This window comes from Paraburkholderia franconis (genome assembly GCF_009362735.1).
GTDB lineage: Bacteria > Pseudomonadota > Gammaproteobacteria > Burkholderiales > Burkholderiaceae > Paraburkholderia > Paraburkholderia franconis.
On sequence record NZ_WHNP01000006.1, the window covers coordinates 164,553 to 222,223 of the forward strand.

The window sequence follows — 57,671 nt, forward strand, 5'->3', positions numbered from 1 at the left end:
CTTCTGGCCGTATTCGGCGAGATACACGCCCGCCATGATGCCGATCGGCGTGCCGACGAACGTCGCGAGCAGGACGAGCAGCAGGCTGCCGACGATCGCGTTCGCGAGACCGCCGCCGTCCGTGTTCGGCGGGGGCGTCGATTGCGTGAAGAGCTCGACGGACAGGCCGCCGATGCCCAGACGCAGCGTCGTGTAAAGAATCCACACGAGCCAGATGATGCCGAAGGCCATCGCCGCGAGCGACAGCGTCAGCGCGACCACATTGGTCGCCTTGCGGCGTCTTTGCAACCTGGTGCGCATCGCTTCGAGCGCTGCGCTGTCGGTGCTGCCCGGCATGTTCAACGAGGACTGGGTCATTTCGCGCCCTCCCCTTTCTCGAGGCGAAGCAGCATGATTTTCGAAATCGCCAGCACGATGAAGGTAATCACAAACAGGATCAGGCCGAGTTCCATCAGCGCCGCCGTATGGAGCCCAGGACTCGCTTCCGCGAATTCGTTCGCAAGCGCCGACGTGATGCTGTTACCCGGCGAAAACAGCGAAACGTTGTCGAGCAGGTTCGTATTGCCGATCACGAACGTGACGGCCATCGTCTCGCCGAGCGCGCGGCCGAGGCCGAGCATCACGCCGCCGATCACACCCGTCTTCGTGAACGGCAGGACGATCCTCCACATCACTTCCCACGTCGTGCAGCCGATGCCGTATGCCGATTCCTTCAGCAGCACGGGCGTGACTTCGAACACGTCGCGCATCACCGAAGCGATGTACGGAATGACCATGATCGCGAGAATGACGCCCGCGCACAGGATGCCGATGCCGATCGGCGCGCCTTTGAAGAGGGCCCCGATGACGGGCATGCCGGAGAGCAGCGAGCCGAGCGGCTTTTCGAACCACGTCGCGAAGATCGGCGCAAAGACGAGCAGACCCCACATGCCATAGACGATGGACGGAATCGCGGCGAGCAGTTCGATCGCGATGCCGAGCGGCCGACGCAGCCAGGCAGGCGACAGCTCAGTCAGAAAGAGCGCGATGCCGAAGCTCACAGGCACCGCGATGATAAGGGCGATGATCGACGTCGCAATCGTGCCGTAGATGGGCACCAGCGCGCCGAACTGCTCCGAGGGTGGATCCCAGTCTGCCGTCCACAGGAAGGCGAGACCGAATTTCTGGATGGTCGGCATCGAAGCGACGATCAGCGACACGATAATGCCGCCGAGCAGCAGTAACGTGACGATGGCGGAAAGCCGCGCGAGGCCGCCGAAAATAATGTCGCCGGCACGGCTGGGCGCCTTTTGCGCCGTGCTGCCGGGCGGAGTCGACCGGGCCGCGTCAGAAGAGAGAGGGAGGTCGGACATGGGAGCTGATAAACCTGTTTCCGCGTTTCCGGTTGCCGCATGGCGTATGCCACACGGCCAGTACTACGGCCGCCGGGCTCCATCGAAGCCGGGCGGCCGGCCGCGCGCAACATGCACATGCGCGCGGTAGATGCTGCTACGAGTTAAGGATTACTCGGCGAGCGACTTGCCCGATGCGTCCTTGACCTTTGCCTTCCATTGCGTCTTGATTTCCGACACGACCGATTCCGGCAGCGAGATATAGTCCAGATCGTTCGCAGCCTGGCCGCCGTTCTTGAACGCCCAGTCGAAGAACTTGAGCGTTTCCGCGCCTTGCGGACCCTTTTCCTGCGTCGTGTGCAGCAGCACGAACGTCGCGCCGACGATCGGCCATGCGTTCTTGCCCGGCTCGTTCGTCAGGATCTGGTAAAACGACTTCGACCAGTCAGCGCCTGCTGCCGCTGCCTTGAACGTTTCCGTCTTCGGCTCGACCACTGCGCCCGACGAGTTCTTCATGTCGACGTAGATCATGTGGTTCTGCTTCGCGTACGCCCACTCGACGTAGCCGATCGCGCCCGGCAGACGCTGCACGAATGCCGCGACACCGTCGTTGCCCTTGCCGCCCGTGCCCGTCGGCCAGTTGACCGTCGTGCCTTCGCCGACCTTCGACTTCCACTCGGTGTTGACCTTCGACAGGTAGTTCGTCCAGATGAAGCTCGTGCCCGAGCCGTCAGCGCGGCGGACCACGGCGATGTCCGTATCCGGCAGCTTCGCCTTCGGGTTCAGCGCGGCGATGGCCGTGTCGTTCCACTTCTTGATCTTGCCGAGGTAGATGTCGCCGAGCACTTCGCCCGACAGCGTAATTTCGCCAGCCTTCACGCCCGGAATGTTGACCACGGGCACCACGCCGCCGACGACCGTCGGGAACTGGAACAGGCCGTCCTTCGCCAGTTCGTCGTCCTTCAGCGGAGCGTCCGAGCCTGCGAAGTCGACCGTCTTGGCGACGATCTGCTTGATGCCGCCCGACGAGCCGATACCCTGGTAGTTGACCTTGCCGCCGCCCGTCTTCTGATAAGCGTCAGCCCACTTCGTGTAGATCGGTGCTGCAAAGGTGCTGCCCGCGCCAGTAATGTCTGCGGCTTGCGCTGCGATCGCGAAGAGAGCGCCAGCCATGCCAGCGAACGCGGTTTGCATCAGTTTCATGTTTTCTCCGGTTGGTATGAGCGTGTGACACGACACCGCGAAGAATAGTGGCCGATTATGACGGTAATGTGACTCTTCGTGACTTTCCCGTGACAGTCTTATTACTTACGTGAAAGGCGTTATGCCAGGGTTTCCACCGTCGAAGCAGATGCGCCGCGAATAGGGGGTTTCCAGCTCGAAATTGGCGAACGCCAACGTTTGCGTATGCAACGCATCGATCGCGGTGCCGCTGCGCGTTTTACCGGCGAGCGGACACAAAAAAGGGCGGCATGTGGCCGCCCTTCCGGTTGAAATGCTGTTGCAGCAATCAGGTCGTCGCCTGCTTCACCACTTCGGCGATCGTTTCGGCGTGGTACAACGCATCTTTCTCGCGCGCCGCCTCGACCATCACGCGCAGCACGGGCTCGGTGCCCGACGCACGGATCAGCACGCGGCCGCTGCCGTCGAGCGCACCTTCCGCTGCGCTGATCGCGCGGCGAATCGCCTCGCTGCCCTTCCAGTCGGCGCCCGGCTGCATGCGCACGTTGATCAGCTTCTGCGGAAAGAGCGTAACGCCTTCCAGCAGCTGCTCGAGCGAACGGCCGCTGCGCTGCATCGCGGCCAGCACGAGCAGCGCGGACACGATGCCGTCGCCCGTCGAATGCCGATCCAGCGACAGAATGTGACCGGAGCCTTCCGCGCCCAGTTCCCAGTGATGCTCGCGCAGCTTCTCCAGCACGTAACGATCGCCGACGGCGGCGCGAACGAACTGCACGCCCGCCTTCTTCAGCGCCACTTCGACGGCCATGTTGGTCATCAGCGTGCCGACTGCCCCTTCGACCTTGCCTTGCGTCGCGATCCGGTCCTTCACCAGCACGTACAGCAGTTCGTCGCCGTTGTAGAGGCGACCGTTCGCGTCGACTACCTGCACGCGGTCCGCGTCGCCGTCGAGCGCAACGCCGATATCCGCCTTGTTCGCACGCACGGCGCGCACGAGCGCGTCCGGCGCGGTCGCGCCGACGCCGTCGTTGATGTTGAAGCCATTCGGCGAGACGCCGATCGTGACCACATCCGCGCCGAGCTCATGGAATACGTGCGGCGCGACGTCGTACGCGGCGCCGTGCGCGCAGTCGATCACCAGCTTCATACCGCGCAGATCGAACGCCTGCGGGAACGTGCTCTTGCAAAACTCGATGTAGCGGCCAGCTGCATCGTCGAGACGCCGCGCCTTGCCGAGACGCTCGGACGGCGCGCATTCGAGCGGCTTGTCCAGTTGCTCTTCGATCAGCGACTCGACTTCATCGGGCAGCTTGTTGCCGTCGGCGGAGAAAAACTTGATGCCGTTGTCGTAATAAGGATTGTGCGACGCGCTGATCACGACGCCCGCCGCGAGACGCAGCGCGCGCGTGAGATACGCGACGCCGGGCGTCGGCATCGGACCGGCCAGCATCACGTCGACGCCCGCCGCCGCGAACCCCGACTCCAGCGCGGCTTCGAGCATGTAGCCCGACACGCGCGTGTCCTTGCCGATCAGCACCGTGGGACGCGTGCCCGTTTTCGCCCACCTGTCGGCGCCCGCGAGCACCTTGCCGGCCGCATAGCCGAGCCGCAACACGAAGTCCGGCGTGATCGGCGCGTCGCCGACCTTGCCCCGTATGCCATCCGTTCCGAAATATCGACGTCCCATAATGTTCTGTTCCTTCCAGGCGTGGAGATCAGGCGCGTCGCGCCGCATCGCGCGTCGCTGCCCAAACTTTCAGTGCATCTACCGTCTGCGCGACATCATGCACGCGGATGATCGCGGCGCCCCGCTCGGCTGCGCACACGGCAGCCGCGACGCTCGCCGCTACCCGCTCCGGCGCGGGCCGGTTCACGACCGCGCCGAGCATCGACTTGCGCGACATGCCGGCGAGAATGGGCAGCGGCATGCCGACGGTCGGCGCGATCTGCGGCAGATGCGCAAGCAGCGCGTAATTATGATCGACCGTCTTCCCAAATCCGAATCCTGGATCAACGCTGATGCGATTTTTTGCGACGCCAGCGTCCAGCATTGTCTTGACGCGCTCGTCGAGGAACGCGCGGATATCGGCCACGACGTCGTCGTAAACGGGCTCCTTCGCCTGCATCGTTTGCGGATCGCCGAGCATATGCATCACGCACAAACCACACTGGCTGTCGCGAACCGCGTCGATCGCTCCGGGCATCCGAAAGCCCCAGATATCATTGATCAAATCGGCACCGGCAGCCAGTGCATGGCGCATCACTTCGGGCTTGTAGGTATCGACGGAAAGCGGGACGTTCGCGTCGCGCAACTGCTCGACGAGCGGGATCACACGCTTCAGTTCCTCGTCGAGCGGCACAGGCGGCGCCCCTGGGCGCGTCGACTCGCCGCCGATGTCGACGATATCGGCGCCGTCGAGCAGCATGCACTCCGCCTGGCGCAGCGCCTCGCCGCGCAGCACGTATCGGCCGCCGTCGGAAAAGGAATCAGGTGTGACGTTCAGGATGCCCATCACGAGCGGGCGTTCGAACGACAGCGTGAATCGGCCGCATTGAAGCGGTTCGGGGATCGGAAAAAGCGGGGAATCGGCGTTTGACACGAGACGTACTACGAAGAAGTTAGTGGGGATCGCGACAGAACCGCGCTGCGCGTAGCAGCATTAGAAATGAAAACGGGCCGGTGTGCAGTACACCGGCCCGTATAAACGACTCAACCCGTCATCAAGCAGGAGCGGTCGCGCTGCCCGGCTTCACTTCCGCGCCGGGGCTGCTGCCACCCGACGATGCATCGCCAGGTGACGGCGTGCTCTTCGGCGAGCGCGGCGGACGGCCAGCCATGATGTCGTTGATCTGATCGGCGTCGATCGTTTCCCACTCCATCAGCGCGGCGGTCATCGCTTCGACCTTGTCGCGGTTCTCGTCCAGCAAACGCTTCGCGAGGTTGTACTGCTCGTCGAGCACACGGCGAATTTCCGAGTCGACCTTCTGTTGCGTCGCCTCCGAAATCGAACGCGTGAAACCGCGGCCAAACGGCGACTGGTCGTTTTCGTCGTCGACATAGACCATCGGTCCAAGCGCGTCGGTCATGCCGAAACGGGCGACCATTGCGCGGGCCGTGGACGTCGCCTTGTTGAAGTCGTCCGATGCGCCCGTGCTGATCAGATTCAGGAACAGCTCTTCCGCGACACGGCCGCCGAACAGAATGGCGAGACGATCCAGCAGATAATCCTTCGAATACGTCTCGTTGTCGTGCTCCGGCAACTGCCACGTCACGCCCAGCGCACGGCCGCGCGGAATGATCGTGACCTTGTGCACCGGGTCGGCCTTCGGCAGCAGCTTTGCGATCACTGCATGGCCCGACTCGTGGTAAGCCGTCGCACGCTTCGCGTCTTCGCGGATCACAGCCGACTTGCGCTCCGGACCCATGAAGATCTTGTCCTTCGCGTCTTCGAAGTCCTGCATCTCGACGATGCGCTTGCCGCGACGCGCGGCGAACAGCGCCGCTTCGTTCACGAGATTCGCGAGGTCGGCACCCGAGAAGCCCGGCGTGCCGCGCGCGATTACCGCCGCGTCGACGTCGTTCGCAATCGGCACCTTGCGCAGGTGTACCTTCATGATGTGCTCGCGGCCACGGATATCGGGCAGACCGACATACACCTGGCGGTCGAAACGGCCCGGACGCAGCAGCGCCTTGTCCAGCACATCCGAACGGTTCGTTGCGGCGATCACGATCACACCCGAGTTCGCCTCGAACCCGTCCATTTCGACGAGCATCTGGTTCAGCGTCTGTTCGCGTTCGTCATTGCCGCCGCCCATGCCGGCGCCGCGATGACGGCCGACCGCATCGATTTCGTCGATGAACACGATGCAGGGTGCGTGCTTCTTCGCCTGCTCGAACATGTCGCGCACGCGGGCCGCGCCCACGCCGACGAACATTTCGACGAAGTCCGAACCCGAAATGCTGAAGAACGGCACTTTTGCTTCGCCGGCGATGGCGCGCGCCAGCAGCGTCTTACCCGTTCCCGGCGGGCCGACCAGCAGCACGCCGCGCGGAATGCGGCCACCCAGCTTCTGGAACTTCTGCGGATCGCGCAGGAAGTCAACCAGCTCGGAAACTTCTTCCTTGGCCTCATCACAGCCAGCGACATCTGAGAAGTTGATCGCGTTGTTGTTCTCATCGATCAGACGTGCCCGGGATTTACCGAACGAGAAGGCACCGCCTTTCCCGCCTCCCTGCATCTGCCTCATCATGTAGAACCAGAAACCGATGATCAGGATTGTCGGCCCGAGGTAATACAGCGCGGACACCAGCGCGTTCGGCTCGTCATCCGCCTTGCCGCTGACCTGCACGCCATACTTCATCAGGTCGCCGACCATCCAGATATCGCCCGGCGACACGATCTGATATTTCTGACCGTCGGCCGGTGTCACCGTGAGGTTGCGCCCCTGGACGATCACGCTCTTGACCTTGCCGCTTTTCGCGTCATCCATGAACTGCGAATAAGAAACGCCTTCCTGGACACGGGGCTTGTCGAACTGCTTGAACACCGTAAACAGCACCAGTGCGATTACCAGCCACACTGCTGCTTTCGAAAACATGTTGTTGTTCAAAGCACCACTCCTTCACTCATAGACAAGCGCCTACATTTGCCTTGCGGCACCACTCAGGCATTCTAATCCCTTCCGGGGACCCCTGCCATAAGCATTCACTACCGCATAAATAGCGTACCGCGCAATCTCAGCGCTCTTATTTTCCGGCGTACCGGAATGCGGGCTCACATATCACTGGACCCTTTTTCAACGTGGCCGTTTCAGATGCTTGCCCAGAATAAACGTCTCGGACGACTTGTCCCGAGACGCTTTCGGCTTGCGCGCGGCCACCGTCTTAAACTGGTGCTTGAACTTTTCGACAATCTGGCTATAACCGCTGCCGTGAAAACATTTGACTAAAAGGGCACCATCGGGTTTCAGGTGGTTTTGGGCGAATTCCAGTGCGAGGTCGCATACATGCTCGATTCGCGCTGCGTCCGCCACCGCCACTCCTGACAGGTTGGGCGCCATATCCGAAATTACAAGATCAACCGCGCGATCTCCGACAACTTCTTCCAGCTGCTGGAGGACATCGTCCTCGCGGAAGTCGCCCTGGATGAAGTGCACGTCGGCGATCGGCTCCATCGGCAGCAGATCGAGCGCGATGATCGTGCCGTCGATCCCGCCTTCGCGCTGCGCGTCGCGATGCTTGCCCTGCGAGAGCTTATTGCGCACGTACTGGCTCCAGCTGCCGGGCGCCGCGCCCAGATCGACGATGATCTGTCCGGGACGGATCAGCTTGTCCTGCTCGTCGATTTCCTTCAGCTTGTAGGCCGCGCGGGCGCGATAACCCTCCCGCTGCGCCATTTTCACGTACGGATCGTTGATGTGGTCGTGCAGCCACGACTGGTTGAAGCGGTTTTTTGCCATTAAACGTTGAACTCTTGCTACGTGATGCCGCGCTTTTAGCGGATAATACGCGTTTAATTCGCGCGGCGGCGGCCTAGGCCGTCTTCCGCGCTCGTGGTTCTGCTTGCCGTCCGCGCCGCTGTCCTGTTCATGCTGACGCCGGCGCCGTATTCATCGCAGCTTTCTGCGCAGTTTTCTTTTTTCTCGCGCGCGCCCCGCTGAATTGCTGACCGACGGGTCCAAGCCGCGGGCGATGCCATTTTAGTCGAGTCTCCCACTTTCCATGCCAGCCCTCAAAGTTTCTTCCGAACAACGCGCCGAATTGCGCTCTCAGGCTCACGCGCTCAAGCCGGTCGTGATCGTCGGCGCCGAAGGGCTGACCGACGCCGTGCTGGCCGAAATCAAGGTCAATCTGAAGGCGCACCAGCTGATCAAGATCCGCGTATTCGGCGACGAGCGCGAAGAGCGCATCGCAATTTACGAAGAGATCTGCGATCGGTTGAATGCGGCTCCCATTCAGCATATCGGCAAGCTGCTCGTGATCTGGAAGCCCGAATCGGCACGGACCGGACGCGCGCCTGCTGCGAAATCGAAGCGCTCCACGCTGCCGAGCGCGCGCGAGGCCATCTCGGAAGAGCCGGCGAAGAAAGGCGGCGCGCCGCGCGTCGTCAAGGTCGTCAAGGCGACCGACAACCCGATGCGCCGTCCGAAGCCGCAAAAAGTACTCGTGCGCGGCAACGAGCGCGTGACGGCTGGCGGCAACATCAAGAAAGCGAAGAAACGCCAGACGAGCGCAAAGCGCATGCATCAGACGAAGTAAATCTAGGAGTGGCGCGGCGATCCGAATCGACATCTGGACCGCGCTATTCGAACCAGGATTGCAGGCCGTCGCCTCAATGCGGCGATCGGCCGCGCTCCGTGGCGGTTGCGAACGTAAATCAGCCCGCGGGCCAAATGCGCTTTCTGCGAGCGGCTTACCCAGCCGTCCTGCCCGCGACACGCCCCGCGCCCTGCTCCGCCACGAGATTCGCGCCCGCCGGCAATTTCCACGCGAGCACGATGCCCAACAGACTCTCGATCAGATAGAAACCACTCGACACGCCGTGCAGCATGCCGAAACGGCTCGCATACACAGAATGGCCGACGTCAGTGCCCGCTTCCTGCGCGGCGATGCGCAGCGCATTCATAAACGGCTGAAGCGCGAAGTAGCCAACCAGCACGCAGACCAGCATGCCGGCGATCGGCCAACGCAGACGCCGATACGCATCGCCGCCGCGCCGGATCAGCACATTGCACAGCGCGAGCAGCAACACGCCGCATACCACGCCGATCACACCTTCGATCCGGAACAGCTGCGCCGCGACCGCGCCCGCCGTCATCCGGTCGAGCGACTTGAACAGCACGGGCGCCACCGCATAGCCGATGGTCAGCAGACTGCCGACCCAAACGACCGTCAGCAGCCTGAACAGACGATGCGGCATCGAAGACACGACAGCAGCCTCAGACGTAGCGGACCGCGATGATTTCGTACTCGCGCACGCCGCTCGGCGCCTGCACCGCCGCGACATCGCCTTCCGACTTGCCGATCAGCGCGCGAGCGATTGGCGAGCTGACGGAGATGAGGCCGTGCTCGAGATCCGCTTCGTCGTCACCGACGATCTGATAAGTCACCTCATCGCCCGAATCCAGATCTTCCAGATCGACTGTCGCGGCAAACACGACGCGACCATCCGCCTCGAGCGCGGCGGGATCGATGACTTGCGCAGCCGCCAGCTTCGATTCGATTTCGGCGATACGGCCTTCGATAAAGCCCTGCTTTTCTTTTGCAGCGTCGTACTCGGCATTTTCCGACAGGTCGCCTTGGGCGCGCGCTTCCGCGATCGAATTGATGACAGCGGGGCGTTCGACCGATTTCAGGCGCTGCAATTCGCCGCGCAGTTGATCTGCTCCGCGCTTCGTCAATGGAATAGTGCTCATAAACAGCTCTTGTGGCAAAAAACAGCCATAAAAAAAATCACCGCGGTTAAGTGCATCCCATACAGGCGCTGGAGCGTGGCGCAAAGCCCGATCTGGCACCTCAGGGACGCCGCTTAACCGCGGCACTTACGTCTTTGACAGAACTCTGAAGCCTTAGTTTAGGCGAGCATGGAGTCCTTGTAAATCATAGACTTCCAGGTCCTTCAGATAACGCAGGCCTTCGACGGCCGCGCGCGCGCCCGACATTGTCGTGTAGTAAGTGACCTTGTTCGCCTGCGCGCTCATGCGAATCGAACGCGAATCGGCGATTGCGGCGCGCGTTTCGTCGACGGTCGTGAAGACGAGCGCGATCTCGCCGTTCTTGATCATGTCGACGATGTGCGGACGGCCGTCCTTCACCTTGTTGACGACGCGCACGGGCACGCCCGCCGCTTCGATCGCCGCCGCCGTGCCCTTCGTCGCGACGAGCGGATAGCCCAGTTCATGCAGCATGCGCGCGACCTCGACGGCCTTCGGCTTGTCGGCGTCCATCACGGTCAACAGCACCGTGCCCGATTCCGGCAGACGCGAACCCGCCGCGAGCTGCGACTTGAAGAGCGCTTCGCCGAACGTGCGGCCGACGCCCATCACTTCGCCCGTCGAGCGCATTTCCGGTCCGAGCACCGGGTCGACGGTCGGGAACTTGACGAACGGGAACACCGCTTCCTTCACGCTGAAGTACGGCGGCTCGACTTCCTTCGTGACGCCCTGCTGCACGAGCTTCTGGCCGACCATCGCACGCGCGGCGATCTTCGCGAGCGGCAGGCTCGTCGCCTTCGACACGTACGGCACCGTACGCGAAGCGCGCGGGTTCACTTCGAGCACGTAGATGATGTCCTGCTTCGAGCCGTCGGCTTGCGCAACCTGCTGGATCGCGAACTGCACGTTCATCAGGCCGACCACGTTCAGCGCCTTCGCCATCGCGCCCGTCTGGCGCTTCAGCTCGTCAACCGTTTCCTTCGACAGCGAGTACGGCGGCAGCGAGCACGCCGAGTCGCCCGAGTGCACACCAGCCTGCTCGATGTGCTCCATCACGCCGCCGATGAACACCGTGTCGCCGTCCGAAATGCAGTCGACGTCGCATTCGATCGCGTCGTTCAGGAAGCGGTCGAGCAGCACGGGCGAATCGTTCGACACCTTCACGGCCTCGCGCATGTAGCGCTCGAGGTCGCGCGGCTCGTGCACGATCTCCATCGCGCGGCCGCCGAGCACGTACGACGGACGCACGACGAGCGGATAGCCGATTTCGTCGGCGAGCTTCAGCGCTTCGTCTTCCGCGCGTGCGGTGCGATTGGGCGGCTGACGCAGATTCAGGTCGTGCAGCAGCTTCTGGAAACGCTCGCGGTCTTCGGCGGCGTCGATCATGTCCGGCGACGTGCCGACGATGGGCACACCGTTCGCTTCGAGATCGAGCGCGAGCTTCAGCGGCGTCTGGCCGCCGTACTGGACGATCACGCCGAGCGGCTTTTCCTTGTCGACGATTTCGAGCACGTCTTCGAGCGTCAGCGGCTCGAAGTACAGGCGGTCCGACGTGTCGTAGTCGGTCGAAACGGTCTCGGGGTTGCAGTTGACCATGATCGTTTCGTAGCCGTCTTCGCGCATCGCGAGCGCGGCGTGCACGCAGCAGTAGTCGAACTCGATGCCCTGGCCGATCCGGTTCGGGCCGCCGCCCAGCACCATGATCTTCTTGTTGTTCGTCGGGTTCGCTTCGCACTCTTCCTCGTAGGTCGAGTACATGTATGCCGTCTTCGTCGCGAACTCGGCCGCGCAGGTATCGACGCGCTTGTACACCGGGCGTACGTTCAGTTCGATGCGGCACTTGCGCACATCGTCGCCCGTCGCGCCGAGCAGCTTCGCGAGGCGGCGATCCGAAAAGCCGCTCTGCTTCAGATAGCGCAGCTCTTCCTTCGACAGGCTTGCGAGCGTGCGGCCTTCGAGCGCCTTTTCCTTGCGGACGATTTCCTCGATCTGCGCAAGGAACCACGGATCGATTGACGTCTCCTCGAACACTTCCTGTTGCGTGAGGCCCAGGCGGAACGCATCGCCGACATACCAGATGCGATCCGGACCGGCTTCGCCGATCTCGCGGATCACTTCGTCGCGGCTCGTGGTCTTTTCGTCGAGACCGTCGACGCCGACTTCAAGGCCGCGCAGCGCCTTCTGGAATGATTCCTGGAACGTGCGGCCGATCGCCATCACTTCGCCGACCGACTTCATCTGCGTGGTCAGACGCGGGTCGGCTTCGCGGAACTTCTCGAACGCGAAGCGCGGAATCTTCGTGACGACATAGTCGATCGTCGGCTCGAACGAAGCCGGCGTCTGGCCGCCCGTGATTTCGTTCTTCAGTTCATCGAGCGTGTAGCCGACGGCCAGCTTCGCCGCGACCTTCGCAATCGGGAAGCCCGTCGCCTTCGATGCCAGCGCCGACGAACGCGACACACGCGGATTCATTTCGATGACGATCATCCGGCCGTCTTTCGGATTGGTCGAGAACTGCACGTTCGAGCCGCCCGTGTCCACGCCGATCTCGCGCAGCACCGCGAGCGACGCGTTACGCAGGATCTGGTATTCCTTGTCGGTGAGCGTCTGCGCGGGCGCGACCGTGATCGAGTCGCCCGTGTGGATGCCCATCGGGTCGAGGTTCTCGATCGAGCACACGATGATGCAGTTGTCCTTCTTGTCGCGGACCACTTCCATCTCATACTCTTTCCAGCCGAGCAGCGATTCTTCGATCAGCAGTTCGCGCGTCGGCGACAGATCGAGGCCGCGCTTGCAGATCTCTTCGAATTCCTCGCGGTTGTATGCGATGCCGCCGCCCGAGCCGCCCAGCGTGAACGACGGACGGATCACGACGGGATAGCCGCTGCCGCCCGTGAACGCGGCAATCTCCGCGTGCACCTGCATCGCCTCTTCCATCGAATGCGCAATGCCCGACTTCGCCGAGCCGAGGCCGATCTTCGTCATCGCGTCCTTGAACTTCTGACGGTCTTCGGCCTTGTCGATCGCTTCCGGCGATGCGCCGATCAGCTCGACGTTGTACTTCTCCAGCACGCCGTGGTGATGCAGATCGAGCGCGCAGTTGAGCGCAGTCTGGCCTCCCATCGTCGGCAGGATCGCGTCCGGGCGCTCCTTCACGATGATGCGCTCGACCACTTCCCACGTGATCGGCTCGATGTACGTGACATCGGCCGTGTTCGGGTCGGTCATGATCGTCGCCGGATTGCTGTTGACGAGAATGACCTTGTAGCCTTCCTCACGCAGCGCCTTGCACGCCTGCGCGCCCGAGTAATCGAACTCGCACGCCTGGCCGATGATGATCGGACCCGCGCCGATGATGAGGATGCTCTTGATGTCTGTCCGCTTGGGCATAACGCTCTCGCTAATGTATTCCTGAGTTCTTTCCGTTGGCGCGCCGGCGGTGTGCCGTTCGGACCATGCCGAACGGCGTCGCAGGGCGCGCGCTTTCCTGTCGCCGCTCGCGAGCTGCTGCTGTCGGCGCTGCTCTCGACTCTTACGCCGCCGCCGACTTCTTGCCCTTCTGCTGGTCCATCAACGCAGTGAAGCGGTCGAACAGATAAGCGATATCGTGCGGACCGGGCGACGCTTCCGGGTGGCCCTGGAAGCAGAACGCCGGCTTGTCCGTCAGCGCGAAGCCTTGCAGCGTGCCGTCGAACAGCGACACGTGCGTGACCTTCGCGTTGGCGGGCAGCGTGTCGGCGTCGACTGCGAAGCCGTGGTTCTGCGACGTGATCACGACGCGGCCGTCGTCGAGGTCCTTCACCGGATGGTTCGCGCCGTGGTGGCCCGTCTTCATCTTCATCGTCTTCGCGCCGACGGCGAGACCCATGATCTGATGGCCGAGGCAAATGCCGAACGTCGGAATGCCGCGCTCGATGAACTCGCGCGTCGCGGCGATCGCGTAGTCGCACGGCTCCGGGTCGCCGGGGCCATTCGACAGGAAGATGCCATCCGGATTGAGCGCGAGCGCGTCGGCTGCCGTCGCTTGCGCCGGCAGCACCGTGACCTGGCAGCCGCGTTCCGCGAGCATCCGGAGGATGTTGTACTTCACGCCGTAGTCGAACGCGACGACGCGATAGCGCGGCGTGTTCTGCATGCCGTAGCCGCTGCCGAGACGCCATTCCGTCTGCTTCCACTCGTACGGCTTTTGCGTCGACACGACCTTCGCGAGGTCCATGCCCGCGAGGCCCGGGAACGAGCGGGCGAGTTCGATTGCCTTCGCTTCGTCATCCGAACCTGCGAGAATCGCGCCGTTTTGCGCGCCCTTGTCGCGCAAAACGCGTGTGAGCTTGCGGGTATCGATACCGGCAATCGCGACGACGCCGTCGGCCTTCAGATAATCCGGGAGCGAGCGCTCCATGCGGAAATTCGACGCGAGAACGGGCAGATCACGGATGATCAGGCCGGCGGCATGGACTTTCGTGGCTTCGACGTCTTCGGCGTTCACACCGACATTGCCGATGTGCGGATACGTCAGCGTGACGATCTGGCGCGCGTAGCTGGGGTCGGTCAGGATTTCCTGATAGCCGGTGATGGCCGTATTGAAAACGACTTCGCCGATCGTATGACCGGGCGCGCCGATCGAGTAGCCGCGAAAGACCGTGCCGTCGGCGAGCGCGAGAAGAGCGGGAGAAAATGACGGCAACACGGGAGACTCCTTGGGGGGCACCCTGTTGCCGACCTGTCTATCCGACCGTGCGGGCCGCGGCGAGGCGCATCGGAAGATGCGCGCGCAGGCTCGCTCGCGTGTCGCTGTTCGTGGCGTCGCATCGGGCACTGCAGCGCGTGCAATCGGCCCATTGTGTAGGCGGACAGGCTGGCTGCGGGCCGCTGGCGACGGTAGCCGGTGCGTTCACGAAAACTTGACCGGAACTACAACCGGGTTGACTACCCGGGTTGACTACGAAACGCGGCGGATGAACGGTGTGGGAGAGGTAGGCGCTAGGGTGCGGGTTGATAAGCTCAAACTTTAGAATTATAGCCTGAAATGACCCTTCTCTTCAAATCAGAGATGGGCGGCCACCGGGCCGACGCAGTACCGACAGGCCCGGCAGCCGCGATGCACCTGGAATCCGCGCGGCCTGCATGGCCGTTTCATTCAATATCAGAATACGCCTGTGAGCCTTGCGGTTGGCGCTCGCCGTGGATGTGCGAAGGGCTTTTCGCGAGCACGCGGCTTGGCAGCACGTACCAGACGGCGCTCGCCAGCTGCAGCGCAACGAGAATGCCCCACGCGGTCAGATGCGCGGCGGGCGGATAGTGGCCGCCGACGGGCGTCCAGATCGACAGAACCGCGCCCACGCCAATCTGAAAGCCGAAGATCAGCAGAAAAATGATCAGCGTCAGCGTCGTGTTCGCACGGCCGATCAAATGCGCCGGAAAATGGCGCGCGAGCACCGCGTAGCTCAGTATGCCCACGCCACCGAAAATTCCGTAAGCCGCCCACAGCAAGCCCGCCGGCAGCGGTGCGCGCAGCATGATCAACAGTTGCGTGACGACGAAAAGCGCCATACCAACGCCGCAAAACGCATACAGCGACAGCCCGCGCCGTTCCATGCTGCGCGCTGCCGCGCCGAAGCCCACGCAGCCGGCCATCATCGCGAAGCCCAGCACCGACACGAGCGCCGCTGCCTCGTGCGGCTGAAAGCCCGATACGTCGCGCAACCACGCGCCGACCCACAACGACTGCATCGCGTAGAACACACCTTGCGTGACGACCGAGAACGATCCGATTTTCCAGAACGCCGCGCTGCGCAGGATGTGCCACGTGCCCTTGAACTGGCTGACGAGATCCGCCTGATGATGCGGCTCCTTCTTTTCGGGCGCGAACATCCACAGCAGCGCCGCCACGACGATCGTCAGGACGACGAGCGCGAAACAGACAGAGCGCCAACTCGCGAACGTCAGCACCCACGTCAACGGCGAGCCGACGGCGACGCCGCCCAAACCGCCGACGGCCATCACTAGCCCGTTCATCAGCGGCAGGCGCGCGGCCGGAAAGTGCTGCGCGAGCGCCTTGAAGGCCGCGCCCAGGCACACCGACACGCCGACGCCGATCAGCAACCGCCCCGCCATCATCACGCCGACACCGTGCGCCGCGCCGAACACGCCGATGCCGGCGGCGGCGAAGAGCAGCATGCCCGCCGTCACGCGACGCGGTCCGTAATGGTCGAGCAGGACGCCCGCCGGCAGTTGAGCGCCCGCGAAGCCGAGGAAATAGAGACTGGTCAGCAAGCCAAGATCGGCGGCCGTGAGTCCCAACTCACGTGTGATCAGCGGCGCAAAGCCGAGGTTCACGCCCCGAAACACATACGAGACAAAGTAACCGGCGGAGAACAGCAGGAAGACACGAAGGGGCGTCGATGACATGAGGCATCAGCAAGACGGTCCGGCGGACCCGAGCGTGAACGATAGCGGCTATCGCGCCCATCGTGGTGCAAGACCGCGCGGCCCGTGCGGGAAACGCCGGCGGCTGTATGCGGAAATGAAAAACGCCGTCACCTCAGGTGACGGCGTTCAGGAAAACGAGGAGAGATCGGAGCGCACTTCACGCGCTGCCCCCGCAGCGCACGTTCGGTCGTCCTCGAAAAGGCCGCTTGTTGTCTACTTGCCCTTCTTCGCGCTGGACGAGACTTTGTGGCGGCTCGAAGTCTCGCCCTTCGACGCCTTGCCAGCCGCCTCCGTCGAAACCTTCGTCATCTTGCCCTTGGCGGCCGCCGGCTTGCTGGACTTGCCGACCGGCTCCGACACCCTGACGACGCCCGAGTGGCCACGGCCCCGTTTCTTATCGTATCGCGACTCGGAGCGCGAGTCCGCGATCTGGGCGCCAGTCCGCTCGACGCCACCGCCGACGGGCACCGTCGCCAGCTTCTGCGGGCCCGGCTCGGCCGGCATCGCCTTGCCGACGGGCACGTGCAGCACGATCACCTGGCCCGGCATCGCCACATCGCGCCGCGTACGGTTCCATGCCTTGAGCTGCCCGATCGACACGTCGTAGCGGTCCGCGATCATCGCCATCGACTGCTTGCGGCGCACACGGATCAGCATCTTGCGCGTGTCGGGCACGTCCGGCTCCATCGCGAGCACCGCGCTTTCGGCAACATCGGCGCTGATGTCCTCGTCGTCATCGTCGGCGCGCGGCACGACGATCGTCGAGCCCGGCTTCAGGCGCATGCCCGCAGGAATCTTGTTGACGGCCATCAGCGTGTCCGCATTGACGCCGATCTTCTCGGCGATCGCCGCCGGACGCGAGCGTTCCGTGACCGTGTAGGTCGTCCACGACGACAGCGAGCCCGAGTACGACTTCAGGTTGCGCTCGAAAGCGCTCGCGTTGTCGAACGGCAGCAGGATCTGCGGCTGCGTCGCGCCCAGGATGACCGGCTTCTTGAACGACGGGTTCAGCGAACGGAACTCGTCCGGTGTCATGTTCGCTAGCTTCGCCGCCGTATCGACGTCGATGTCATGCGAAGTCGTGACCGTCACGAAATACGGGTGGTTCGGAATGGACGGCAGCGCGAGCCCGTATACCTGCGGATTCGTCACGATGTTCTTGACGGCCTGTAGCTTGGGCACGTAGTTGCGCGTTTCCAGCGGCATGCGCAGGCTTTGATAGTCCGTCGGCAGGCCGGCCGCCTCGTTGCGCGCGATCGCGCGCTGCACGTTGCCTTCGCCCCAGTTGTACGCGGCGAGCGCCAGATACCAGTCGCCGAACATATCGTGCAGACGCGACAGATAGTCGAGCGCCGCGCTGGTGGACGCGAGCACGTCACGGCGCTCGTCCTGCCACATGTTCTGCTTCAGGTTGTACGTGCGGCCCGTACCGGGCACGAACTGCCACATGCCCGCGGCCTTCGCGACCGACAGCGCCTGCGGGTTGTACGCGGACTCGATGAACGGCAACAGCGCCAGCTCGGTCGGCATGTGGCGCGCTTCCAGTTCTTCGACGATGTGATACAGGTATTTCTGCGACCGCTCGGTCATGCGCTGGACGTAATCCGGACGCTGCGCATACCAGTTCGCCTGCATGTCGACGAGGTCGCTCTGCAGGTCGGGAATCTGAAAACCACGGCGGATACGGCCCCAGAGATCGGAGTCCTCGCTCGTCAACTGGTCGACGGAACTCTGGTCGACGTTGATCGTTTCTTTAGCAGTGGCGGTCTTGCGAAGGGTGTCGGCTACGGCTTGCTGGCTAGCGGGATTGGAAGCAGTTGAAAGGCTGTTCGTCGTTGGCCCCTGGCTCGCGCAAGCGGCGAGCATCAGGACCAATAACGCGCTAAAGATAAATCTCATGAACGTCTCGGCTTCCAAAGGGCTGGAATTTGCAGCCGATAGTACGAAAGTGCGCCTTTTCCGTCAATCGGAAAAACGTGAAAAACGCCGCGAAATCTGGAGGTTGGCGTTTTTTCCTATGATTCGGATGAGCATGCCCCCATGGTTTGCCATAGTTAGCGGAATCTGTTCTTCCATTCGCGCATCAGCGTGAAAGCGGCCAGCCGGTCGGGCACCGATTCGTGCAGCTGTTCGGCGAGCGTCGCCTGGACGGCCGGCTCGCCCGCGCGCAAAAACGGGTTGACGGCGCGTTCGTGAGCGATCGTCGTGGGCAGCGTCGGAACGTGGCGCGCGCGCAGCGCCGTCGCCTCGTCGCGCCAGGCTTGCAGCTTCGCGTTGTCCGGCTCGCACGCGAGCGCGAAGCGGATGTTCGACAGCGTGTATTCGTGCGCGCAATGGACTTCCGTGTCGCCGGGCAACGAAGCGAGCGCGTCGAGCGACTTCAGCATCTGCGCCGGTGTGCCTTCGAACAGCCGGCCGCAGCCGCAGGCGAACAGCGTGTCGCCGCAGAACACGTGCGGCGTGCCGCGCGGGTCGGCGGGCTGGAAGTACGCGATATGGCCGCTCGTATGACCCGGCACGTCGAGAATCGTGAAGTCGAGCGGCGGCGCGTCGATGTGCACGGCGTCGCCGTTTTTGAGCCGCGTGGTCAGCCAGCGAATCGCTTCTCCCGCGGGACCACAGACGGGCACGTCCTGGCCATCCAGCAGATCGGCCACTCCGCCGACGTGGTCGGCATGATGGTGGGTGAGTAAAATAGCGCTCAGCCGCCATCCCCGTTTTGCCAGATAAGACTTCACCGGGGCGGCATCGCCCGGATCGACGACCACGGCGTGACGGCCGTCTGACACGACCCAGATGTAATTGTCATCGAATGCCGGGACGGGCACGTACTCGAGCGAATTCATAGGCGACGCATTCTTCAACATGTCTGACCGATCGATTATAGACTGGCCTGCCTGGACCACCTCCCCTCCCGGACGCTATGTGCTGGAGTGGGAGCAGGCGCAGCTCGACCGCGTCGTGTCCGACGTGTTCGGCTATCACGCGCTGCAACTCGGGCTGCCGCAACTCGATGCGCTGCGCGAGAACCGCATGCCTTGCCGCGGGCTCGTGCTCGACGCCGAAAGCGGCGCGAGCGCGCCGTATACGTTTCCGCGCGGCATCGCGGGCGGCCTGCCCGAGCGCCACGCGCCGACCGGACGCAGCTCGGTCTGGTGCGATCTGCTCGACCTGCCGTTCGAGGCGCAAAGCGTCGATCTGATCGTGATGCCTCACACGCTGGAGTTCACGCGCGACCCGCACCGTCTGTTGCGCGAAGCCGAGCGTGTGCTGATGCCGGAAGGCCAGCTGATCATCCTCGGCTTCAATTCGCTGTCGCTGTGGGGCGCACGGCAATCCGTCGGCAAGGTGACGGGACGTCCGTTCGTGCCCGCCGCGCACGATCTGATCGCCTTCACCCGACTGAAGGACTGGATCAAGCTGCTCGGCTTCGATCTTGATCGCGGACGCTTCGGCTGCTATCGTCCGCCCCTCGTCGGCGAGAAGTGGCTGTCGCGCTATCAGTTCATGGAAGCCGCAGGCGACCGCTGGTGGCCGATCTTCGGCGCCGTCTACATGGTCACGGCGATCAAGCGCGTGCGTGGCATGCGCCTCGTCGGTCCGCTGAAGGTCAAGAAACCCGTGCTGGCCCCCGGCCTGACACCCGCCGCCACACCCAATACACGCAACCAACATCAATGAGTTCTGACCTGATCGAAATCTTCACCGACGGCGCCTGCAAGGGAAACCCCGGCCCCGGCGGCTGGGGCGCATTGCTGCGCTATGGCACGCAGGAAAAGGAACTGTTCGGCGGCGAAGCGAACACGACGAACAACCGGATGGAGCTGATGGCCGTGATCGCCGCGCTAGAGGCATTGAAGCGCCCATGCAAGGCAATCGTGCACACGGACTCGCAATACGTGCAGAAAGGCATCAGCGAGTGGATTCACGGCTGGAAGAAAAAGAACTGGATGACGGCCGCGAAGGCGCCCGTGAAGAACGCCGATCTGTGGAAGCGGCTCGATGCGCTCACGCAGCAGCATGAACTCGAGTGGCGCTGGGTGAGAGGTCACTCCGGTCATCCCGAGAACGAACGCGCCGATGCGCTCGCCAATCGCGGCGTCGCGATGCTCGCGGATCTGTAGCTGCTCTCACAGCAATCTCGCCTTCCAAGGCATCCAATCAACCAGGCAGGGCAACTCCGACATGCGCCAAATCATCCTCGATACGGAAACCACCGGACTGAACGCGAAGAGCGGCGACCGCATCATCGAAATCGGCTGCGTCGAGCTGGTTAACCGCCGGCTGACGGGCAACAACCTGCACTTCTATGTCAACCCGGAGCGCGACAGCGATCCGGGCGCGCTGGCCGTCCACGGCTTGACGACGGAATTCCTGAGCGACAAACCCAAGTTTGCGGAGATCGCGGACGCGCTGCGCGATTTCGTCACGGATGCGGAGATCATCATCCATAACGCGCCGTTTGATATCGGCTTTCTCGATGCCGAGTTCGCGCTCCTTGGCCTGCCGCCGTTCAGCGAGCATTGCGGCGAAGTGATCGACACACTCGTGCGCGCCAAGTCGATGTTCCCTGGCAAGCGCAATTCGCTCGATGCGCTGTGCGACCGCTTCGGCATCAGCAACGCCCACCGGACGCTGCACGGCGCGCTGCTCGACTCGGAACTGCTCGCCGAGGTCTATCTCGCGATGACGCGCGGCCAGGAAAGCCTCGTGATCGACATGATCGGCGAGGCGGCGTCTGGCGTTGCGGGCGGCACGAAGCGCGTGAAGCTCGATGAGGTCGAGCTCGTCGTGCTCACCGCCACCGGCGATGAGCTCGCTGAACACGAAGCGCTGCTTGACGGCCTCGACAAATTGCTGAAGGGGACGAGCGTGTGGCGCACGCAACCGTCGGCAGAAGATGCATCCGCAACCGCCGATGCGCAAATTGCTTAAAAAGTGCTTGTCGAAGCCTGAAAGACCTGACATAATGCACAGCTCTTCGGGTGGTTAGCTCAGCGGTAGAGCACTGCCTTCACACGGCAGGGGTCACTGGTTCGATCCCAGTACTACCCACCAGATTCGAAGAAAAGAAGGCCCGGACGGAAACGCCCGGGCCTTTTTCTTTTCTCGTTCGATTTTCCTCGTTCGATTCTTCGTGCTGCTACGCAGCCGCCCCAATGCCGCGCGCCATACCCGACGCTGCAAACACCATCACGATGAGCAGAATGGACTGCCAGTGGCCGATGCGCGCAAATCGCCCCGCGCGCGCGAGGTCCGGCGTATCGCCTTGTTTGACGGCGATGTGCCAGCGGATCAGCGTCATCATCGGCATCACTTCGAGAACCAGGATCAGCACGAGCGCCGCCATCTTGATGTGGAAGAGCGGCTCGTGCAGGTAGTAATCGGCGCCCTTCTCGAAGCCACCGAAGACGCGCATCAAACCCGTGACGATCAGAACGATGGCCGTGATGCCCCAACCGGTGTCTGCCAGAAACACGCGCGGCAGATCGGCGGGACCGGACAGGCGACGCAGCGCCCGCGTGCGTCCGATGATCGACGCGAGCGCGAAACCGTAGCCCAGCAGATGAACAGCGGCAAGCAACCAGCGGATCAGCATGGACATCTCCATGATCGATGCAAAGCGGCCGTTGATGCTTCGGAAAAGAGACAGCGTCGCAACTCGCGAGAAGCGCGCTCGGAAAAGCCTCAGGCCTGGCGCAGGCTTGCGTCGAGCGCTCGTGCGGCCACCCGATCGCCTTCTGACGAAAGCGGTGCGCGAAACACCGTCTGCCGGTTATGACCGGCGGCGGCGGGCGAATCCCACATGAGCTCGACCTTGGGACGGCGCAACAGGCCACCGACGCCCGCGCGTTCGAGCGTAGCGTGACCGTTCGCGATAGGAGGCACAGTCGCGGGCTGCGCGCCGGACAGGTCGACGGACGCAACAGATGGCATCGCGCGCCGCACGCCGGAAGCGCCCGACGCCACATCGAGCCAGCGCAGCGACAGTTCGCGCGCATCGTATTGGCCGAGCTTGCGGCTTTCGGCCCAGACGATCGCCGTGCGCGTCACGGCGTCGATGGAGATCGCGAAGCGGCCGATTGCGAAGCGGCGCGCGGCGATATTCGTGCGCCACAGCGCGCGCGGCCGGCAGATCCAGACGACAACAGCGTACAACGCAGGCGCCGCGATCAGCCAGCCGTTGGTCGCGGCGACGGCATTGAACGCGCGCCGCCAGCCGGCCGCCCAGACAAACGCGCCGACCGACCAGACGGCGAACAGCAGACCGAGAAACGCGAAGAGACGCAGCGCCTGACGCAGCCACTGCGGCAACGGATGAAACGGCCGCTCGGCGCGCGCCTTCGCGCCCGGCAGGAAAATCAGAAGGAACAGGAAGACGAGGTTGATGCACGCCCACGGCGACGACGCCATCGCCTGAAGCGCGGTCAGCGGCTGCATCTCGCCCATCGAGAAGAGCCAGCGAGCCAGTATCACGAGACCGATGGCGCGAAGCGCGAACATCGTGCCGGCGCCAGGCACTGCGCTCGCACGCGTCTGTTTCGTTCTCGCCAAAGCACTCTCCTCATGTGGACGGGCCGCGCCGGATTTGCGGCACGGCCATTATAGGGATATTACGGATTCGTCTCACGGTTGCGGCCCCGCAACGCGCGCTTTCGAACCATTCGCCCTTACGCTGCGCACCAGCATGCAGCGTAAATGCAACAACGCCCCGCATGTTCGGCACATGCGGGGCGCTGATGGTGAATCGCAAGGACCGCCACGGAACCCGGTTACGACGTCCCGACAGTCCTCGATAGCGGCGATCAGCCTGCGTTGACTTCGCGCAGCACCGTGCGGCGCTTCGAACGCAGCAACTCTTCGTACGTCTTCAGATAGTTCTGCGCCATCACCTTCGACGAGAAGCGCGATTCGAACGCTTTGCGCACCTTCGCGCGCGGCAGCTGCTCCAGACGCTTGACGGCTGCGACAGCGCTGATTTCGTCTTCGACGACGAAACCCGACACGCCGTTTTCGATCACTTCCGGCACCGAGCCGCGCTTGAACGCAATCACAGGCGTGCCGCAAGCCATCGATTCGATCATCACCAGACCGAACGGCTCCGGCCAGTCGATCGGGAACAGCAGCGCGTGTGCATTGCCGAGGAACTCGGTCTTCTCAGACTCACTGATTTCGCCGATGTACTCGACGTGCGGCAGCTTCATCAGCGGCTTGATCACTTCGTCGTAGTAAGCGCGGTCGGCCTTGTCGAGCTTCGCGGCAACCTTGATCGGCATGCCGGCCTGCTCGGCGATGCGGATAGCCGTGTCGAGACGCTTTTCCGGCGAGATGCGGCCGAGGAACGCGAGATAGCTCGGCTTGACGTCGGGGATCGGGGTCAGCAGGTTTTCGGGCAGGCCGTGATACACGGTCGACAGCCAGTTCGCCTGCGGCAGCGGCTGGCGCTGGTTGTCCGAGATCGACACGACGGGCACGTCGTTGAACGTGCTGAAGATCGGCTGCAATTCCGGCAGATCGAGACGGCCGTGCATCGTCGTCAGGAACGGCACCGGCTGGCGCGCGAACAGCGAGAACGGGTAGTAGTCGATGTGGAAATGCAGCACGTCGAATTCGTCCGCGCGGCGGCGCACTTCTTCGAGCAGCAGCATGTGCGGCGCCATCACGTCGCGGATCGTCGGGTCCAGACGCAGAGCCTGCGGCCAGAATGCTTCGAGCTTCGCGGAGGTTTGCGAATCGCCGCTCGCAAACAGCGTCACGTCGTGACCCAGTTCGACGAGCGCTTCCGTGAGATACGACACCACGCGTTCGGTGCCGCCGTAGAGCTTGGGAGGAACCGCCTCGTGCAACGGAGCGATTTGAGCGATTCGCATAATGAAGAACTCCTCGTAAAAGATCAGGCAAAAAGACTGCGGTTTGGTAAAAGCGACTTCGCTTGCTCGCCAGGGCGCTCGGTTTCGCAAGCAGCATTGAGCCGCATTGGACACGAGCCTGATTCTTTCGAGAAATTCCTGCGATGGATCGCTTGGTAAGACGCCAGCTTGGTCAGTGTCAAAGTCTGTGTTCTAGCCGTAAACGCGGCTCATGAACGGACGTTGACAAACTGTCAGATATTTCCTGACGGGACCGAGCACGCATTATCAATGCCCGCCCGTCCGACCGGCTCCGACATTTCAAAGTCTTTACGTTGTTACAGACGCGAAACACTTCGCAAACCCTTGTTTTCTCAAGGCGTTTTACAGTGGGAACCTCGCATTGGCGCTGACGCCGCAAGCCGTTTGACGACGGTCATCGGTGAACCGTCGACGTGCACGAAACAACCGCCTCGCCGGCTTCGTATGCAACCTGTAATTATATCTTGAAAATTCTCGCCGATGGCGTGAACCTCTTGACCCGCAACGGGTCCAGCCTGGGAAAGCTTACCGGTACGAGTCGCGAAAATAATCGCGCCCTCATTGGTCTTACCGCCATGCGAAATGGCTTTTGCATGTTTACAATGCGGGGCCTACGCTGGTGTTACGAGCCGCGCCAGGCACAGCCGTTGCACGATTTGAACCCGACCCAAACGACCCACTGAACAATTGGAACATCTGACAATCGCCCAGCGCAACGCCCATAACGCAAGGCTCTCCGGCTATGCGAACCGGCCGCTTGCGTTCCTCTTCCGCTTTATCCGCCGCCACCCGGTCGCCCATCTGGTCGTCGTGAGCAGCGTATTCGCGGCCGTGGGTTGTGCGCTCGCTTCGCAATACGCGATCAAGCATCTGATCGACGTGCTCGGCGAAGGCCGTCATCATCCGGGGCCGCTGTGGGGTGCATTCGCGATCCTCGTCGGCCTGATCGCCGCCGACAACATGCTGTGGCGCGTCGGCGGCTGGGTTGCCGCGCACACGTTCGTCGCCGTCACGGGCGATCTGCGCAAGGACCTCTTTCAGTACCTAAGCGGCCATTCGCCGACCTATTACGCCGAGAAGCAGCCCGGCATGCTCGCGAGCCGGATCACGGCGACGTCGAACGCGGTCTATACGGCCGAGAACACGACCGCGTGGAACGTGCTGCCACCGTGCATCGCGGTGGCGGGCGCTATTGTGATGATCATTGCCGTCAATCCGCTGATGGCGCTCGGCCTGCTGAGCTGCTCGGCGATTCTCTCCGTCGTGCTGTTCAAGCTGGCGGGTCGTGGCTCGGCGCGGCATCACAACTTCGCGACGAAAGCGGCCTCCGTCGACGGCGAGCTCGTCGACGTGATCGGCAACATGAGCCTCGTGCGCGCGTTCGGCATGACGTTCCGCGAACAGAAGCGCTTTGGCGCGACCGTGAAGTCGGAAATGGACGCGCGTCAGCAAAGCCTGCTTTACCTCGAAAAACTGCGTCTGCTGCACGCGGTGATCACCGCACTGCTGTCGGCGGGTCTGCTCGGCTGGGCGCTGTGGCTGTGGGATCAGGGCAAGGCGACCTCCGGCGACATCGTGCTCGTCAGCTCGCTCGGCTTCACGATCCTGCACGGCACGCGCGATCTGGCCGTCGCGCTCGTCGACGTGACGCAGCACGTCGCCCGCCTCGCCGAAGCCGTGAAGACGCTGCTCGAACCGCATGGCATGCCGGATCGCAACGATGCAACGGAACTCGTACCGCAAGGCGGGCGCGTGACGTTCGAGAAGGTGACGTTCGCGTATCCGAAGCGGCGCCCGATTCTCGATCACTTCGATCTCGACATTCAGCCGGGCCAGCGTGTCGGCCTGATCGGCAAGTCCGGCGCGGGTAAGTCGACCGTGCTTGCGCTGCTGCAACGCTTCTACGAAACGCAGGGCGGACGGATCATGATCGACGGCCAGGATATCGCCGCGATCACGCAGGACAGCCTGCGCCACGCGATCGCGCTCGTGCCGCAAGACATCTCGCTGCTTCATCGCACGGTCTACGAGAACATCGCGTATGGGCGGCCGGAAGCAACGCGCGACGAGGTGATCGCCGCCGCGCGCGACGCCCGCTGCACGGACTTCATCGAAGCGATGCCGGAAGGCTTCGACACGATCGTCGGCGATCGCGGCGTGAAGCTCTCGGGCGGTCAGCGGCAACGCATCGCGATTGCGCGCGCGGTCCTGAAGAACTCGCCGATCCTGCTGCTCGACGAAGCGACCTCCGCGCTCGACAGCGCATCCGAAGAAGCGATCCAGAAAGCGCTCGACCGGCTGATGGTCGGCCGCACGGTGATTGCGATCGCGCACCGCCTGTCGACGCTGCACAACTTCGACCGCATCATCGTGATGAGCGCGGGCAGGGTCATCGACGACGGTAGCCCCGAAGAGCTGCGCAACCGTCCGGGCCTGTATCGCGATCTGCTTGCCAAGCAGTACGGCAGGCAGTCGACGCTGCATGTCGGCGGCAAGAAGTTCGACGAGCAGCATGTGGCTTGACGCGCGGCGCTTTGCCGTCTGAACGATCAATAGAAAAAAGCCGCTTCGAACCTCGAAGCGGCTTTTTTGTGCGGGCACTCTGCGCTTGGAACATGGAAAGCGCGGAGATCAACCCGCCGCGGCTTCGTTCGCCACCCTCTCCTCGTCGCCGGACACCTGCTGCAAATCTCGCATGAAGTTGTCGCGCCACACGGACACGTTGTTCTCGCGCAGTTGCGCGATCATGTCCTCGTAGCGGGCCTTGCGTTCGGCCAGCGGCATCGACAGCGCGGTGCCGAGCGCATCGGCCATGCCGTCGACGTCGACGGGATTGACGATCAGCGCGCCCGTCAATTCGTGCGCCGCGCCGGCGAAACGCGACAGCACCAGCACGCCCGGATCTTCCGGGTCTTGCGCCGACACATATTCCTTCGCGACGAGATTCATCCCGTCGCGCAACGGCGTCACGTAGCCGACGTGCGCCGTGCGGAACAGCGCCGCGAGCACGGGCCGTTCATATTGCCGGTGGATATAGCGGATCGGCGTCCAGTCGAGCTCGGCGAAGCGGCCATTGATGCGCCCCGATTCGCCTTCGAGCTGCAAGCGGATTTCCTGATACGCGTGCAGATCGGAACGCGTCGGCGGCGCGATCTGCAGCAAGGACACCTTGTCGCGATACGCGGGCGCATGTTCGAGCAGCCGCTCGAACGCACGAAAACGCTCGACGAGCCCCTTCGAATAATCGAGCCGGTCGACGCTCATGATCAGCTTGCGCGCATGCAGCGTCGCTTCGATCGTGCGCACCGGCTTGTCGTGCTCGCCCGCCTTGGCCAGCTCCGCGATCTCGTCGGGATACACGCCGATTGGATAGGCCGCCGCGCGCAACGTGCGGCCGAACGCATGCACGATGCTCGGCCCTTGCGCCGACATATCGACGGTGCCGCTCGCCTCGTTGACGATGTAATCGCAGAACGCGCGCAGATCGGGCTTCGTCTGGAAGCCGAGCAGATCGAACGAACAGAGCGCCTCGACGAGCGCGCGATGCGGCGGCACGGCAAGCAGCACTTGCGCCGCCGGAAACGGAATGTGCAGGAAAAAGCCGATGCGGTTCTTCACGCCCGCTGTGCGCAATGCCTGCGCGAACGGGATCAGGTGATAGTCGTGCACCCAGATCACGTCGTCGTCGCGCAGAAGCGGCACCAGCTGCTGCGCGAGCCACGTGTTCACACGGCAATAGCCCTCGAAATCGTGCCGGTCGAATTGCAGCAGATCCGGCCGATAGTGGAACGCGGGCCACAGCGTCGCGTTCGAAAAGCCCCGGTAGTACTGGTCGTAGTCGCGACGCACGAGGCCGACGGTCGCGAACGTCACGGGGCCGCGCTCTTCCAGCCTGATTTCCGGCTGGCCGGAACCGAGCACCTCGCCGCTCCAGCCGAACCACATGCCGCCCGTTTCCTTCAACGCGTCATACACGCCGACCGCGAGGCCACCCGCTGCCGGGCCGCCTTCGGAGATCGGCGCGACGCGGTTCGATACGATGATCAGCCGGCTCATGACGCGTGGTTTCCGTGCGAGACGAAGGCCGTCGAGCGATGATGGGCGGACGTCATCATGCGTTGCGCGCGGCCGAGACGACTTCGGACAGCCACGCGAGCAGCGCGCTCACGGAGCCGATGCGCGCCGACGCGATCGTGTCGCCGCCACCGACCTTGATCGACAGGCCGCCGCGTTCGTTGACGACCGCGAAGCCCTTCTCGTCGGTGAGATCGTCGCCGGCGAACACGGGTGTGCGGCCCGTGAACGGCGGCTCGTCGAGAAACGCACGCAACGCGCGCCCCTTGTCGACGTCCTTCGGCTTGATCTCATAGACCATCTTGCCCGGCTGAAGCACATAGGCGCCCGGATAGTCGGCGACCAGCTTTGTGGTCGCTTCGCGCGCGGCGGGCTCGCGATCGGGCGCGTTCCGATAGTGCAGCGCGAGCGCGGCGCCCTTGATCTCCAGCAGCATGCCGGGATTCGCGTTGACGATGCCCGCGAGCACCTGCTCCATGCGCAGCAGCCGCTCGTCGTTGAAGCCGATGCGCTGCGTGTCGCCATTCGCATCGCGCCGCTCGGCGCCGTGCAAACCGGCGATGGGCAGATCGGGCATGCCGAGAAACTGGTCGATGCTGTCGATGCCGCGACCCGACACGATCGCCACGGCGCCGTTCGTCAGCCGTCGCAACTCGGCGAGCAACGCGATGGCCTCGGGTTGAACCAGCACGCCGTCGGGCGTCGGAGCCAGATCGACGAGCGTGCCGTCGAAATCGAAGAAAAATGCCGTCTCCGTCGGAGACAGAAATGCCGGAAGTGCTTGCATCGGTTTACGTTGCCTCTCAGCCGCTTGCGGCCGGAAAAGTGTGCGCATCTTACCGCGCATCGGTCGTTTTTTCGAGAAAGTAAGCTTGCGCGTCGCGCGGGCGGGCGGTCCGGACCGTTTGCCCAACGGAACGGATTCAAAATCCGTCGATCCGTCTACAGACGCCTTTCAGCGCTCTGCGGCATATTGACTCGCTTTCCGCCTCGAAATCCCACGGTACAACGGCGCGCGCAAAATTGCGATAGAGTCCCAACGGCGCTGGCCCGGAATAACGGCATGCCGCAACGCGTATTACCGGCATGTTGCCGAACACGGCGCGCCGTTTGCGCCGCGTTCAAAATGCTGTCTGCAACGCGTTGGTCGCTCTCCAATCGAGTCGTCGAAGCTGTCTTTGTTCCCGAAAGTCCTCGTGCCCCACTTGCCGCTCTTCGCTCCCCGCCCTTTCATCCGACGACGCTTCGCCGCGCTGGGCATGGCGCTCGTCGCGGCGCTCGACATCACGGGCTGCTCGCATCCCGGCGAGCCGTGGCATCTGACGGACGTGAGCGGCCATCTGCCGGACCTCGACTTCACGCTGACAGGCGACGATGGCCGTCCCGTCGCGGCAAGCTCGCTCAAGGGCAGCGCGTCACTCGTCTACTTCGGCTATACGCATTGCCCGGACGTGTGCCCGGAAACGATGGGACGGCTGATGCAGGTCATCGGCAAGCTGGGGCCGGATGCGCGGAAGGTGCGCATCCTGTTCGTCACCGTCGATCCGGCGCGCGATACGCCGAAAGCCCTGCACGATTACGTCGGCGCATTCGATGCGCAGCATGCGCGCGGACTCACGGGCACGGACGCGCAGATCGAACAGCTCGCGAAGCACTATCGCATCGCGTATCAGATGGAGAAGCGCGATCCGAACGGCAATTACGAGGTGACGCACAGTTCGGCCGTCTACATCTTCGACGCGCAGAATCACGCACGCCTGCTCGCCACCGACCACGATACGCCCGACGTCATCGCCGAAGACGTGCGCCGTATCATCGAAGACCACTCATGATTTCTCACAGGTTCGCCATGACACAAAAAATCAAAACGCTTTCAAGAATCCACGCGCTCGCCTGCACCACAGCCATCGCGCTCGTCGCGACGGGCAGCATCGCCGCGCATGCAGCCGACAGCAAGCAGGCCATCGCCGCGCAGAACGCGTGGGTGCGCTGGCTGCCCAACAACCTGCCCGCGGCCGCGTATGTGACGCTGACCAATTCGAGCGACAAGCCCGTCGATCTCGTCGACATTTCGAGCGCCGATTACGGCAGCGCGATGTTGCATCAGACGGTCTCCAACGGCTCGACGCAAAAGATGGTGATGGTCGACAAGCTGACGGTGCCCGCGCACGGCCAGGCAGCGATCGCGCCGGGCGGCTATCACGTGATGCTCGAAGACGCGAAGCACAAGATCGCACCGGGCGACACGGTTCACCTGAAGCTACAGTTCTCCGACGGCGAAACGCTCGATGCGCCGTTCGCGGTCAAGTCCCCCGCGCAAGTGAAGTAACGCCATACGATGAACCTGCTCTACTGGCTCGAACCCTGGGAGCCGTCGCCGACCGTCGTGATCGTCATGCTGATCGCCGCGCTGCTGTTTGCGCGCGGCGTGCGCAAGGCGAGGGTGTCGGTGGCGCGGCAACTGTCGTTCTGGTTCGGGCTCGTCGCGCTCTATATCGCGCTGCATACGCGGCTCGATTATTACTTCGAGCATGAGTTCTTCATGCATCGCGCGCAGCATCTGGTGCTGCATCATCTCGGGCCGTTTTTTATCGCGCTGTCGTATCCCGGCGCGGCGATGCGCGCGGGCATTCCGTTCGCGTGGCGGCAACGTTACTTGCGGCCCGCCTCGCAGACGCGCTGGGTGCGCATGACGCTCGACGTGCTGTTCCATCCCGTCGTCGCCGTCGTTCTGTTCGTTGGACTGATCTACTTCTGGCTGCTTTCGCCGATCCACTTCGTCGCGATGCTCGATTGGCGGCTGTATCGCGTGATGAACTGGAGCATGGTGATCGACGGATTGATGTTCTGGTGGCTCGTGCTCGATTCGCGCCCCGCGCCGCCCGCGCGGCTGTCACCGGGGCGTCGCATTCTGGTCGTCGTCGCGGCGATTCCGCCGCAGATCCTGCTCGGCGCATTCATTTTCTTTACGCCACGTGAGCTTTATCCGATCTATTCGATTTGCGGGCGCGCGTTCACATGGCTCAGTCCGATGCGCGATCAACAAATCGGCGGACTCTTGCTGTGGATTCCTGGTTCGATGATGAGCGTGATCGGCGCACTGCTCGCGCTCAGGCACTGGATGAAACTGTCGGCGCGCACGCGACTTCGCAACGAGAAACGCGCGCCGCAGACGGCATCCGTTCAGTCGAAACCGTCATCGCGCGCGCTGCCCGTCAGACAGCATTGAGGTCGTGCGCCTCAGGAAGACCGCATCCAGATATGCGGGATGCCGTCTTCTTCGTGGACTTCCGAAATCGGCTCGAAGCCGAACGCACCATAGAACGCCTGCAGATGCGCTTGCGCATGCAGACGCACGGGCGTGCCCGGCCACTGCGCATAGATGTGCCCAAGCACGCGCTCGAGCATCGCGCTGCCGAGCCCTTGGCCGCGAAACCCGGCTGTCGTCAGCACGCGTCCGATGCGGATGTCTGCATCCTGGTCGTCGGGCAACAGCACGCGCAGATAGCCGGCGAGCTTCGCACGCGCGCCGGCTGCGGGCGTGCCATAAGCGAACAGATGCCAGGCCTCGGGATCGAGACCGTCGACATCGCCGTACAGACAGTTCTGCTCGATCACGAACACGGCCGCGCGCGCGGCCAGCATGTCGTAGACCTCGACGTTGGTCAAATCGTCGAACGCTTTCCAGCGCCAGTCGATATGCGTCGTCTCTTTGCTGCCGGTAGATTGATGCTCGGTCATGAGATTGACTTGTGTGAGACAGACATCCGTTGGACGTCAACGGGCCGATTATGCCGCGACGATGGGACGAAGGCGAGACGGCCGTTCGCTTGCCGCTCACGCGCAAACGCACGCGGAAAAGAAGGCGGAAAGAAAGCGAATAAAAGAAAAGCCCCGACATGTCGGGGCTTTTCTTTGCTGGAGGCGCGAGCCGGAGTCGAACCGGCCTACACGGCTTTGCAGGCCGCTGCATAACCGCTTTGCTATCGCGCCGTAAGCGGACTGCGGACCGTACTCTGTTGCATTGACAACGGCTCGCAGATTTTGTGCATTGACCCTAAGGCCAGTTGAGCTCAACGCTTCTGCCGAAGCATCAAACAAAAAGGGAAGCTTTGCTTCCCCATGTGTTTGGAGCGGGAGACGAGTCTCGAACTCGCGACCTCAACCTTGGCAAGGTTGCGCTCTACCAACTGAGCTACTCCCGCATGGACTGCAATTACCTGCATTCGCAACGCCTGCTGACTGCTGCAAAACGCTGCTTCAAATTCTGGAGCGGGAGACGAGTCTCGAACTCGCGACCTCAACCTTGGCAAGGTTGCGCTCTACCAACTGAGCTACTCCCGCGCTTTGCTTCTACTGCTTCCCTGTGTTTCGCGTTGTTTGTTACCGCGTTCACCGGAGAAACGAGATTATGTAGAAGGCACCGAATCGTGTCAACCCTTTTTGTACGAGAGAATAAAAATTTTAGTAGTGACCGTTTTCAGGCCATTCCGCCGCGCTCGCGAATCTGCGGCCAGGCGAGCTTCATGTAGTACAGCATCGACCAGATCGTGAGGAACGCCGCGAGATAGATGAGCCACAAGCCCCACACGCGCGTGTCGATCGCAAACGCGCCGAGCGACAGCGGACCGTAGAACAGCAGCATCGGGATCGCAACCATCTGGCAGGCCGTCTTGAACTTGCCGAGCGAATTCACCGCGACGCTCTTCGATGCGCCGATCTGCGCCATCCATTCGCGCAGCGCCGAAATCGCGATCTCGCGGCCGACGATCACGAGCGCGATCGCCGAATCGAGGCGCGCCAGCTGCACGAGCACGAGCAGCGCGGCCGTGACCATCAGCTTGTCGGCGACGGGATCGAGGAACGCGCCGAACGCTGACGTCTGATTCCATTTGCGCGCGAGAAAACCGTCGAACCAGTCAGTCAGCGCCGCGAGGATGAAAATCGTCGCAGCGGCCAGATTGCGGTGCGCCGGGCTCAGCATCATGTCCGGCAGATAGAACACGCCCACGACGAGCGGAATCAATACGATCCGCAGCCATGTCAGGAAGATCGGGAAATTAAACGGCATGGGGCAGGCGCAAGGTTCTGAGATAAGAGATGCAATTGTGCCGGTTCACCGGACGCGCTACAAGCAACGTGCCCAGCGCGGGTCTGAGCGGCGCGGCGCGGGTAGTGACAGGCGCATGTCGGCGCGCGACTCGCCGCCACACGGCGCGAGCGCGCATCAATGCAACTGTCGATAGATCTGCTCGGCCAGTGCGCGCGAAATGCCTTCGACGCTCGCGAGATCGTCGACGCTCGCCGCCACCACGCCACGCAAGCCGCCGAAGCGCGCGAGGAGCCGCTGCCGCCGTTTCGCGCCGACGCCTTCCAGCTCTTCGAGCCGCGACGTCTGCCGCGTCTTGCCGCGCTTCGCGCGCATGCCCGTGATCGCGAAGCGGTGCGCTTCGTCGCGGATCTGCGCGACGAGCATCAGCGCCGCGCTTTCCTTGCCGAGTTCGAGCGACGACCGGCCGTCCGCGAACACGAGCGTCTCCAGACCGACCTTGCGCCCTTCGCCCTTCGCGACGCCGACCAGCATGCCCAAATCGAGCCCGAGCTCGTTGAACACCTGGCGTGCAATCTCGACCTGACCCTTGCCGCCGTCGATCAGCACGATGTTCGGCAGCACACCGCCCGCGGCGGCGGGTTCCGCGCCTTCGGGCGTGACGGCCGGATCGGCGGCGGCTTCCGGTTGCAGTTCGGCCGCTTCGTCGTTTGCGTTCGCCGCGGCCTGCGCGACCATCTTCTCGTAGCGGCGCGTCAGCACCTGACGCATCGCCGCGTAGTCGTCGCCGGGTGTGATGCCCGTGATGTTGTAGCGCCGGTACTCCGACGACTGCATCTTGTGATGGTGATAGACGACGCACGATGCCTGCGTCGCCTCGCCCATCGTGTGACTGATGTCGAAGCACTCGATGCGCAGATGCGCAAGGTCATCGCATTCGAGCGACAGCGTGTCGGCGAGCACGCGCGTGCGCGACTGCTGCGAGCCCTGTTCGGACAGCAAGCGCGCGAGCGCGAGCCGCGCATTCTGCTCGGCCATCGCGAGCCACGCGCGCTTCTGGCCTTGCGGCTGGCGAAGCAGCGTGACCTTGTGGCCAGCCTGTTCGATCAACAGATCGACAAGCTCGCGACTTGCGGGCGCATGGCTGACGACGAGCACAGGCGGCACGCGATTGCCGAGATAGTGCTGCGCGATGAACGCTTCGAGCACTTCGGCCTCGATGCCGGGGCGCGGCTTTGAGTCGCTATCGTCGGTGGCTTCGGATGCCTCGTCGCTTTCGCTCGTCCCGTTTGCATCCGAAGCGGCTTGGTCCGCGCGTTCATCCGTTTCCTCGCCCAGTTCCGCTTCGATATCGAGCAGCGCGGATGGTGCGACTCCCGCTGCATCGCTGTCCTCGATACCGCCCTCCTCGGCCGTCAGCGCGCTTTCGACATGCGTCGGGAAATAAGCCTTGTCGCCCAGATGCCGGCCGCCGCGCACCATCGCCAGATTCACGCAAACGCGTCCGCCGAGCGCGACGACAGCAAGAATATCGACGTCGCTTTCGCCACCCACTTCGATCGCCTGCTGATGCAGCACCGTCGACAGCGAACTCATCTGATTGCGTACCGCCGCCGCCTGCTCGAACTTCAGTTCGCTTGCGAACGCATGCATCTTCTGCTCGAGTTCCTTCATCACTTCGGACTGCCGTCCGAGCAGAAAGCGCGACGCATTGGATACGTCGCGTGCGTAGTCCTCTTCGCTGATCGCGCCGACGCATGGCGCCGTGCATCGTCCGATCTGATGCAGCAGACACGGCCGCGTACGGTTGTTGAATACGGAATCCTCGCAGGTGCGCAACTGGAATACGCGCTGCAAGATCTGGATGCTCTCGCGTACCGCCCAAGCACTCGGAAACGGTCCGAAATACTGGTTCTTCTTGTCGACCGAACCGCGGTAATACGCCATGCGCGGAAACTGATGGCCCGTCAGCTTCAGGTACGGATACGACTTGTCATCGCGAAACAGAATGTTGTAGCGCGGCGCCAAAGCCTTGATGAGATTGTTCTCAAGCAACAGCGCTTCAGCTTCCGAACGCGTAACGGTCGTTTCGATCTTCGCGATTCGCGTGACCATCATCGCGATGCGGGGCGACAGCAGCGTCTTCGTGAAGTAGCTCGACACGCGCTTCTTCAGGTCGCGCGCCTTGCCCACGTACAGCACCGCGCCCTGCGCATCGTAGTAACGATAGACGCCCGGCATATGCGGCAACTGGCGCAGCACTTTTTTCGGGTCGAAGTCGTCGGCGGCGCTGTCGGGCGCGTCGGACTTCGCGGCGGCATCGGATGCGGGTGAGGAATCGGATCGGGTCATGCAGAATCGGGCCGGGCGCCGTGTGTGGACGGCGCGTTGTGTGGGTTGAGTACTTTCGCGTGCGTTTGCGTGCTTGTCGGGTAGCCCGACTTTCTTGCGAAAGCCGGGCCCCCCGAGAACCGTACGTGCGAGTTTCCCCGCATACGGCTCAAATCTACAAACAAAGTTCTGTCTACGACAGAACCGGCTTAGTTACAACCAGCTTACCAGCGTGCACTTGCTGGTGACAGTGCGGGTGGAGCAGCACCCGGTTCGACAGAGTGTCGGCACCACCATGCATCCGATATTCCAGATGATGATCGTGCCAGCCCGTTTCGTCCGTCAGCGCACAGCCACAATGCGCGCATAAGCCGCCTTGTGACATATACAGCGTCGCCCACTGCTTTCGGTAGCGCATTTGTTCCCACATACGCCCCTGCCGCAAGGTTTCGCCATATTGCTCCCATGTCGGATCAAAAGGATTGAACTCGCCCTTGATCCTCGTGTGCCGTTTGATAGCCATACCACTAAGCTGGTACAGCTCATTCAGCCCCCAACTGCCGTCTTCGCGTTCCGTACGAACCGCAAACACCCAGTGTCGGGCACCAATAGAGTGAAAGTACTTCTGTTTCACCCACACAGCGCTCTTTTGCGGGTGCCTCCGCTTCGACCACCGCCAGAGCTTCCGAAAAATCAGATGCTCCATGCGGCTGTACGTCTGCTTGGCAGAGACCGGACGGTGATACTGCGCCCATCCGCGCAACATCGGGTTCAGCAGTTGGATCAGATCCCCCTGCTTTGCCGTTTTGTTGCCGCTAATCGTTTCCGCCACCTTGCGATAGAACGCTTGCGCGTTCTTCTTGCTCGGCTTGATGAGCAGTTTTCCCGAGTACTTCCGGAAGTTCCACCCAAGGAAATCGAAGCCGTCGTCAATATGGGTGATCCGAGTTTTCGCCTCAGACAGTTGCAGCCCCCGGACCGCAAGGAACGCTTCCACCCAAGGCCTGACCACGCTTTCCAGTATCTCTTTCGAGTCGCCGGTAATCACGAAGTCATCCGCGTATCGCACCACATTGACCTTCAACTTCTTGGCTTTGACGATCCCGAATTTCGCACCGAGGTGCGCAACCAGTTCACGCTCCAGCCCGTTTAGCGTCACATTCGCCAGCGTCGGGGAGATGATTCCTCCCTGCGGCGTACCGGCCTCAGTCGCCTGTAGCTGACCCTTGTAAATCAGGCCAGCCTTCAACCACTTCCGGAGAATCTCCCTGTCCATGGGGACATGGTTCTCCAGCCAGTCGTGGTTGATGTGGTCAAAGCAGCCTTTGATATCCGCTTCCAGTACCCATCGGGACGAATCCTTCCGGGACGTGCAAGCGCGTACCTGACCCATAGCATCAGCCGTCGAGCGGTTTATCCTGAACCCATAGGAGTTCGGGTCGCTCGTCGATTCCGACACCGGCTCCAGAGCCAGCAGATACAGGGCCTGCATCGCCCTGTCCCGCATGGTCGGGATGCCCAGCGGGCGCTCCTTTCCATTGGCCTTGGGGATAAAGACTCTCCGTAATGGCAGAGGCTTGTATCCGCGCCGCTTCAACCCACCGGTGGCTTCCCACCGGCTCTCAGGCGAGTTCCACAGTTCGCGATCGACGCCCGCCGTTCGCGCACCCTGGTTCTGCGTAACACGTCGTACCGCATACAGCTTCGCGGACAACGTGCGAGTCAGCATCCGTTGCAGAGCTTTCACCCTGCGCCAGTCACTTTCCCGCGTCGCCTTCGCAATTCGAATCTGCATCCCTCTCACGTTCCGTTCAACCCGACGCCAATCCACGGCGTTCCAGTTGTCCGGCGCATGGGAAAGCGCAGACCCAGTCTTTCGACCAGATACTTTCATGCTGCTCTCCTACCTTGGTTTAGATCCCCGGCAGAAGGCGCATCTCCCCCAGCGGGGAAGACACACCCCGCTGGGGAACAACAGACACCTAAACAGGAGCGCATGCGCCCCTATCTCGGACAAACACCTCAGTACGAACGCATGCGCTCGCACCTGACCAAGTTAATGAGGGTAGTCAGCCGCCTTGCGACGGTAGACCAGACGGAAGTCTGCCCGCTTTCGCGTGAGGTAATGTCGCAACCCCTATCCGGGCCATTACAGCCCGACATTCGCTTTTTCCGTCCTCCCATACCTGCACAATCATCAGCGTCCCTTGCGGTTCGCCTGCCAGCCAAACAACGGCTGGCAACCATACAGGCTTACCACGTTCCCGGCATGTCACACGACCGACGTAGGTTCCGCCTATCCCCCGGTGGCTTAACAACGACGTAGCCCAAATTCTAAGTGGACTAACCAGCCACGTACCTTTTTGGTTAGAGCCCGGTGTTCAAGCAGCTTTGGCTCCTCACTGGTAACGAGGTTTATCAGCAGTTCACATACGTTAACCCTGTCGGCCAGCCTAGCTCCTCGACCCCTTTGCTGCTAGGAGTGTCCAGACCAATCCCTCGCGGGAATGACCTGCCCGAAAAATCCGGAGGCTACATTGTCAGAAGAGCTTCACACCCCACCGTTGCCAGTGACGCATGTCTTCCTAGGCTACTGCTGGTCGTACAGCAGGTTCACTATCCTCGCCCTACAGCTGACGAGGCCAAACAATGACACACCGAGCTTCCGCTCGTATCGGTTCGCGAATCCATTGCCAGTGACGGCGCAGGAATTGCATACATCACCCCGCCCAGTCGGCGGAGATGAAGCCGCTGACGGGGCGGAACCTGACGGTAATCAGGTCAATGCAATGCGAGCTCTCGGAGAATGTGCTTCACCGAGACTCGTATGGACGAGACCCGGTAAACCTCTACCGGCTCTCGCTTCGCTACAAGAGATACCCCACTTCTGAGCAGTTGCGTCGAGGGACTCGCGCCCCTTCCCGATGCTCCGCGTGATATCTTCGCGACTGGTTAGGCTCATGTAGACGCCTCCTTTGCCGCTAGTCGATGCCCCTTACGTTGGGGCTACCCGGACACGAGCGTGCGTGTCGCACTAGAATCGCCAGTTTAGAACATTCCGCCCGCGCCCGAACCCAGGCACCGCCATCATGTCCTCCGCCTCCACTCGACGGCCACGGCCCCCAGCGATCGCGTGCGACATTTTCTGCGCGGTGATCGACAACTTCGGCGATATCGGCGTCTGCTGGCGGCTCGCGCGGCAGCTCGCGAACGAACACGGCTGGCAGGTGCGCATGTTCGTCGACGATCTGCATGCGTTTCACAAGCTCAATCCATCCGTCGATGTCGAAAGCGCCCGGCAGAGGGTCGACGGCATCGTCATCGAGCACTGGCACGACCCGGCGCACGCGGGCGATACGCTGCAGGTGGCCGACGTCGTGGTCGAGGCGTTCGCGTGCGAACTGCCGCCCGTCTATATCGCGGCGATGGCGCGGCGCGAGCGCGCGCCCGTCTGGTTCAACCTCGAATATCTGAGCGGCGAAGACTGGGTCGCGGATTTTCACTTGCGGCCATCGCCGCATCCGCGGTACGCGCTGACAAAAACATTTTTCTTCCCGGGGCTCGGCAAAGGCACGGGCGGCGTGCTGAAGGAGCGCGACCTCGACGCGCGCCGCGCGGCATTCCTGGCGTCGCCTGACGCGCGCGCCGCCTGGTGGCAGGCGAAGACGGGCAGCGCGCCGCCGGAACAGGGCGCAACCGTGGTGTCGCTGTTCGCGTATGAAAATCCGGCCGTCGACAGCCTGCTCGCGCAGTGGCGCGACGCCGGCGGCGAAACCGTCCTGCTCGTGCCGGAGGGACGCATTTCGGGCGCTGTGGCGCGATTTTTCGGCTTGTCGTCGTTCGCGGCGGGCGCGCACGCGTCGTGCGGCAATCTGCGCGCCCACGCGCTCGCGTTCACCGGTCAGCCGGGCTACGACGAGCTGCTGTGGATCAGCGACATCAACTTCGTGCGCGGCGAAGATTCGTTCGTGCGCGCGCAGTGGGCCGCGCGTCCGTTCATCTGGCACATTTATCCGCAAGCCGACGATGCCCATCTGCCGAAGCTCGACGCCGCGCTCGCGCACTATGCGCGCGGGCTTCCAGCGGCTGCGCGCGCGGCGCTCAGCCGCTTCTGGCACGCGTGGAACGGCAACGGCACGCCGGATTGGGCTGACCTTCATCGCTATCGGCCCAAGCTCGAGGCGCGCGCAGCCGACTGGGCGCGCGATCTGGCGTCGATCGGCGATCTCGCTGGAAATCTGGCGGAATTCGCAAAAACTCAGTTAAAATAAGCGGTTATCCAACGGCCGACGACGCAAGCGCGGCACGACGGCGCCACCGGCAGGGGTCTGGCAAGAGTTAGTTTTCGTGGGCCTCCGCAGTTGCGCTGTCAGTGTCACACGAGTACGCGCCCGCTTCGGGTACAAAGAAGCAGACGGACGCTTCGGGTAAAGCAGCAAGGCAGAAGCAGACTGGCATGTAGGACGGAAGCAATGGGAGCGGTAAAACGCGCCCACCCCGTCGACGCCGGCCCCGCTTACCGCGCAATCCAGTTTGATCCGCCTTATAGGTCGTCGAACACGCGCCGGGTGCCGAACCCGCTTGCGCCGTATGCCGTTGAGCAAAAAGTTGAAGCACCTTATTTCGTACAGGACAGTTTTATGAAGATCGCTCAGGAACTCCGCACCGGCAACGTCGTGATGATCGGCAACGACGCGATGGTCGTTCAGAAGGCCGAATACAACAAGTCGGGCCGCAACGCCGCCGTCGTCAAGATGAAGTTCAAGAACCTGCTAACGGGCGCAGGCATGGAAACCGTCTACAAGGCGGACGACAAGTTCGACGTCGTCGTGCTGGACCGCAAGGAAGTCACCTACTCGTACTTCGCCGACCCGATGTACGTGTTCATGGACGCCGACTACAACCAATACGAAGTCGAAGCCGAAATGATGGGCGACGCGCTCAACTACCTCGAAGATGGCATGGCTTGCGAAGTCGTGTTCTACAACGAGAAGGCCATCTCGGTCGAACTGCCGACCACGCTGGTCCGCGAAATCATCTACACGGAGCCGGCTGTCAAGGGCGACACGTCGTCGGGCAAGGTGCTCAAGACGGCCAAACTGAACACGGGTTTCGAACTGCAAGTGCCGCTTTTCTGCAATATCGGCGACAAGATCGAAATCGACACGCGTACCAACGAATACCGCAGCCGCGCCTGAGTTTGAATCGCGCCGCACGGCAATCGTCTTAAGCCCTAACTCACTAAGGGCTTCGAGTTAAAAAAGCGCCCATCTGGGCGCTTTTTCTTTTTTTCGCGACCGTGTATGGTGGTGGAAAACTTTACCGGCCAAGGATGCAATTTTGCCAGGTTGGTTGGCGCTTTCGTGCTTTCGGTCCGCGCTCACATTGACTTTTCGAGATAATTTCCATTGGCACAGCTCCTGCTTCCCAAGGATTTCAGGCCCACGAGGCTTTTCGTTTTATTCGGAAGAAAAGGGAGGTGTGCCATGAACAACGATATCGCTGAAGGCAGGTGGAAACAGATGATCGGCAAGGCGAAAACTGCGTGGGGCGAACTCACGGACGACGAACTGACCAAGGCGGAAGGCCGCGCCGACAAGCTGGCGGGTCTGATCCAGGAGCGATATGGGAAGACGCGCGACGAAGCCGAACTCGAGGTGCGCCGCTTCTTCGATCGGAATCGCGACCTGTGACGGGCGACCTGCACCGGGCGTTGATTGCCCGGCGACTTCCGATGCCGTTGCATCTGACCAGGAGCATTGGCCACTCAAGCCCACTCATCCAGCGCCCGCGCGCTTGGGACCGCCGCTGCGGCCCATGCGCGTCGGGACTCCGTCCATCTGAACAGTTGCGCTCGTTATGCCACATGCCCTGATTGTCGAAGACGATCCCAATAGCCTGTCAGGCCTGTCCGCGATTCTTGCGGCCGACGGTTTCTCCGTCGACACCGCCATCACGCTCTCAGAAGCGCGCGCAGCGCTGACCCGCTTTATCCCCGACGTCGTGCTGGTCGACCTGAATCTGCCCGACGGCAGCGGCCTCGACCTGCTCCAGCACCTGCCCGCGCAGCCGCCCGGCGGCGCGTTGCCCGTGATCGTGATGACAGGCAACGCGACGGTCGAAAGCGCGATCGAAGGCTTGCGCCATGGCATCTGGGACTATCTGCTCAAGCCCGTCAACATCCCGCGGTTGCGCAGCCTGCTGGCGCGCATTCCGCGTCCCTACGAACTGACCGAGGAGGTCCAGTCACTGCGCGCGAGGCTGCGCCGCATGGGCCGCTTCGGACCGATGATCGGCCGCAGCGGCGCGATCCAGCATGTGTACGATTCGATCGAGCATATCGCGCCGACGGAAGCCGCCGTGCTGATATCCGGCGAAGCGGGCACGGGCAAGGAAGTCGCCGCGCGCACGCTGCACGAGATGAGCCGCCGGCGCAAAGGGCCGTTCGTCATGCTCGATTGCCGTTCGGCACAGGCCGCCGCCGGTGGCCGGCCGCTGGACAGCCTGCTGTTCGGCCACGAACGCGGCGCGTTCGGCGGCGCGGAGCAGCGCGAACCCGGCCTCTTCGAACAGGCGAGCGGCGGCACGCTCTTCATCGACGAAATCACGCTGCTGCCGCGCACGCAGCAGGAAGCGCTGCTCGGCGCGCTCGATTCGCAGACCTTCATGCGGGTCGGCGGCACGAACCAGGTCGCCACCGACTTCCGCCTGATCGCGTCGACGCGCAATATGCCACGCGCAGCCGTCGCCGATGGCAGCCTGCATCAGGATCTCGGCCTGCGGCTCGAAGCGGCCGCGCTGTCACTGCCGCCGCTGCGCGAGCGCGGCGACGATCCGTCGCTCTTCGCGCAAGTGCTCGTCGACGAGTTGAACGACGAGGCAAACGCGCGCGGCGTGGCCGATGCGACGAAGCTGATCGGACCGAATTTCGTCCGCGAGTGTCTTGCGTACGAGTGGCCCGGCAACGTGCGCGAATTGCAGGAGCGCGTGCGGCGCGCGTATCACGCGTCGGGCGACGTGCTAGAGACGCTGCGCGCCGACGAAGCCAATGGTGTCGGCGGCCGCGATCTGAACGGCGGCCGCGTGCAGGTGACGGTCGGCACGCCGCTCGCCGATGTCGAAGAAATGCTGATCCGCGCTACGCTCGACGCCGTCGGCGGCACGCGGCATCGCGCGGCGTCGCTGCTCGGCATCAGTCCGAAGACGCTGTACAACAAGCTGCAACGGATGCGGCTGAACTGACGCGCTCAGCGCCAGGCGCAAAAGAAAAGGACGGGTCTTGCCCGTCCTTTTCAGGAAGCGAACACCGCGCGCAACAGCGCCTGAGCCTGCTGATACTGCGGCTCGGCGGCGAGCTTTTCCCACGACAACGCCTTGCCGCGCGGACGCATCCGCTTCAGGCGGCGCTTCGATTCCTTCGATTGCGTGAAGCGCAGCGCATCGAGCACCTTCCCCGCTTCTTCCGGCTGATTGCAGATCAGCACCATGTCGACGCCCGCTTCGAGCGCAGCCGTCGCGGCTTCCGTCAGCGTGCCGCCCTGGCGCGCGGCTTCCATCGACAGATCGTCGCTGAAGACCGCGCCTTCGAAACGCAGCTTCTTGCGCAGGATGTCCTGGACCCACACGCGCGAAAAGCCGGCCGGCTTGCTGTCGACCTTGGGATAGATCACATGCCCCGGCAGCACCGACGCCAGCGACAAGCCAAGCCAGTCGTACGGCGCAACATCTTCCTTGAGGATCTCGTCGAGCGTTCGTTCGTCGACGGGCACCGCGTGGTGCGAATCCGCCGACGCGAACCCGTGACCCGGAAAATGCTTGCCGCAGTTCGCCATGCCCGCGAGCGCGAGTCCGTGATTGAGGCTCTTCGCGAGCAGCGTGACGACGCGCGGATCACGATGGAACGCGCGATCGCCGATCACCTGCGAGTTGCCGTAGTTCAGATCGAGCACGGGCGTGAAGCTCATGTCGATGCCGCACGCGCGCAACTCCGACGCGAGGATGTAGCCCACGGCCGTCGTCACCTTGGTCGCGTGCAGCACGTCGTCGTCCCACAGCGCGCCGAGCTTGCCCATCGACGGCAGCACCGTGAAACCGTCGGTGCGAAAGCGCTGCACGCGCCCGCCTTCGTGATCGACAGCGATCAGCAGATCGTCGCGCACGTCGCGGATCGCTTCCGTCAGCGCGACGAGTTGCGCGCGGCTTTCGAAATGACGCGCGAAGAGGATCACGCCACCTGTCATCGGATGAGCGAGGCGGCGCTCGTCGTCGGCGTTCAGCGTCTTGCCAACCACATCGAGCATCACCGGGCCAGGAGTCAGTTTCATCGGGTCTATGAGGGCAAAAGGAAGGGAACGCGGCGCCGCTTGCGCGCTCGCGCCGCGTCGGGGTGATCAGGCAGAACGATCGGCCGTCTCGGCGATCACGAACGACGCCGCGTAATCGCGCTCGTCGGACAGTGTGACCTGCGATGTGATCCCGCGTTCGGCAAGCCACTCGGCGAGTTCTCCGGACGCCACGCATACAGGACGGCCGCTCGCTTCATTGAGCGTCTGCAGCGTGCGCCAGGTCATCGGCCAGCGCATGCCCAGTCCGATCGCCTTCGAGAACGCTTCTTTGACGGAAAAGCGCGTCGCGAGAAACGCAAGCCCACGCGCCTGCGAGCGCGCATTGCGCGCCTGATAGACGCGCAGCTCTTCGGGTCCGAGCACTTTCTCGGCGAAGCGTCCGTTGGTGCGTTCCATCACCGCCGCGACGCGGCTCACCTGAACGATGTCGGTGCCGATGCCGTAGATCGCCATATGCGTGCCGCCGCTATTGTGTCGTTGCGTGTCGTTACGAGCGCGCCGCGAGACGCGCGGCGACCATGATCGCCTTCATCTCGCGCACGGCGTTGTCCCAGCCCGCGAAGATCGCGTGCGCGACGATCGCATGGCCGATATTGAGTTCGACGATGCCTTCGATCGCCGCGATCTGCTGGACGTTCGTGTAGTGCAGGCCGTGGCCCGCATTCACCTTCAAGCCCAGCGACGCGCCGAACTCCACGCCGCGCACGATGCGCTCGTACTCGCGCTGCAGCTCTGTCGGATCGTGTGCGTCCGCGTAAGCGCCCGTGTGCAGCTCGATGACGGGCGCGCCCGCTTCATGCGCGGCGCGAATCTGCGTTTCGTCGGCGTCGATGAAAAGCGATACGCGCGAGCCGGCATCGGCCAGTTGCTTGCACGCGGCGCGCACGGCTTCAAAATGACCGGCGACGTCGAGCCCGCCTTCCGTCGTCAGTTCCTGGCGCTTTTCCGGCACGAGGCACACGTCGTGCGGCTGCACTTCACATGCGATGTCGAGCATCTCCTTCGTGACCGCGCACTCGAGGTTCATGCGCGTCTTCAGTTGCGGCCGCAGCGCGCGCACGTCGGCGTCGACGATATGGCGGCGGTCTTCGCGCAGATGCAGCGTGATCGCATCGGCGCCCGCCTCTTCCGCCTGGAGCGCGGCGCGCACGGGATCGGGGTATGACGTGCCGCGCGCGTTGCGCAGCGTCGCGACGTGATCGATGTTCACGCCCAGGTCGATCACATTCGGGGAAGTCAGAAAGAAGCTCATAGGTTCTGCAGATCGATCAGAATCTGGCGCGTCGCGAGGGGCGTGCCGCCCAGATAGGTGTTGAGCAAAAAGCGCATCAGCGTCTTGCTTTGCGCGACGGTCTGCGCTCGATGGTAATCGTCCTGTTCCATGTCGAGCAAGGTTTGACCGCTGATGACAGGCCAGTTCGAAGGAACGTCGTTCGATGCTTCGCGCACGCCGCGCTCGGGATCGAACACATAGCGCCCGTCGGGGACTACGGCCTTGCGTGCCACCGTGCGATTGAGCGACATCGCGTAGCCGGTTTCGCGCAGCAGCACGCGCTCGAACGAACGCAGCACCTGCACGGGCGGTTCGTCGTGCGCGAGGCGCGTCAGCGTGACGACGTAATGATGGAACAGTTGCGGATGCGGATCTTCGCGCGCGAGAAACTTGACGAGCAGCTCGTTCACGTAGAACCCGCACAGGAGCGCATCGCCCGTGAGCGGCAGCATTCCGCCGACCCACTCCGCTCCCGTCAGCGTGCGCATCTCCGACTTGCCGGACCATGCGAGCGACAGCGGCTGGAACGTCTGCAGCACGCCGCGCAGTGCGGAATGCGGGCGCTTTGCGCCCTTCGCGACGAGCGCGATACGCCCGTGATCGCGCGACAACACATCGATGATCAGGCTCGTCTCGCGATACGGATAACTGTGCAGTACGAACGCCGGCTGCTCGGCGATGCGGAATTCGGATGCCGGCGCGCGCGGCACGCGCGAAGGTGCCCGGCGTGCCGTCTTGCGCGGTGGTTGTTCGGACGCGCCGTAGTCGTCGGCGCTTTCTTCGATGTCGTTGTCGCGCTCGCGGTGCGAGGCGGCGTTACGGCTGCTAGCGCTGCGTTTTGCCGTGCGCATGGGCTTCGCGCGCCCGGACCGAGCGGACGACGCAGACGTCTCAGACTCGCCGCTGTGGGCGCGCGCGAAGTCGTCGTGATCGGCGTCCGGGTTGGCGTCGTTCGGCAGCGTCATCCACGCGTCAGATTGGGTGCCCGTCGCGCCGTCATTCGTAACCATAGGCGCGGAGTCCGGCTTCGTTGTCGGCCCAGCCACTCTTCACCTTGATGAACGTTTCCAGATACACGGGGCCATCGAACAGCTTCTCCATGTCGATGCGCGCTTCCGTGCTGATCTGCTTGAGCTTCGCGCCCTTCTGACCGATGATCATCGCCTTGTGCGAATCGCGCTCGACGAGGATCGTCGCAAAGATGCGGCGCAGGCGCCCTTCCGTCTCGAACTTGTCGATCAGCACAGTGCTCGTGTACGGCAGCTCGTCACCCGTCCAGCGGAACACTTTTTCGCGCAGGATTTCGGCGGCGAGGAAACGCTCGCTGCGATCGGTCAGGTCGTCTTCGCCGTAGATCGGCTCGCCTTCGGGCAAGTACGGCTTGACGGTCGACAACAGGCGCCTGATGTCGTCGGGATTCTTCGCCGACAGCGGCACGATTTCCTTAAACTCACGCAATGCGCTCATCTGCTGCATGAACGGGAACAGCGAATCTTTGTCGCCCACGCGATCGAGCTTGTTCGCGATCAGCAGCGTCGGCGCCGACGCGGGAATCAGGTCGAGCACCTTCTGGTCGTCCGGGCCGAAACGGCCGGCCTCGATCACGAACAGCACGGCATCGACGGATGTCAGCGTCGATGTCACTGCGCGATTCAGCGACCGGTTCAGCGCGCCGCTGTGGCGCGTCTGGAAACCGGGCGTATCGACGAAGATGTACTGCGCGTCATCGTGCGTGTTGATGCCCGTGATGCGATGGCGAGTCGTCTGCGCCTTGCGCGACGTGATGCTGACCTTCTGGCCAACAAGCGCGTTCATCAGCGTCGATTTGCCGACGTTCGGGCGGCCAACGATCGCGACCATGCCGCAGCGAAAACCAGTGGGGGTGGAAGCGTTCATATTCAGACTACGGCAGGTTCGTGTGGACGCGCGGTGAGGGCGCGTTCACGTCGGATTGCGTTCAATGACCGGCATCGGCCACGCGCGTTTGCACCGCGCCGGCGACGCCGGATTCGAGATCGGTCGCGCCCGCGCCCGGCGCGGCCTCGCGAGCACGCGACGCGGACTTGTCGGCGCCGCGAGGATTGGGGTCAAGCTTGTCTGCGGATTTTTCGGCGGGCTTTTCAGCCGGCTTTTCGACGGGGCGCGCTTGTGCTTCGGGCTTGTCGGACGGCTGGCGTTCGGTAAGGCGCACGACAGTTTCCGGTTTGTCGGCGGGCTTGTCTGCTTTTTCGGGCTTTTCGCCCTCGGGTTTTTCGCCCTCGGCTTTTTCACCCTCGGCTTTTTCACCCTTTCCCTGGGCTGTCCGATCGTGCGTTCCCTTTTCTTGCGCGGACTTGTCCGGGTTCGACTTCTCGGAAGCGGGCTTTTCGGCGGTCTTGTCGGTTGCTCGCGCCGGACGCTCGGTCTTGTCGGCGCGCTCCGTCTTGTCGGCCGCTTCCTGACTGTATTCGACGTGAGCGGCACGGATCACGGCCAGCGGCGCAGCTTCAGCGGCCTGGCCGGCGGATGGCACATCCGGTAACGCCGGCTTCATGTCGCCGCGCGCGGCACGCTCGGCCTTGCGATGATCGGGCGCGCGCAGATCGAGCGCCGCCTGCACGCCTGTCACGCCCGGCACGAATTCCACCTCGGCTTTGGCCGCTCGCGCGCCTTTCGAGCGCTTCGGCTTGGCAACCATGGCCGGCGCCGCCGCCATCACTTCGTCGAGTGCCTTCTTCGCCGCCGCCTGTTCGGCGGCACGACGGCTCGCGCCGGAACCGGACACTTTCACATCCAGCTTGGGCACCGTGCATTCGACTTCGAACTGCTGATTGTGCGCAGCACCGTGCGTCGCGACGACCGTATAGGTCGGCAGCGGAATCTTGTGGCCCTGCAGATATTCCTGGAGCAAGGTCTTCGCGTCCTTGCCGAGCGTGCGCGGATCGATGTGGTCGAGAATCGGCACGTAAAGACGTTTGATGACCGTCTGCGCAGACTCGAAGCCGCCGTCCAGAAAGATCGCGCCGAGAATGGCCTCGAGCGTGTCGGCCAGGATGGACGGGCGCCGGAAGCCGCCGCTGCGCAATTCGCCTTCGCCCAACCGCAAGCCTTCTGAAATATTCAGGGCTTGAGCAATCTCGTAAAGCGACTGCTGCTTGACCAGATTTGCCCGAACGCGGGACAGATCGCCTTCATCCAGTTTGCCGAAACGTTGGAACAATAGCGCGGCCACCGCGCAGTTCAGAACGGAATCGCCGAGAAATTCCAGCCGCTCGTTATGCGTGGCACTGTGACTGCGGTGAGTTAAAGCCTGGCGCAGCAATTCCGCATTGCGAAATTCGTAGCGCAAACGGCTTTCCAACGGAGATAGGGGCATGTGCAGAGTATAACGCGGGCGCCACACAGGGCGAAAACGCGGCCCCGGCGCCGAAAAGCGTGTTGTAGCGACGTTACCGCGCGTTGTTAAAGTAGCGTGATAACACGTCGCGATCACTGTGCGACGTGTTGCGCGGCTCAGAGGCGCATCCGCATGGGGACGCGCGAAGCGCAATCAATGGAAGCCGCCGATACGCTTCAGATTGCTGAAGTTCATCCAGATGAAGAACGCGCGACCGACGATGTTCTTGTCCGGCGCGAAGCCCCAATAGCGGCTGTCGGCGCTGTTGTCGCGGTTGTCGCCCATCATGAAGTAGTTGCCCGGCGGCACCTTGCACACGACGCCCTGCGCGTCGTACTTGCAGTTGTCGCGATACGGATAGTCTTCGGCGCCGACGATGAACGGTGGCACGGCAGGATTGTTGAGAATCGCGTTCTTGCGGCCGTCGATGTCTTCTTCGAACTGCTTCGCGTAGCCGATGCGCTCTTCGTCGAAGTAGTCGGGCAGCGGCGTTTCCGGAACGGGCTTACCGTTGATCGTGAGCTTCTTGTCCTGATACGCGACGACATCGCCCGGCAGACCGATCACGCGCTTGATGTAGTCGACGGATTCGTCCTTCGGATAGCGGAACACGACGATATCGCCACGCTGCAGCGGACGGCCCTCGGTGATCTTCGTATTCACGATGGGCAGGCGAATGCCGTAGTCGTACTTGTTCACGAGAATGAAGTCGCCGACCAGCAGCGTCGGCACCATCGAGCCCGACGGAATCTTGAACGGCTCGACGACGAACGAGCGCACGACAAACACAATGAGAATCACCGGGAAAAAGCTCGCCGTGTATTCGAGCCACCACGGTTGGCGCAGCTTTTCTTCACGCAGGCGCGCGCGCGTGGCAGGCGCGTTCTCATCGGCGAAGCGCTCGCCGATGCGCGCCTGCTGACGATCGAACTCGTCAACAGCTGCTTCCGCCGCGCGGCGCCGTTGCGGGAGAAAAACCAGTTTGTCTGCGACCCATGCCACGCCCGTAATGATCACGAGCACAAAAAGAATCAGCGCAAAATTCATAGGGTTCCAGTTTTTAGTCTTATTTGTCTTCGACGCGCAGAATTGCTAGGAAGGCCTCTTGCGGAATCTCGACGGAGCCGACCTGCTTCATCCGCTTCTTGCCTTCCTTCTGTTTCTCCAACAGCTTCTTCTTACGCGTAATATCGCCGCCATAACACTTGGCAAGAACGTTCTTACGCAGCGCCTTGATGTTCTCACGCGCGATGATATGCGCGCCGATCGCGGCCTGAATCGCGACGTCGTACATCTGGCGCGGAATGATCTCGCGCATCTTCGCTGCCACTTCACGGCCGCGGTACTGGCTCTGCGAACGGTGGACGATCACCGACAGCGCATCGACCTTGTCGCCGTTGATCAGCATGTCGACCTTGACGACATCCGACGCGCGATACTCCTTGAACTCGTAATCCATCGACGCGTAGCCGCGCGACACCGACTTCAGGCGATCGAAGAAGTCGAGCACGATTTCACCCATCGGGATTTCGTACGTCAACTGAACCTGGCGGCCGTGGTACTGCATGTTCACCTGCAAGCCACGCTTTTGCGTACACAGCGTGATCACCGCGCCGACATAGTCTTGCGGCATGTACAGGTTCACGGTGACGATCGGCTCACGCACCTCTTCGATCTTCGACGGGTCGGGCATCTTCGCCGGGTTCTCGACCATCATGATCGTGCCATCGCGCTGCACGACTTCGTACACCACGGTTGGCGCAGTGGTGATCAGGTCCATGTCGAACTCGCGCTCGAGACGTTCCTGGACGATCTCCATATGCAGCAGACCGAGAAAGCCACAACGGAAGCCGAAGCCGAGTGCCTGAGACACTTCCGGCTCGTACATCAGCGATGCGTCGTTGAGCTTCAGCTTTTCGAGCGATTCTCGCAGCGCGTCGTACTGGTTCGCTTCAACGGGATAGAGACCAGCGAACACCTGCGGCTTCACTTCCTTGAAGCCGGGCAGCGGTTCGGGCGCGGCATTCTTGACGGTCGTGACGGTATCGCCGACCTTCGCCGCCGTCAGTTCCTTGATACCCGCGATGATGAAGCCCACCTGCCCTGCCGACAGCGATTCGAGATTCTTCGACTTCGGCGTGAACACGCCGACATGCTCGACGGGATATTCGGCGCCCGTCGCCATCAGGCGAATGCGGTCCTTCGGACGCAGCGTGCCGTTGACGATACGCACCAGCATCACGACGCCGACATAGTTGTCGAACCACGAGTCGATGATGAGCGCCTGCAGCGGTTCGTCCGCGTTGCCCTTCGGCGGTGGCACCTTCGCGATCAGCGCTTCCAGCACGTCCTCGACGCCCATGCCCGTCTTTGCGCTGCATGGCGTGGCGTCGGTGGCGTCGATGCCGATCACGTCCTCGATTTCGGCGATCGCGTTTTCCGGATTCGCAGCGGGCAAATCGATCTTGTTGAGCACGGGCACCACTTCGACGCCCAGTTCGATTGCCGTGTAGCAGTTCGCGACCGTCTGAGCCTCGACGCCCTGACTAGCGTCGACGACCAGCAACGCGCCTTCACACGCGGACAGCGAACGGCTGACTTCGTACGAGAAGTCGACGTGCCCCGGCGTGTCGATCATGTTGAGGTTGTACAGTTTGCCGTCACGCGCGCGGTACGTCAGCGCGGCCGTCTGTGCCTTGATGGTGATGCCGCGCTCGCGCTCGAGATCCATCGAGTCGAGAACCTGTGCTTCCATTTCGCGGTCCGACAGACCGCCGCAAATCTGGATGATGCGATCGGCGAGCGTCGACTTGCCATGGTCGATGTGCGCAATGATCGAAAAGTTACGAATATGATCCATTCAGTGCCGATCAAGCGAAAAAGGCGCGCTCGGACGATTGCGGAGCACGCCTTGTAAGTAGGTGAAAAACCTGTCTATTTTAGCCGAAAAGGGGGTCGACGGGCGCGTCTTGCGGTCGGCGGGAATCATTCGTGCTCTCTGGCCGACTGTCACGGCCTCATCTGCCGGCCGCTCGCAGCGACCCCGTTCAGCATGCCGGCGTAGCGCGATGACCCGCTAGCGCCGCGCGCACCCGCGGTTCGTCGAGGTGGTAGCGACACAACTCGACGCCCTCATGAACCAGCACGGGCACCCAGTCGTTGTAACGCGCTTCCAGCGACGGATCGGCGTCGATGTCGATTACTTCGACCTGCGCGCCGAACTCGGCCAGCAACGGCTCGAGCGCCGCGCGCATGTCGTCGCAGAGGTGGCACCACGCGCGTCCGTAAAGCGTCAGCGATACCACGTCGATTACTTCGCCGCGCGCGGGCGAATCGGCACGAATTGCGTGTTGTCGCCGCGGCGGACCAGCAGCGCGACCATCTTCGACGAATCGAGATGAGAGGTCACTTCTTCGAACTGCTTCGCGCTCGTGATGTCCGTGTCGCCGATGCGCAGGATGAGATCGCCACGCTGCAACCCGACGCGCGCTGCCGGACCGTCGACGGCGTCAACCTGCACGCCGTTGCGCAGCTTGAGCGACTTCAACTGGTCGGCGGGAATGTCGCTGACGGCAACGCCCAGCGCATTCGACGCGCGCGGCTTCGGCGTGGGCGGCTTCTTTTGCTCGGCCTTCGCGGTCTTGTCCGGCTGCATTTCGGCGACCGTCACGGGCACTTCACGCGTCTGGCCCTTGCGCCAAACCGTGATCGTCGCCTTCGTGCCCGGCTTGGTGTCGCCGACCATGCGCGGCAGGTCCGTCGCGGTGTCGACGTTATGGCCGTTGAACTTCAGGATGATGTCGCCCGGCTGCACGCCGGCCTTGTCGGCGGGACCGCCCGGCTCGACGCTGCTGACGAGCGCGCCCTGCGCTTTCGGCAGACCGAGCGAATCGGCTACGTCCTTCGTCACTTCACCGATCGCGACGGCAATACGTCCGCGCACGACCTTGCCCGAGGTCTTCAACTGATCGGCCACGCGCATCGCTTCGTCGATCGGAATCGCGAACGAAATGCCCATGAAGCCGCCCGTGCGGCTGTAGATCTGCGAGTTGATGCCGATCACTTCGCCTTGCATGTTGATCAGCGGACCGCCCGAATTGCCCGGGTTCACGGCCACGTCCGTCTGGATGAACGGTAGATAGTCACCCGTGTCGCGGCCCTTTGCGCTGACAATGCCCGCCGTCACCGTGTTTTCGAGGCCGAACGGCGAGCCGATCGCGACAACCCATTCGCCGACGCGCACCTTGTTCGAATCGCCGATTGGCACCGTCGGCAGATTCGCCGCGTTGATCTTCACGACGGCTACGTCCGTGCGGTCATCGACGCCGATCAGCTTCGCCTTGAATTCGCGCTTGTCGGTGAGCGTCACGTAGATCGTGTCGGCGTCGTCGATCACGTGCGCATTCGTCATGACGTAGCCATCCTGCGACAGGATGAAGCCCGAGCCGACGCCGCTGTTCTGCTCGGTGTCGCCGCCGCCATCCGGCGACTGGTCCTGATCGTTGTTGCCTCCTCGCGGAGAATTCGGCGAATTCGGCGTGCCCGGCGATTGCGGCGAGTTCGGCATCGGAATGCCGAAGAAACGCCGGAAGAACTCCGACATGTCGCCGTCGTCCATGCCGGGCGGCAAGCCGCGCGCCGAACTGGTGACCTTCGCCGTCGTGCGGATGTTGACGACGGCAGGCCCGACCTTGTCGACCAGATCGGTGAAATCGGGCAGATTGGCAGCAGGTGCCGCCGACGCCGTGTGCGGCATGAACGGCAGACAAGCCACCAGCACTGCGGCCGCGAAGAATTTGCGCACCGAAAGAGTCGTCATGTCGTAGCGAACCGAAGGATTACCGGGAAGGCTTGTATTCTATGGCAGCCGCAAATTGCTGCAACGTGGCCTGAGGCACTTCCCCAAGCAATGTGATCCAGAAATCGCCGCGCCGCTTGACCAGCACGTGCGTTGCGCCGCTGTTTCCCGCCCCTTCCTTGCGTGTGCTTTTTTCGACCGGCTCGACGAAGATCGACAGCGCCGCGAGGCCATCCGAGAACACCATCTGATCGACGGGAATAGGCGGATTGGACGGATCGGCCGCTGCCATCGGCCGGCGCAGTTCGCGGATCTTGTGGAAGCCCGCGACGGGCGGCGCGACCTGCCAGCCCTGCGCTTCCATATCGACGGGCTCGACGGGCGGCCGCACGACGGTCCAGCCGGCCGTGTTCTTGATGCCGCTCGCGATGGGCCCCTTGTCGGCGGGAACGCCGATGCGAATCTGCGAAAACGACATCTGTTCGAGCACCTGACCACTCGGATCGAGCGTCTGCGCGCGCAGCAGCAAGCCTGTCTTCGTGTCGGCCCACAGCTTGTAGGCGAAGCGGTTGGCATCCTTCGGATCGAGTTCGATCACCTGGCTGTCGACACCGGCGACGCGGTCCGTGCCCAGCATCTTCGGGTCATAGACGGTCAGTACCTGATCGCCACTTGCCGACAGGAGCGCCGGGAACGAATCCTTGTTCTGCCGCTTTTCGACGACGCACAGATGACGCTCGGGCACGAACGTATACAGCTCGTCGTTGTGACGCAGCATCTTGCGAGGCTTGCCGTCGAGGCTTTCGAGCGATTCGAACTCGCCATCGCTGCGCGTCGTGTAGTGCGAAATGCGCGAGGACTGGACGAAATTGCCGCGCTGATAAACGAATGCGCCTTCGTAGTTCTGCTGCTGGGCAGCCTGATGGATCCGGTTCAGCAGTTCCGCCGCGCTGTGCCGGGCAGCGGAATCATCCGTTTGCGCAAAGGTGCGCGACGTTGCGGACAACATCACGGCTGCACAGAACAGGAATGCCGGCAGCCGCCTCAAGATAGTCGTTTTTTTCAACCGCAGACTCTGCATCAGACTATTGGCCCTGCGTCGTCAGGGAGGCCGCGCGGAGCAACGGCATCGAGCCCGACACGACAGGCTGCAGGCCGAACTGCTGATGCGCTTCCAGATACTGATCGAGGTTGGCGTCACGGATGATGTTGCCGTCCTGGACGTTTGCCTGCGCCGTGGTCGCGGCCGGCATCGAGGCCATCGCCACGCGCTGCATCGAGTCCGAACGCGGCGCGACCGATGCGACCTGCGTGACGCCGGAGCCCGCCGTGTTCATGCCCTGCAATTGCGGCATCACGATCCACGTGAGCGTGGCGGCAGCCGCGGCGACGGCAAAAGCCGGAATCACGCGCCGACGCAACGATAACAAGCGGCGCGCGACCGGGATCGAAGCAGGCGCCAGCACGTGAGCCTCACTTTCGAAGCGGGCTGCGAAACCGCTCATGAACGCGCTGCTTGCGGCCGGACTGACAGCCAGATCGTCGGAACGCAGCGCGTCGCCGATCAGGTGATAGCACGACCATGTCGCACGGCCTTCATGGTCCAGTGCGGCAAGAATTGTGTTCGGATGCTCGCCGTCGATCATTTCCCCGTCGACGAAAGCAGACAGACGCTCGCGATGCGAGCTTGCTTGCGCATTTGTTTGCATTGGCATCGAACCAGACCCCATGATGCTCCCCATCTTTACAGACACCCCGTAGTGACACCACTTAACCCAGATACTGCGCCGCTGTCCGCGAGGCCCGCTAGCCGCTGTGTTCAACAGCCGTTACCAGCGCTTGCCCTCGGGTGTGTCAAGCAGCGGACGCAATTTTGCCGCAATGGCTTCGCGAGCGCGGAAAATTCTCGACCTGACGGTGCCGATCGGGCACCCCATCATTTCAGCGATTTCCTCGTAGCTCAGACCTTCAATTTCACGAAGAGTTATGGCGGTGCGCAACTCTTCCGGTAAAACCGCCATCGCAGCATTGACCGTCTCTGCGATCTGTTTGCTCATCAACATCGACTCGGGCGTGTTGATATCCCTTAGTTGGTCAGCATCGGAGAAAGTTTCAGCCTCTTCAGCGTCCGCTTCGGTCGAAGTGGGCGCGCGCCGGCCCTGGGTCGCAAGGTAATTCTTGGCCGTATTGACGGCAATCCGGTACAACCACGTATAGAACGCGGACTCGCCGCGGAATTGGGGCAGCGCCCGGTATGCCTTGATGAAGGCATCCTGGGCCACGTCCTCGACCTCGGCGGGATCCCGCACGAGGCGCGAGATCAGCCGGATGATCTTGCGGTGGTACTTCGAGACCAGAAGCTCGAACGCGGCCTTGTCGCCATTCTGGACGCGTTCAACCAGCACCTGATCTATTTCTTTTTCGCTCACCTGATAAATCCGTTAACTTTTGCGCGTGTGGCGGGGCACCATTGTAGCTTCCCCTTCAAGATGGCAAGTTACACGCGTAACAGCGGTTACAGTCTTTACAGTCAAGGCGCGGGGCCCCGATGACGGGCTTCTCAGACGTGCGCGCAGCGCCTCGCGAGCACGGCAAGCTCGCGAAAAAAGTCGGGATCGAGCATGTCGGCTGCAATCAGAAGCCGATGTAATTTGCCGCCCTCGTCTTCCAGTGACAGCATCAGAAGACAGTCGCTCCATTGGCTGCATCCAACGATCCGGCCCTGAGCGCGCAATGTTCCCATCCGGCTCCAGACCGATACTCCATCCGGCCCGATTTTAAATGCGCGCGGCTCGTTGCGCGCATGACGGACGGTTGCGAGCGCGAGAATGGCGAAAACAGCCGTACCCGTCATCGCAGCCCGGACGACGCCGAAACGGGGCGCGACAGTCGCCCAGACGGCGGCAACGGAGACGACGATGAACAGCGCCGTCGCCAGATACAACGCGGCGGACCGCCGCAGCGCGACACGCTGCGAGGGTCCGCCGTTCGGTGCGAGACGAGAAGCGTCCGCTGCGGGAGCATTTGCCGGACGAACCGGCGACGACGATGTTGCCGTCAAACGCTCAGGCGCGCTTGAAAACCAGCGTGCCGTTCGTGCCGCCGAACCCGAACGAGTTCTTCAGCGCGACGTCGATCTTCATCTCCCGCGCCGTGTTCGCGCAGTAGTCGAGATCGCATTCCGGGTCCTGGTTGAAGATGTTGACGGTCGGCGGCGACACCTGATGATGCACGGCCAGCACTGTGAACACCGATTCCAGACCGCCAGCGCCACCGAGCAGGTGACCCGTCATCGACTTGGTCGAGTTCACGACGACGCTCTTCGCGTGATCGCCGAATGCGCGCTTGATGCCCGTGGTTTCCGCGAGGTCGCCCAGTGGCGTCGACGTGCCGTGCGCGTTCAGGTAGTTCACCGAATCGGGGTTCACGCCGGCGTTCTTCATCGCCGCGATCATGCAGCGGCGCGCGCCGTCGCCGTCTTCGAGCGGTGCGGTCATGTGGTACGCGTCGCCGCTCATGCCGTAGCCGCTGACTTCCGCGTAAATCTTCGCGCCACGCACCTTCGCATGCTCGTATTCCTCGAGCACCATGACGCCCGCGCCCTCGCCGAGTACGAAGCCGTCGCGGTCCTTATCCCACGGACGGCTGGCCGTCGCCGGATCGTCGTTACGCTGCGACAGTGCGCGCGCCGCCGCGAAGCCGCCGATACCGAGAGGCGACACCGTCGATTCCGCGCCGCCCGCGATCATCACGTCGGCATCGCCGTATTCGATCAGGCGCGACGCCTCGCCGATGCAGTGCAGACCCGTCGTGCAAGCCGTCACCATCGCCAGGTTCGGGCCCTTCAGGCCGTATTTGATCGACAGATGGCCCGAAATCATGTTGATGATCGACGCGGGCACGAAGAACGGCGAAATGCGGCGCGGGCCACGGTTCAGCAGTTCCGTCTGCGTGACTTCGATCATCGGCAGGCCGCCGATGCCCGAGCCGACCACGACGCCGACGCGCTCCGAATTGACTTCGGTGATCTCGAGGCCGCTATCCTGCATCGCCTGGATGCCGGCCGCCACGCCGTAATGGATGAACGTATCCATATGGCGCGCTTCCTTGCCGGGAATGTAGTCCTCGACATTGAAGCCCTTCACTTCGCCGGCGA

Annotated in this window: 50 protein-coding genes and 4 tRNA genes (2 of these 54 cut by a window edge); 13 read left to right on the top strand and 41 right to left on the bottom strand. The window is 62.8% G+C overall.

Annotation, left to right across the window (positions count from 1 at the left end; all coding sequences use genetic code 11):
- The 7 genes from pstA to GCT13_RS08985 form a co-directional block, all read right to left on the bottom strand.
- Positions 1 to 357, bottom strand: the 5' end (the start) of a protein-coding gene (pstA, locus tag GCT13_RS08950) for a phosphate ABC transporter permease PstA (protein ID WP_152757070.1). It extends 540 nt beyond the left edge of the window; only the first 357 of its 897 coding nucleotides appear in the window; its start codon is at positions 355 to 357; its stop codon lies beyond the left edge, outside the window.
- The gene (gene pstC / locus GCT13_RS08955) at positions 354 to 1,352 is read right to left on the bottom strand and encodes a phosphate ABC transporter permease PstC (protein ID WP_152757072.1); all 999 of its coding nucleotides are present in this window, start codon (positions 1,350 to 1,352) and stop codon (positions 354 to 356) included. Before pstC ends, pstA begins: the two co-directional genes overlap by 4 nt.
- 150 nt (positions 1,353 to 1,502) lie before the next feature.
- On the bottom strand, positions 1,503 to 2,534 hold the full coding sequence (gene pstS, locus GCT13_RS08960; protein ID WP_152757074.1) for a phosphate ABC transporter substrate-binding protein PstS: 1,032 nt from the start codon (positions 2,532 to 2,534) through the stop codon (positions 1,503 to 1,505).
- Between the two features lie 307 nt (positions 2,535 to 2,841).
- Positions 2,842 to 4,200 (bottom strand): phosphoglucosamine mutase, encoded by a 1,359-nt coding sequence (gene glmM / locus GCT13_RS08970; RefSeq protein WP_152757076.1) that lies wholly within the window; start codon positions 4,198 to 4,200, stop codon positions 2,842 to 2,844.
- 28 nt (positions 4,201 to 4,228) lie between these two features.
- Positions 4,229 to 5,113 (bottom strand): dihydropteroate synthase, encoded by an 885-nt coding sequence (gene folP / locus GCT13_RS08975; RefSeq protein ID WP_321574260.1) that lies wholly within the window; start codon positions 5,111 to 5,113, stop codon positions 4,229 to 4,231.
- Between the two features lie 121 nt (positions 5,114 to 5,234).
- Complete coding sequence (ftsH, locus tag GCT13_RS08980; protein WP_152757078.1) at positions 5,235 to 7,124, bottom strand: ATP-dependent zinc metalloprotease FtsH; 1,890 nt, start codon at positions 7,122 to 7,124, stop codon at positions 5,235 to 5,237.
- A gap of 186 nt (positions 7,125 to 7,310) precedes the next feature.
- Positions 7,311 to 7,973, bottom strand: coding sequence for an RlmE family RNA methyltransferase (locus GCT13_RS08985; RefSeq protein WP_152757080.1), 663 nt, complete (start codon positions 7,971 to 7,973; stop codon positions 7,311 to 7,313).
- 262 nt (positions 7,974 to 8,235) lie between these two features.
- Between GCT13_RS08985 and GCT13_RS08990 the strand changes: the two genes are divergently transcribed.
- A complete protein-coding gene (locus tag GCT13_RS08990; protein WP_152757082.1) occupies positions 8,236 to 8,772 on the top strand; it encodes a YhbY family RNA-binding protein in 537 nt (178 codons plus the stop codon).
- A gap of 154 nt (positions 8,773 to 8,926) precedes the next feature.
- Here the strand turns inward: GCT13_RS08990 and GCT13_RS08995 are convergent, their stop codons facing one another.
- From GCT13_RS08995 to gloB, 7 genes are all read right to left on the bottom strand, one after another.
- Positions 8,927 to 9,433 (bottom strand): DUF4149 domain-containing protein, encoded by a 507-nt coding sequence (locus GCT13_RS08995; protein WP_152757305.1) that lies wholly within the window; start codon positions 9,431 to 9,433, stop codon positions 8,927 to 8,929.
- Positions 9,434 to 9,452: 19 nt separating this feature from the next.
- Positions 9,453 to 9,929: a transcription elongation factor GreA gene (gene greA, locus GCT13_RS09000; protein ID WP_152757084.1), complete on the bottom strand. Its 477-nt coding sequence runs from the start codon at positions 9,927 to 9,929 to the stop codon at positions 9,453 to 9,455.
- A gap of 153 nt (positions 9,930 to 10,082) precedes the next feature.
- Positions 10,083 to 13,337 carry a carbamoyl-phosphate synthase large subunit gene (gene carB / locus GCT13_RS09005; protein WP_152757086.1) on the bottom strand — a complete coding sequence of 1,085 codons (3,255 nt, stop codon included), beginning with the start codon at positions 13,335 to 13,337 and terminating at the stop codon, positions 10,083 to 10,085.
- 142 nt (positions 13,338 to 13,479) lie between these two features.
- Entirely contained in the window at positions 13,480 to 14,634 is a 1,155-nt protein-coding gene (carA, locus tag GCT13_RS09010) for a glutamine-hydrolyzing carbamoyl-phosphate synthase small subunit (RefSeq protein WP_321574261.1), read from the bottom strand.
- A 446-nt stretch (positions 14,635 to 15,080) separates the two neighbouring features.
- Positions 15,081 to 16,355, bottom strand: a complete 1,275-nt coding sequence (locus tag GCT13_RS09015; RefSeq protein WP_152757088.1) for an MFS transporter — start codon at positions 16,353 to 16,355, stop codon at positions 15,081 to 15,083.
- A gap of 234 nt (positions 16,356 to 16,589) precedes the next feature.
- On the bottom strand, positions 16,590 to 18,275 hold the full coding sequence (locus tag GCT13_RS09020) for a transglycosylase SLT domain-containing protein (protein WP_152757090.1): 1,686 nt from the start codon (positions 18,273 to 18,275) through the stop codon (positions 16,590 to 16,592).
- Positions 18,276 to 18,430: 155 nt separating this feature from the next.
- The gene (gene gloB / locus GCT13_RS09025) at positions 18,431 to 19,222 is read right to left on the bottom strand and encodes a hydroxyacylglutathione hydrolase (protein WP_152757092.1); all 792 of its coding nucleotides are present in this window, start codon (positions 19,220 to 19,222) and stop codon (positions 18,431 to 18,433) included.
- A gap of 19 nt (positions 19,223 to 19,241) precedes the next feature.
- Here gloB and GCT13_RS09030 point away from each other — a divergent pair, with 19 nt between their 5' ends.
- The 4 genes from GCT13_RS09030 (at position 19,242) to GCT13_RS09045 (ending at position 21,434) form a co-directional block, all read left to right on the top strand.
- Positions 19,242 to 20,057, top strand: a complete 816-nt coding sequence (locus GCT13_RS09030) for a class I SAM-dependent methyltransferase (protein WP_152757094.1) — start codon at positions 19,242 to 19,244, stop codon at positions 20,055 to 20,057.
- A complete protein-coding gene (rnhA, locus tag GCT13_RS09035) occupies positions 20,054 to 20,500 on the top strand; it encodes a ribonuclease HI (RefSeq protein ID WP_152757096.1) in 447 nt (148 codons plus the stop codon). Before GCT13_RS09030 ends, rnhA begins: the two co-directional genes overlap by 4 nt.
- A 61-nt stretch (positions 20,501 to 20,561) precedes the next feature.
- Positions 20,562 to 21,311: a DNA polymerase III subunit epsilon gene (gene dnaQ, locus GCT13_RS09040; protein ID WP_152757098.1), complete on the top strand. Its 750-nt coding sequence runs from the start codon at positions 20,562 to 20,564 to the stop codon at positions 21,309 to 21,311.
- Positions 21,312 to 21,359: 48 nt separating this feature from the next.
- Positions 21,360 to 21,434, top strand: a tRNA-Val gene (locus tag GCT13_RS09045).
- An 85-nt stretch (positions 21,435 to 21,519) separates the two neighbouring features.
- On the opposite strand, the gene GCT13_RS09050 is transcribed toward GCT13_RS09045, so the two are convergent.
- The 3 genes from GCT13_RS09050 to GCT13_RS09060 all read right to left on the bottom strand — a co-directional run bounded on the left by GCT13_RS09050 (position 21,520) and on the right by GCT13_RS09060 (position 24,247).
- A complete protein-coding gene (locus GCT13_RS09050; protein WP_152757100.1) occupies positions 21,520 to 21,975 on the bottom strand; it encodes a DUF2214 family protein in 456 nt (151 codons plus the stop codon).
- 89 nt (positions 21,976 to 22,064) lie between these two features.
- The gene (locus GCT13_RS09055) at positions 22,065 to 22,931 is read right to left on the bottom strand and encodes a hypothetical protein (protein WP_152757102.1); all 867 of its coding nucleotides are present in this window, start codon (positions 22,929 to 22,931) and stop codon (positions 22,065 to 22,067) included.
- A 251-nt stretch (positions 22,932 to 23,182) separates the two neighbouring features.
- Positions 23,183 to 24,247, bottom strand: a complete 1,065-nt coding sequence (locus GCT13_RS09060; protein WP_152757104.1) for a glycosyltransferase family 4 protein — start codon at positions 24,245 to 24,247, stop codon at positions 23,183 to 23,185.
- 708 nt (positions 24,248 to 24,955) lie between these two features.
- Here GCT13_RS09060 and GCT13_RS09065 point away from each other — a divergent pair.
- A complete protein-coding gene (locus GCT13_RS09065) occupies positions 24,956 to 26,791 on the top strand; it encodes an ABC transporter ATP-binding protein (RefSeq protein ID WP_152757106.1) in 1,836 nt (611 codons plus the stop codon).
- A gap of 108 nt (positions 26,792 to 26,899) precedes the next feature.
- On the opposite strand, the gene otsA is transcribed toward GCT13_RS09065, so the two are convergent.
- Positions 26,900 to 28,324: an alpha,alpha-trehalose-phosphate synthase (UDP-forming) gene (gene otsA, locus GCT13_RS09070; protein WP_152757108.1), complete on the bottom strand. Its 1,425-nt coding sequence runs from the start codon at positions 28,322 to 28,324 to the stop codon at positions 26,900 to 26,902.
- Between the two features lie 55 nt (positions 28,325 to 28,379).
- The gene (otsB, locus tag GCT13_RS09075; protein WP_152757110.1) at positions 28,380 to 29,129 is read right to left on the bottom strand and encodes a trehalose-phosphatase; all 750 of its coding nucleotides are present in this window, start codon (positions 29,127 to 29,129) and stop codon (positions 28,380 to 28,382) included.
- Positions 29,130 to 29,601: 472 nt separating this feature from the next.
- Between otsB and GCT13_RS09080 the strand changes: the two genes are divergently transcribed.
- Genes GCT13_RS09080 through GCT13_RS09090 form a run of 3 tightly spaced genes read left to right on the top strand, consistent with a single transcriptional unit; the run spans position 29,602 to position 31,571 of the window.
- A complete protein-coding gene (locus GCT13_RS09080) occupies positions 29,602 to 30,174 on the top strand; it encodes an SCO family protein (protein ID WP_152757309.1) in 573 nt (190 codons plus the stop codon).
- Between the two features lie 17 nt (positions 30,175 to 30,191).
- On the top strand, positions 30,192 to 30,671 hold the full coding sequence (locus tag GCT13_RS09085; protein ID WP_152757112.1) for a copper chaperone PCu(A)C: 480 nt from the start codon (positions 30,192 to 30,194) through the stop codon (positions 30,669 to 30,671).
- 9 nt (positions 30,672 to 30,680) lie between these two features.
- Complete coding sequence (locus tag GCT13_RS09090; protein ID WP_152757114.1) at positions 30,681 to 31,571, top strand: cytochrome c oxidase assembly protein; 891 nt, start codon at positions 30,681 to 30,683, stop codon at positions 31,569 to 31,571.
- An 11-nt stretch (positions 31,572 to 31,582) separates the two neighbouring features.
- Here the strand turns inward: GCT13_RS09090 and GCT13_RS09095 are convergent, their stop codons facing one another.
- The 7 genes from GCT13_RS09095 to ltrA form a co-directional block, all read right to left on the bottom strand.
- Positions 31,583 to 32,083, bottom strand: a complete 501-nt coding sequence (locus tag GCT13_RS09095) for a GNAT family N-acetyltransferase (RefSeq protein ID WP_152757116.1) — start codon at positions 32,081 to 32,083, stop codon at positions 31,583 to 31,585.
- Positions 32,084 to 32,261: 178 nt separating this feature from the next.
- Positions 32,262 to 32,335: transfer RNA gene (locus GCT13_RS09100), tRNA-Cys, on the bottom strand.
- 136 nt (positions 32,336 to 32,471) lie between these two features.
- Positions 32,472 to 32,547: transfer RNA gene (locus GCT13_RS09105), tRNA-Gly, on the bottom strand.
- 63 nt (positions 32,548 to 32,610) lie between these two features.
- Positions 32,611 to 32,686, bottom strand: a tRNA-Gly gene (locus GCT13_RS09110).
- 136 nt (positions 32,687 to 32,822) lie between these two features.
- On the bottom strand, positions 32,823 to 33,413 hold the full coding sequence (gene pgsA / locus GCT13_RS09115; RefSeq protein WP_152757118.1) for a CDP-diacylglycerol--glycerol-3-phosphate 3-phosphatidyltransferase: 591 nt from the start codon (positions 33,411 to 33,413) through the stop codon (positions 32,823 to 32,825).
- A 156-nt stretch (positions 33,414 to 33,569) separates the two neighbouring features.
- Positions 33,570 to 35,744, bottom strand: coding sequence for an excinuclease ABC subunit UvrC (uvrC, locus tag GCT13_RS09120; protein WP_152757120.1), 2,175 nt, complete (start codon positions 35,742 to 35,744; stop codon positions 33,570 to 33,572).
- 172 nt (positions 35,745 to 35,916) lie between these two features.
- A complete protein-coding gene (gene ltrA / locus GCT13_RS09125; RefSeq protein ID WP_152757122.1) occupies positions 35,917 to 37,617 on the bottom strand; it encodes a group II intron reverse transcriptase/maturase in 1,701 nt (566 codons plus the stop codon).
- 1,195 nt (positions 37,618 to 38,812) lie between these two features.
- Between ltrA and earP the strand changes: the two genes are divergently transcribed.
- From earP to GCT13_RS09150, 4 genes are all read left to right on the top strand, one after another.
- Positions 38,813 to 39,994 (top strand): elongation factor P maturation arginine rhamnosyltransferase EarP, encoded by a 1,182-nt coding sequence (earP, locus tag GCT13_RS09135; RefSeq protein WP_152757124.1) that lies wholly within the window; start codon positions 38,813 to 38,815, stop codon positions 39,992 to 39,994.
- A gap of 369 nt (positions 39,995 to 40,363) precedes the next feature.
- The gene (efp, locus tag GCT13_RS09140) at positions 40,364 to 40,921 is read left to right on the top strand and encodes an elongation factor P (protein WP_012400257.1); all 558 of its coding nucleotides are present in this window, start codon (positions 40,364 to 40,366) and stop codon (positions 40,919 to 40,921) included.
- 288 nt (positions 40,922 to 41,209) lie between these two features.
- Positions 41,210 to 41,416 (top strand): CsbD family protein, encoded by a 207-nt coding sequence (locus GCT13_RS09145; protein ID WP_152757126.1) that lies wholly within the window; start codon positions 41,210 to 41,212, stop codon positions 41,414 to 41,416.
- A 166-nt stretch (positions 41,417 to 41,582) separates the two neighbouring features.
- Positions 41,583 to 42,965 carry a sigma-54-dependent transcriptional regulator gene (locus GCT13_RS09150; RefSeq protein ID WP_152757128.1) on the top strand — a complete coding sequence of 461 codons (1,383 nt, stop codon included), beginning with the start codon at positions 41,583 to 41,585 and terminating at the stop codon, positions 42,963 to 42,965.
- 50 nt (positions 42,966 to 43,015) lie between these two features.
- On the opposite strand, the gene nagZ is transcribed toward GCT13_RS09150, so the two are convergent.
- The 15 genes from nagZ to fabF all read right to left on the bottom strand — a co-directional run.
- Entirely contained in the window at positions 43,016 to 44,047 is a 1,032-nt protein-coding gene (nagZ, locus tag GCT13_RS09155; RefSeq protein ID WP_152757130.1) for a beta-N-acetylhexosaminidase, read from the bottom strand.
- Positions 44,048 to 44,113: 66 nt separating this feature from the next.
- Entirely contained in the window at positions 44,114 to 44,521 is a 408-nt protein-coding gene (gene acpS, locus GCT13_RS09160; protein ID WP_152757133.1) for a holo-ACP synthase, read from the bottom strand.
- Positions 44,522 to 44,555: 34 nt separating this feature from the next.
- A complete protein-coding gene (gene pdxJ / locus GCT13_RS09165; RefSeq protein ID WP_152757135.1) occupies positions 44,556 to 45,320 on the bottom strand; it encodes a pyridoxine 5'-phosphate synthase in 765 nt (254 codons plus the stop codon).
- Positions 45,317 to 46,351 carry a DNA repair protein RecO gene (recO, locus tag GCT13_RS09170; protein ID WP_152757137.1) on the bottom strand — a complete coding sequence of 345 codons (1,035 nt, stop codon included), beginning with the start codon at positions 46,349 to 46,351 and terminating at the stop codon, positions 45,317 to 45,319. Before recO ends, pdxJ begins: the two co-directional genes overlap by 4 nt.
- Positions 46,338 to 47,237, bottom strand: coding sequence for a GTPase Era (era, locus tag GCT13_RS09175; protein ID WP_152757139.1), 900 nt, complete (start codon positions 47,235 to 47,237; stop codon positions 46,338 to 46,340). The genes recO and era overlap by 14 nt, the downstream gene beginning before the upstream one ends.
- Before the next feature lie 61 nt (positions 47,238 to 47,298).
- Positions 47,299 to 48,696, bottom strand: coding sequence for a ribonuclease III (rnc, locus tag GCT13_RS09180; RefSeq protein WP_152757141.1), 1,398 nt, complete (start codon positions 48,694 to 48,696; stop codon positions 47,299 to 47,301).
- A 174-nt stretch (positions 48,697 to 48,870) separates the two neighbouring features.
- Entirely contained in the window at positions 48,871 to 49,764 is an 894-nt protein-coding gene (gene lepB, locus GCT13_RS09185; RefSeq protein WP_152757143.1) for a signal peptidase I, read from the bottom strand.
- Between the two features lie 19 nt (positions 49,765 to 49,783).
- Positions 49,784 to 51,577, bottom strand: a complete 1,794-nt coding sequence (lepA, locus tag GCT13_RS09190) for a translation elongation factor 4 (protein ID WP_152757145.1) — start codon at positions 51,575 to 51,577, stop codon at positions 49,784 to 49,786.
- A gap of 187 nt (positions 51,578 to 51,764) precedes the next feature.
- On the bottom strand, positions 51,765 to 52,022 hold the full coding sequence (locus GCT13_RS09195; RefSeq protein ID WP_321574262.1) for a glutaredoxin family protein: 258 nt from the start codon (positions 52,020 to 52,022) through the stop codon (positions 51,765 to 51,767).
- Positions 52,023 to 52,027: 5 nt separating this feature from the next.
- Positions 52,028 to 53,536, bottom strand: a complete 1,509-nt coding sequence (locus GCT13_RS09200; protein ID WP_152757147.1) for a DegQ family serine endoprotease — start codon at positions 53,534 to 53,536, stop codon at positions 52,028 to 52,030.
- A 19-nt stretch (positions 53,537 to 53,555) separates the two neighbouring features.
- The gene (locus GCT13_RS09205) at positions 53,556 to 54,596 is read right to left on the bottom strand and encodes a MucB/RseB C-terminal domain-containing protein (protein WP_152757149.1); all 1,041 of its coding nucleotides are present in this window, start codon (positions 54,594 to 54,596) and stop codon (positions 53,556 to 53,558) included.
- Positions 54,597 to 54,600: 4 nt separating this feature from the next.
- Positions 54,601 to 55,245, bottom strand: coding sequence for a sigma-E factor negative regulatory protein (locus GCT13_RS09210; protein ID WP_152757151.1), 645 nt, complete (start codon positions 55,243 to 55,245; stop codon positions 54,601 to 54,603).
- Between the two features lie 99 nt (positions 55,246 to 55,344).
- Positions 55,345 to 55,944 (bottom strand): RNA polymerase sigma factor RpoE, encoded by a 600-nt coding sequence (rpoE, locus tag GCT13_RS09215; protein WP_012400242.1) that lies wholly within the window; start codon positions 55,942 to 55,944, stop codon positions 55,345 to 55,347.
- Between the two features lie 131 nt (positions 55,945 to 56,075).
- Positions 56,076 to 56,576, bottom strand: a complete 501-nt coding sequence (locus tag GCT13_RS09220) for a protein YgfX (RefSeq protein WP_227746766.1) — start codon at positions 56,574 to 56,576, stop codon at positions 56,076 to 56,078.
- Positions 56,577 to 56,580: 4 nt separating this feature from the next.
- A protein-coding gene (fabF, locus tag GCT13_RS09225) for a beta-ketoacyl-ACP synthase II (RefSeq protein WP_321574263.1) crosses the window boundary here: on the bottom strand, positions 56,581 to 57,671 show its 3' portion. 148 nt of this gene lie beyond the right edge of the window; only the last 1,091 of its 1,239 coding nucleotides appear in the window; its start codon lies beyond the right edge, outside the window — the gene reads right to left on this strand; its stop codon occupies positions 56,581 to 56,583.

Bases quoted from the DNA above. Each gene is read 5' to 3' on its own strand.
- GCT13_RS09205 (WP_152757149.1), bottom strand. From the start codon at position 54,596: ATGCAGAGTCTGCGGTTGAAAAAAACGACTATCTTGAGGCGGCTGCCG.
- GCT13_RS09030 (WP_152757094.1), top strand. From the start codon at position 19,242: ATGTCTGACCGATCGATTATAGACTGGCCTGCCTGGACCACCTCCCCT.
- earP (WP_152757124.1), top strand. From the start codon at position 38,813: ATGTCCTCCGCCTCCACTCGACGGCCACGGCCCCCAGCGATCGCGTGC.
- otsB (WP_152757110.1), bottom strand. From the start codon at position 29,129: ATGCAAGCACTTCCGGCATTTCTGTCTCCGACGGAGACGGCATTTTTC.
- GCT13_RS09090 (WP_152757114.1), top strand. From the start codon at position 30,681: ATGAACCTGCTCTACTGGCTCGAACCCTGGGAGCCGTCGCCGACCGTC.
- GCT13_RS08990 (WP_152757082.1), top strand. From the start codon at position 8,236: ATGCCAGCCCTCAAAGTTTCTTCCGAACAACGCGCCGAATTGCGCTCT.
- GCT13_RS09080 (WP_152757309.1), top strand. From the start codon at position 29,602: ATGGCGCTCGTCGCGGCGCTCGACATCACGGGCTGCTCGCATCCCGGC.
- lepA (WP_152757145.1), bottom strand. From the start codon at position 51,577: ATGGATCATATTCGTAACTTTTCGATCATTGCGCACATCGACCATGGC.
- gloB (WP_152757092.1), bottom strand. From the start codon at position 19,222: ATGAATTCGCTCGAGTACGTGCCCGTCCCGGCATTCGATGACAATTAC.
- GCT13_RS09200 (WP_152757147.1), bottom strand. From the start codon at position 53,536: ATGACGACTCTTTCGGTGCGCAAATTCTTCGCGGCCGCAGTGCTGGTG.
- GCT13_RS09060 (WP_152757104.1), bottom strand. From the start codon at position 24,247: ATGCGAATCGCTCAAATCGCTCCGTTGCACGAGGCGGTTCCTCCCAAG.
- GCT13_RS09095 (WP_152757116.1), bottom strand. From the start codon at position 32,083: ATGACCGAGCATCAATCTACCGGCAGCAAAGAGACGACGCATATCGAC.
- GCT13_RS09015 (WP_152757088.1), bottom strand. From the start codon at position 16,355: ATGTCATCGACGCCCCTTCGTGTCTTCCTGCTGTTCTCCGCCGGTTAC.
- pgsA (WP_152757118.1), bottom strand. From the start codon at position 33,413: ATGCCGTTTAATTTCCCGATCTTCCTGACATGGCTGCGGATCGTATTG.
- GCT13_RS09085 (WP_152757112.1), top strand. From the start codon at position 30,192: ATGACACAAAAAATCAAAACGCTTTCAAGAATCCACGCGCTCGCCTGC.
- nagZ (WP_152757130.1), bottom strand. From the start codon at position 44,047: ATGAAACTGACTCCTGGCCCGGTGATGCTCGATGTGGTTGGCAAGACG.
- recO (WP_152757137.1), bottom strand. From the start codon at position 46,351: ATGGTTACGAATGACGGCGCGACGGGCACCCAATCTGACGCGTGGATG.
- rnc (WP_152757141.1), bottom strand. From the start codon at position 48,696: ATGCCCCTATCTCCGTTGGAAAGCCGTTTGCGCTACGAATTTCGCAAT.
- greA (WP_152757084.1), bottom strand. From the start codon at position 9,929: ATGAGCACTATTCCATTGACGAAGCGCGGAGCAGATCAACTGCGCGGC.
- GCT13_RS08995 (WP_152757305.1), bottom strand. From the start codon at position 9,433: ATGCCGCATCGTCTGTTCAGGCTGCTGACGGTCGTTTGGGTCGGCAGT.
- pstC (WP_152757072.1), bottom strand. From the start codon at position 1,352: ATGTCCGACCTCCCTCTCTCTTCTGACGCGGCCCGGTCGACTCCGCCC.
- carB (WP_152757086.1), bottom strand. From the start codon at position 13,337: ATGCCCAAGCGGACAGACATCAAGAGCATCCTCATCATCGGCGCGGGT.
- ltrA (WP_152757122.1), bottom strand. From the start codon at position 37,617: ATGAAAGTATCTGGTCGAAAGACTGGGTCTGCGCTTTCCCATGCGCCG.
- dnaQ (WP_152757098.1), top strand. From the start codon at position 20,562: ATGCGCCAAATCATCCTCGATACGGAAACCACCGGACTGAACGCGAAG.
- pdxJ (WP_152757135.1), bottom strand. From the start codon at position 45,320: ATGAGCTTCTTTCTGACTTCCCCGAATGTGATCGACCTGGGCGTGAAC.
- otsA (WP_152757108.1), bottom strand. From the start codon at position 28,324: ATGAGCCGGCTGATCATCGTATCGAACCGCGTCGCGCCGATCTCCGAA.
- acpS (WP_152757133.1), bottom strand. From the start codon at position 44,521: ATGGCGATCTACGGCATCGGCACCGACATCGTTCAGGTGAGCCGCGTC.
- GCT13_RS09050 (WP_152757100.1), bottom strand. From the start codon at position 21,975: ATGCTGATCCGCTGGTTGCTTGCCGCTGTTCATCTGCTGGGCTACGGT.
- GCT13_RS09150 (WP_152757128.1), top strand. From the start codon at position 41,583: ATGCCACATGCCCTGATTGTCGAAGACGATCCCAATAGCCTGTCAGGC.
- GCT13_RS09020 (WP_152757090.1), bottom strand. From the start codon at position 18,275: ATGAGATTTATCTTTAGCGCGTTATTGGTCCTGATGCTCGCCGCTTGC.
- GCT13_RS09210 (WP_152757151.1), bottom strand. From the start codon at position 55,245: ATGGGGTCTGGTTCGATGCCAATGCAAACAAATGCGCAAGCAAGCTCG.
- era (WP_152757139.1), bottom strand. From the start codon at position 47,237: ATGAACGCTTCCACCCCCACTGGTTTTCGCTGCGGCATGGTCGCGATC.
- lepB (WP_152757143.1), bottom strand. From the start codon at position 49,764: ATGAATTTTGCGCTGATTCTTTTTGTGCTCGTGATCATTACGGGCGTG.
- uvrC (WP_152757120.1), bottom strand. From the start codon at position 35,744: ATGACCCGATCCGATTCCTCACCCGCATCCGATGCCGCCGCGAAGTCC.
- GCT13_RS08985 (WP_152757080.1), bottom strand. From the start codon at position 7,973: ATGGCAAAAAACCGCTTCAACCAGTCGTGGCTGCACGACCACATCAAC.
- pstS (WP_152757074.1), bottom strand. From the start codon at position 2,534: ATGAAACTGATGCAAACCGCGTTCGCTGGCATGGCTGGCGCTCTCTTC.
- GCT13_RS09145 (WP_152757126.1), top strand. From the start codon at position 41,210: ATGAACAACGATATCGCTGAAGGCAGGTGGAAACAGATGATCGGCAAG.
- glmM (WP_152757076.1), bottom strand. From the start codon at position 4,200: ATGGGACGTCGATATTTCGGAACGGATGGCATACGGGGCAAGGTCGGC.
- efp (WP_012400257.1), top strand. From the start codon at position 40,364: ATGAAGATCGCTCAGGAACTCCGCACCGGCAACGTCGTGATGATCGGC.
- rnhA (WP_152757096.1), top strand. From the start codon at position 20,054: ATGAGTTCTGACCTGATCGAAATCTTCACCGACGGCGCCTGCAAGGGA.